Here is a 44,386-nt window from a genome sequence, read left to right on the forward strand (position 1 = left end):
ATGGAATTCACCTCAGAGAATATGGGGGAGCCAGCCAGGAAAAAGCAGGTGGGGGAATCAACCACAACATCTGTCCCTGATGCTGTGGTCGCTGTAAGAATTACTGAGGTAATTTCTCGTCTCTAAGCCGTCTCACCTCATCTTCTTCAAAAGCATCTCTTAACAGTTGTAGCTGGTCAGCAAGGATGAGAAGCAACGCATAATTCGGGCCGATATCGTCAGGATGCTCGAGCATCACATGCACCAGGACTCGCGAGCGATCGACCAGTTCTCTGGCTGAGGGTTGTTCTACGGTGATTTTCATAGATACCTCCGGCGGAGGCTGGTGCAAAGGGATATTCAGGGACAGGACACATACGCAGCGCTCCGCTTCGTGATAAGCAGGTTAACGCCACCACCGGAGACGCCAGGCTCACTGGTGGTGACCCAGACAGGGTTGGCGTACCGGTTATCACGACCCGGCGCTTCTTTCGAAGCCCCTGCCTGAGCCACCATTGAAGGGGCGAGCGCAGGCCGCGCCAGTAGCACTGCAAACATCGCTACCGACACTCGTGATAATTCGGAACGCCAATTCCGGCTGCGGTTTTGCCGCAACCGAGAAAATATAGCGTCTGAAAATGAAGAAAGCTAGTTTTTAAACTAATGTTGTTTTATAAAATCAATTACCTCAAAAGCCGTACTATATGTTTGCCCGTAGTGATATAGATATCATTTCTCGACGTATTTGCCTTTTCTCTTCTTCGCTCTGTGCAGAAGATAAACCATTTGCCAACATCATCAAACGATGATCTGTTGCTACTGCAGAATTATAACCAGAAAACTGATAAAACCTGTTTAATGAACAAACATACATTGTATTTTCACCTTTCTTACTTTTTGCTCTATAGAGATATCCGGGTTCAATGACCTCTATATGATCGTCATATTTATCGAAGTGTGGGTGAACGATAAGATATAAGTGCGATTTTGTAGGTAGCGTTTTTTTAGCGACACTAGTCGTTGTTTTTTTATATCCTTTATGACTATTACAATCAGGGCAACAGACACATAAATTCTGTGGGGTAAACATGAAACCAACTTGAGTTTGGCGTGGTATTATATGTTCTATATCCCATTGCCTCCCATTGTTAGTCAAAAATCTTTGTTGGCAATAAGGACAAATATGGTTTTGTTCAGGTATATAAAATTGCTTTATTGACTCTTTAATATCACTAATATCATTATCAGACCATGAATCAGAACAAAACCCCTCTGAGCTTATTTTTGCATTTATCCTTTCCTGAAAATCATTATTATACAAATAAGCATTAGAAATCATTTTAAAGACACCTTGCTCTTAACGATCAAACCAATAAGAAACATGACTGTATCGTTCGGCTCTAGATTTTTAGATATATCCTTAAGCCATAGAACATCATTTATATCTTGATCACTCAGCTCTTCATTGGCAGAAATTTTACTTAATATATTTACTGCCAGTCTTTTTAAATATTCATTCTCATGCCCAGGAGTCTCCATTAAAGTTGCTAGTTGAAAATCTGCTGACTTATTTATGAAATCCTTAGCATGATATGTTTTGCCATTTTCAAGAGTAGTAATAAAACAGTTATCTTTCTTAAGATTGGATATTATTTGAGGGGAGTGAGTTGCAATAATAAAGTGACATCCTTTCTTATGACTAAAGACATCCATAAGCAATTCAATATAAACCTCCTGCCACTCTGGATGAAGACTTACTTCTGGCTCATCTATCAGTATTAAAGCATTATCTGCAATGCTATTAGCAATACCAAATGTGTTAATTAGTAAACACTGCTCACCAGAACTAGCTTCATATAATATAACTTCATCACCTGATTTTTTATAAAGATATATATCTCTAATAGATAATAAATTCAACTCCATTAAATATAACATCTCATGCATCACGTGTTCAGATATATTTATCATGTTCTCATTAAGAGCATTTATCTCAACATCAAAATACCTTGCCTCTGAACCTGAATTCGAACGTCTATCTGAGGAGGCTAAAATATAATCGTTAATGAGAAATAATGAACTTCTTATTCTAGGCACATCATAATTAGATTGATTTTTACTCCACTTATATATACCCGTTGGTGTAAATATTGGCTTTTCAATTTGTCTTATAAGCTCTTCATCATCAAGCTCAAATAGTTTTTTAAGCCTAACTCTAGTTCTGAACTCAATTTTTATTTTAGGCTGGTAATTTAAAAAACCCAATATTTTTTCAAATGACTCTCTGTCATTTTTTAATGAACTATTAATTCTTGAATATAGGATTTTTTCTATAAAAGCATGAATGGCATTTTTCCGTCCTAAATCTTTCAACCCAAAGTAATGATAAAATGTGTTAATATCATGTTTGGAGTTATAAAACCTACGTTCTGATGAAAATTTATCAAATGGGCTTGTTGATATACATGTCAAAACGGAAGGGAGAAGATATTTACTATCACCATCTATAAACTTACGCCCCTCCAATCTAATTTCATTACCAACACCATCATTTACAATATTAAAAGACATTTTAGCGTTATTTTTTTCATTACTATCAAAATCACGCTTTAAATATTTATTTTCCACTTGAATACTACATAAACTATTTGCAAGTTTACTTAAAAAAATACTTTTACCTGTTCCGTTTTTTCCAATTAATACAGTATATATATTACCTATATTATGTATTGATTGTGGCACTAGTTCTATTCTCTTATTATCAACAAGAGCACTCTCTATATAAAAACTCATTTTAATTGTCTCACGCTTCTATTTTAGATATTTAATCTATATTGCATAATTCATAACAAGTTATCAATAGATTATGTATGGTTTTGCGTCCCACAGTTCCCTTTTTATATGTAAATTAACTTTACCAAGCTCAAATACTATCAAAAAAAAAGATGGCTTAGACATAGTGGCACTGAAGCAGTGAGCCTTCCACTAACATCGCACCTTCGAGTTTTATGCGCACCGCATAAAACAAAGCAGTATCCTGCTTTTGTGTCCTTGAATGTGCCCATAGCCATGGTTTCAAGGCAACGTATCGCTGATAGATTAACGAGTTAGCTCGATTTTCCAGCTTCTGTATTGTTGTGTTGCCCGGTGGCGCGATGCTTGCCGGGCCTACAGGCCCCATAGGCCGGATAAGGCGTTTACACCACCATCCGGCAACAACAATTTCCCATGCGGAAATCACTGTTGTCCAAATGGCAACTCGTACTGTTGACTCTCTGACCGTATGCTTAGCGCCACATTTCTCATGAGGTCGCTATGACACGCTTTCTAATCTGCAGTTTCGCCCTGGTTCTTCTTTATCCTGCCGGTATTGATATGTATCTGGTGGGGCTGCCCCGTATTGCGGCCGATCTACAGGCCAGCGAGGCGCAACTGCATATCGCGTTTTCGGTTTATCTGGCGGGAATGGCGACGGCGATGCTTTTCGCCGGAAAAGTTGCCGACCAGTCAGGACGTAAACCAGTCGCTATTGTCGGTGCACTCATTTTTATTTTCGCCTCTGCGCTGTGTTCATTTGCTGAGAGCGGTACGCCGTTCCTGGTAGGCCGCTTTATTCAGGGTGTGGGCGCCGGCTGCTGTTATGTGGTGGCTTTCGCTATTCTGCGCGATACGCTCGACGATCGTCGCCGGGCGAAGGTACTGTCGTTGTTGAACGGTATTACCTGTATCGTGCCGGTGCTGGCTCCGGTGATGGGGCATCTGATCATGCTCAAATACCCGTGGCAGAGCCTGTTCTACACGATGATGGGAATGGGTGTGGCTGTTTGCCTGCTGTCGGTGTTTGTCCTGCGAGAATCGCGCCCAGCAACGCTTATGGCGACGATGGAAAAGAACCACACAACCGAATCACTGGTAAACCGCTTTTTCTTAAGCCGTCTGGCCATTACCACCCTCAGCGTATCGGTGATCCTGACCTTTGTGAATACGTCTCCGGTGCTGCTGATGGAAGTGATGGGCTTCGACCGCGGCGAGTACGCCACTACCATGGCCATGACCGCTGGCATCAGTATGGCGGTCTCTTTCTCTACGCCATTTGCTCTGAGCGTGTTTAAGCCTCGCGTTATGATGCTGACCTCGCAGGTGCTGTTTCTGTGTGCAGGCGTGGTGTTAACCCTTGCTACTTCACACGCGGTAACGTTGTTCGGGTTAACCTTAATCTGCGCCGGATTCTCGGTCGGTTTCGGTGTTGCGATGAGCCAGGCGCTGGGACCGTTCTCGCTGCGCGCGGGCGTCGCCAGCTCGGCATTAGGTATTGCACAGGTTTGCGGTTCCTCGCTGTGGATTTGGCTGGCGGCTGTTCTTGGCCTTGATGCGCTGAATATGCTGATCGGGATTCTGATTGGCTGTAGCATAGTGAGTATCATGCTGATTATCACTGTTGCACCTAACCGGTCCGCGCCAACTCATGAAGAAATCCCTCAGCAGTCTCGATCTTAATTTATTGCTCTGCCTGCAGCTGTTGATGCAGGAACGCAGCGTCACTAAAACCGCTAAACGGATGAACGTCACACCGTCGGCGGTCAGTAAGTCGCTGTCGAAGCTGCGGGCCTGGTTTGACGATCCCTTGTTTGTGAACACCCCGCTGGGGCTATCGCCGACGCCGCTGATGGTCAGCATGGAGCAGAGCCTGGCTGAATGGATGCAGATGGGCAATCAGCTGCTCGATAAGCCGCACCATGAATCGCCGCGCGGGCTGAAGTTTGATCTGGTGGCCGAAACGCCGCTGGTGATGATCATGTTCAACGCGCTCTCCCGGCAGATTTACCAGCGCTATCCTCAGGCGACGATCAAAATACGCAACTGGGACTATGATTCGCTGGATGCCATTATTCGCGGTGAAGTGGATATTGGCTTTACCGGACGCGAAAGTCATCCGCGTTCGCGAGAACTGCTGAGTTTGTTGCCATTGTCGATCGACCATGAAGTGCTGTTTTCCGATCTGCCCTGCGTCTGGCTACGTGAAGATCATCCCGCACTGCAGGAAGAGTGGAATCTGGACACCTTTCTGCGCTATCCGCACATCAGCATTAGCTGGGAGCAAAGCGATACATGGGCGCTGGATGAAGTCCTGCAAGAAATGGGGCGCGCACGCAATATCGCGTTATGTCTGCCTGGTTTTGAGCAATCGCTGTTTATGGCTGCGCAGCCAGATCACGCGCTGATTGCCACCGCACCGGTTTATTGCCAGCGTTATAACCAACTCCACCAGCTTCCACTCGTTGCGCGGCCGATGCCATTTGATACGGCGCAACTGGAAAAAATGCGCGTACCGTTTACTCTTCTTTGGCATAAACGCAACAGCCACAATCCTAAGATCGTCTGGCTAAAAGACACGATCAAGGCGCTTTATCGCGATATATCCTGACGATCCGTCATTTTGGTGTTTCTAAATCGACCATTCTGGCAACAGAAATGTAAATATCGCGTAATGTATCCCATTTCCGCTTATTTTTTGGGCAGCAAAGCCTGCCCGGAAGCCGTGTAAATGTTACTCTGGTGATAATCACGGACCATTAATCACGGAGCGAAAAATGGCGACACATTTTGCCAGAGGGATTCTTACGGAGGGACACCTGGTTTCAGTTCGTCTCCCTACTCCATGTCACATTGAAGCAAGAGATCTACCCGCCCACCGCCGAACACGCTTCCTGGCCTCCCGAAGTCTTCTCGCCGAACTGATGTTCATGCTTTACGGCACCAGCACGTTGCCTGAGATTGTTACTGAGGCGAAAGGTAAGCCCGTTTTTCGCGATAAGAATCTACCGGGATTTTCGATTTCTTATGCCGGGAATATCGTCGGCGTTGTGCTAACGACTGAAGGAACGTGCGGCCTGGATATGGAACTTCAGCGGGCAACCCGCGGGTTTAACAATCCAAATTCAGCGGAAACGTGGCGCTTCTCCAATAACGAAAACCTGTGGATCAATAATCAAAACGACCCCAATGAAGCGCGCGCGCAGCTCATTACATTGCGCCAGAGCGTACTCAAACTCACTGGCGATGTATGCAATGACGATCCGCGCGAACTCCAGCTTTTACCCGGCGCAGGACGCCTGAAATGTGCCCATGTTGCGCAGATTGAAGCCATTTGCGATGCGGAAGATGTGCTGGTGTGGTCGGTTGCGGTTACGCCAACCATTGAAAAACTCAAGGTTTGGGAGTTTGATGGTAAACAGGACTGGAAAAGTTTGCCTGATATCCAGACTCGCGCCAATGAGCCAACGGGTCGTCTGATCCGGTTCTCTCAATTATGCGCAGCGAAAAGCCATACGCTTTGATTTAACCTTCATGATGAAACAGGAGTCACCATGTCTGAAACATTGAATGTTGTTACGTTACTGGGAAGTCTGCGCAAAGGTTCGTTTAATGGAATGGTTGCCCGTACACTGCCCAAGATTGCTCCCGCAGGAATGGAAGTGAGCGCGTTACCGTCGATTGGTGATATCCCACTGTACGATGCCGATCTCCAGCAGGAAGAAGGTTTTCCGGCCAGCGTAGAAGCACTGGCTGAGCAAATCAGAAAGGCTGACGGTGTCGTCATCGTCACACCTGAATATAACTATTCTGTTCCGGGCGGACTGAAGAACGCCATCGACTGGCTGTCTCGCCTGCCCGATCAGCCATTATCCGGCAAACCGGTGCTGATCCAGACCAGCTCCATGGGTGCCATTGGCGGCGCGCGCTGCCAGTACCATCTGCGTCAAATCCTGGTGTTCCTCGACGCCATGGTAATGAACAAGCCGGAATTTATGGGCGGGGTCATTCAAAACAAGGTGGATCCGCAGACGGGTGAAGTGATTGACCAAAGCACGCTGGACCATCTGACCGGCCAGTTGACCGCATTTGGCGACTACATCCAACGCGTGAAAGCCTAAAAGAAAACGCCCGCCAGCAACGATGCCTGGCGGGCAGTTGTCCAGACCGATATTTTAGTGCGCGTCGATAAACACAATCTTCAGTACAAACAGCAGCGCGACAACGATGACGCACGGGCTGAGATCGCGGAAACGTCCAGTACCGATTTTCATCACGCAGTAAGAGATAAAGCCCAGCGCAATACCTTCGGTAATTGAGAAGCTAAACGGCATCATCACAGCGGTAATAAACGCCGGAACCGCTTCAGTCAGATCATCCCACTTCACGCGTGACAGGCTTGATGTCATCAGGACGCCAACGTAAATCAGCGCACCTGCTGCTGCATAGCCCGGTACCATACCCGCCAGCGGCGACAGGAAGATAACCAGCAGGAACAGCAGGCCAACGACGACTGCCGTCAGGCCGGTACGGCCACCAACCGACACCCCGGAAGAGGATTCAATATAGGCGGTAACGGAAGAGGTCCCGATAAACGCCCCGGTAACCGACGACACGCTATCCACATACAGCGCCTGCTTCATGCGTGGGAACTTGCCCTTCGCGTCCGCCAGACCGGCTTTATCCGTCACGCCAATCAGCGTACCGGAGGAGTCAAACAGGTTGACCAGCATGAACGAGAAAATCACACCCGCCAGGCCAATGTTAAACGAACCGGCCAGATCGACATGTCCGATAACGGACATCACGCTCGGCGGTGCAGAAACGATACCGTTGTAATGGACATCGCCCAGCATCCAGCCCAGCAGCGTGGTTACAATGATGGAAATCAGCACCGCCGCATGAATGTTACGTGACGCCAGAATCGCGATGATAAAGAAGCCCAGAATACCGAGCAGTACGCTGTGGGACGTCAGGTTACCGATAGACACCAGCGTGTCTTTGTTGGCGACGATAACACCTGCGTTTTTCAGCCCCATCATGCCGATGAACAGACCGATACCGCTGGTGATCCCCACTCGCAGACTAACTGGGATATTAGCAATCATCCAGTAACGTACGCGGAAAATGGTCAGCAGCAGCAGACCTACCGCGCCCCAGAAGATAGCACCCATACCGATCTGCCATGACAGGCCCATCGCGCCGACGACCACGAAAGCGAAAAATGCGTTCAGGCCCATAGCAGGCGCAAGTGCGACCGGCAGGTTAGCAAATAGCCCCATCAGGATGCTACCAAAGGCAGCAATAAGGCAGGTGGTAACAAAGACGGCGCTGGTATCCATGCCAGCCACGCCAAGAATTTGCGGGTTAACAAAAACGATATACACCATCGTCAGGAAGGTGGTTAAACCGGCGATCACTTCGGTCCGTGCCGTCGTGCCATGTTCGCGCAGTTTGAACACGCGTTCCAGCATCCCCTGGCCAGAAGCCTGGGTTGTGTGTTGTTGACTCATTATCAATTTCCGAACAAGGAGGGAAAATTCGTCGCTATCCTATACCAAAATGCGACAATAGGGTTGGGTTATGAGCAACTTTTTTCATTGATTTTGCTTATACGGCAACGATTGCGTCGCCCAATAATGCATTACGAAAACGTTAAACTTGTTAAAACGGAAATGACATGTCCCAGATAGAAGCCGTATTTTTTGACTGTGACGGTACCCTTGTCGACAGTGAAGTGATTTGTTCTCGCGCGTATGTCAGCATGTTCCAGGCGTTTGGCATTACGCTCGATCTTGAAGAAATTTTCAAACGCTTCAAGGGGGTAAAGCTGTACGAGATCATCGACATTATCAACGAAGAGCACGGTGTCGAACTGGCAAAAGCCGATTTAGAACCGGTTTACCGCGCTGAGGTCGCACGTCTGTTCGATACCGAGCTGGAAGTCATTGCTGGTGCGAACACGCTGCTGGACAGCATGGCTGTGCCAATGTGCGTGGTGTCTAACGGTCCGGTCAGCAAAATGCAGCATTCGCTGGGTAAGCTGGGCATGTTGCACCATTTTCCTGATTTACTGTTCAGCGGCTACGATATCCAACGCTGGAAGCCCGATCCGGCCCTAATGTTCCATGCGGCAAAAGCAATGGACGTTAATGTTGAGAACTGCATTCTGGTTGATGATTCCAGCGCAGGCGCGCAGGCGGGGATTGCGGCGGGGATGGAAGTGTTCTACTTCTGCGCAGATCCGCATAACAAACCGATCGATCATCCCAAAGTCACGACTTTTACCGATCTGGCACAGTTGCCGGAATTGTGGAAGGCGCGGGGTTGGGATATTACCCGGTAATTTTTTGTAGGCCCGGTAAGCTTGCGCCACCGGGCAATTGCCGGATGGCGCTAACGCTTATCCGGCCTACTTTCTACGTTTTTATCACTCTTTAGGATCTTTGCCCGCCAGCAGCTTATCCAGCTCATCGCCGCCCACGTGACGGAAGTCTTGTCCCTTCACGAAATAGAAGATGTATTCGCAGATATTCTGGCAGCGGTCACCGATACGTTCGATGGAACGTGCGCAGAACAGCGCGGTCAGCACGCTTGGAATGGTACGTGGGTCTTCCATCATATAAGTCATCAGCTGACGCACGATGCCTTCATACTCCTGGTCGACTTTCTTATCTTCGCGATAAATACGTACCGCTTCGTCGAGATCCATACGCGCAAACGCATCCAACACGTCGTGCAGCATCTGCACGGTGTGACGACCCAGCGACTCCAGACTTACCAGCAGCGGCTGGTGCTGTTGCGAGAACTTCTCCAGCGCGGTGCGGCAAATTTTATCTGCCACGTCGCCAATACGTTCCAGCTCAGCGATGGTTTTGATAATCGCCATCACCAGACGCAGGTCGCTCGCTGTCGGTTGACGCTTGGCGATGATACGCACGCAGGCTTCGTCGATCGCCACCTCCATCATGTTGACGTTCTTATCGCCTTCAATGACGCGCTTCGCCAGCTCGCTGTCCTGGTTGTGCATCGCCGTGATTGCATCAGAAAGCTGCTGCTCGACCATGCCGCCCATGGTCATCACCTGGGTACGGATGCTTTCCAGCTCTGCATTGAACTGGCCGGAAATATGTTTATTAAGGTTAAGGTTATCCACAACAAGCTCCTGAATCAGCCGTAACGACCGGTGATGTAATCTTCAGTTTGTTTCTTCGCGGGCTTGGTGAACAGATCGTCCGTGTTACTGAACTCAATCAACTCGCCCAGGTACATAAATGCCGTGTGATCGGAACAACGCGCAGCCTGCTGCATGTTGTGGGTAACGATAACGACGGTGTAATCCTCTTTCAGCTCAGTGATCAGCTCTTCGATACGCCCGGTAGAAATAGGGTCGAGCGCTGAACATGGCTCATCAAGCAGAAGCACTTCCGGGCGAATGGCGATGCCACGCGCAATACACAGTCGCTGCTGCTGACCACCCGAGAGAGAGTACCCGCTCTGGTGTAATTTATCTTTGGTTTCATTCCACAATGCGGCCTTGGTCAATGCCCACTGCACGCGTTCGTCCATATCCGCACGCGAGAGTTTCTCAAACAGACGTACGCCAAAAGCGATGTTGTCGTAGATGGACATCGGGAACGGCGTGGGCTTCTGGAATACCATGCCCACTTTGGCTCGCAGCAGAGCGATATCCTGGGTATTGGTGAGAATATTGTCGCCATCCAGCAGAATTTCACCTTCCGCACGCTGCTCCGGGTACAGTTCAAACATTTTGTTGAACGTACGCAGCAGCGTCGATTTACCACAGCCAGAAGGACCGATAAACGCCGTTACCTGGTTTTTAGCAATATCCAGGTTGATGTTCTTCAGGGCATGGAATTTGCCATAGTAGAAGTTCAAATCACGAACCCGAATTTTACCTGGGGCAGTATCAACCATACTCATTTCAATCTTTTCCTCATCCGGCGCCGCATCAGCCACGCCGTAAAAATTAACCGTGTTTCTTCTTCGCGAAAATGACGCGCGCCAGAATGTTCAGCAGCAGTACGCACAGGGTAATAATCAGTACCCCAGCCCAGGCCAGTTGCTGCCACTCAGCAAACGGGCTCATCGCAAACTTAAAGATAGTGACCGGCAGGTTGGCGATAGGCTGCATCATGTCGGTGCTCCAGAACTGGTTGGAGAGCGACGTAAACAGCAGCGGAGCCGTTTCACCTGCGATACGAGCAATTGCTAACAGAACACCTGTAATGATCCCCGAGACAGATGCCTTCAGGGTGATCGCAGAAATCATCTTCCATTTCGGCGTACCCAGTGCATAGGCGGCTTCACGCAGACTATCTGGCACCAGCTTGAGCATGTTCTCTGTGGTACGAATAACAATAGGCACCTGCAGCAGCGCCAGCGCGATCACGCCCGCCCAGCCGGAGAAATGCTCCATTTTTGCTACCACTATGGTGTAAACGAACAGACCGACCACGATGGATGGTGCAGAAAGCAGAATGTCATTGATAAAGCGGATGACCTCAGCCAGCCAGGACTTACGTCCATACTCCGCCAGGTAGATACCCGCCATAATGCCGAGCGGGGTACCAAACACGGTCGCCCACAGAATCAACAGACCGCTACCGGCCAGGGCGTTCGCCAGACCACCGCCCGCCGTATTCGGCGGCGGCGTCATTTCGGTGAACAGCGCCAGCGACATACCGTCAATACCGCGGGTGATCGTGGACATCAGGATCCAAATGAGCCAGAACAGACCGAACGCCATGGTCGCCATAGAGAGCGTCAGCGCGATGCGGTTTTTCAGACGACGACGCGCCTGCATTTTACGGCGGGATTCCGCAAGCTGAGCGGTGTTTTGCATTTCAAGCGTAGCCATTAGCGTGCCCCCTCGTTCTTCGCAAGGCGCATGATCATGAACTTAGACGCAGCCAGCACGATGAAGGTGATCACAAACAGAATCAGACCCAGCTCCATCAACGCTGCAACGTGCAGCCCAGATTCCGCTTCGGCAAATTCATTCGCCAGCGCAGAGGTAATACTGTTGCCCGGCATGTACAGCGAGGCGCTATCGAGCTGGTAGGTGTTACCGATGATAAAGGTCACCGCCATGGTTTCACCCAGCGCACGCCCCAGACCCAGCATCACGCCGCCAATTACACCGTTTTTAGTGAACGGCAGGACGATACGCCAGATAACTTCCCAGGTGGTACAGCCGATGCCGTAGGCCGACTCTTTCATAAGTACCGGCGTTTGTTCGAACACATCACGCATAACCGCCGCAATGTACGGGATGATCATGATGGCGAGGATCACGCCAGCCGCCAGAATACCGATACCAAAAGCTGGGCCGGAGAACAGTGCGCCAACAAACGGAATGTTGGAAAGGATGTTTCCGACCGGCTCCTGGAAATAAGTCGCAAACAGCGGGGCAAAGATAAACAGCCCCCACATGCCGTACACGATACTCGGAATTGCCGCCAGCAGTTCAATAGCGATGCCCAGCGGGCGACGCAGCCAGCCAGGTGCAAGTTCAGTCAGGAACAGCGCAATGCCGAAACTCACCGGAACGGCAATCAACAGTGCAATAAGTGAGGTAACCAGCGTACCGTAAATCGGTACTAAAGCACCGTAGATATCGTTCGGTGCATCCCAGTCTTTGGTCCACAGAAAGGAGAAACCAAATTTCTGAATGCTTGGCCAGGAGGAGATAACCAGAGAGACAATAATGCCACCCAACATCAATAGCACAATCAGCGCAGCCAGTCTTACCAGCGCGCTGAAGATCATGTCACCCTTTTTACCCGGTGGGTTAAAAGCAGGCTTGGTTGCAGCCATAAATCACTCTTTAAGTTAAACGCGTTTACGAAGTTGCCCATGCCGGATGGCGCTACGCTTATCCGGCCTACAAAGCGGGCCTACAGTCGAAACCGTAGGGCGGATAAGCGTAGCGCCATCCGCCAACTCGTTAAAGATATTCTATTAGTACAGCGCTTTACCGCTGCTGTCTTTCACGTTGGTCTTCCATGCAGCACGAACCTGCTCAACCACGCTGTCCGGCAGGCTGGCGTAATCCAGGTCGTTAGCCTGTTTGCCGCCATTTTTGTACGCCCAGTCGAAGAACTTCAGCACTTCTGCGCTCTGCTCTGGTTTCTTCGACTCTTTATGGACCAGGATGAAGGTGGTGGAGGTGATTGGCCACGCGTCGTCACCTTTCTGGTTAGTCAGATCCTGAGCGAAAGTTTTGCTCCAGTCAGCGCCTTTTGCGGCGTTAGCAAAGCTCTCTTCTGTCGGGCTTACCGGTTTGCCATCAGCAGAGACCAGCTTGGTATACGCCAGGTTGTTCTGCTTAGCGTAAGCGTACTCAACGTAACCGATAGAACCCGGCAGACGCTGTACGAACGCAGCGATACCGTCGTTACCTTTACCGCCCAGACCGGTCGGCCAGTTCACAGTAGAGCCGGAACCAATTTTAGATTTCCACTCTTCGTTTACTTTTGCCAGGTAGCTGGTGAAAACGAAGGAAGTACCGGAACCGTCAGCGCGACGCACAACGGCGATATTCTGTGAAGGCAGCTTCAGACCCGGGTTCAGTTTGGTAATGGCTTCATCATCCCACTTCTTAATTTTACCGAGGTAGATGTCACCCAGCGTTTTACCGTCCAGCACCAGCTCGCCGGATTTCAGGCCCGGGATATTCACAGCCAGCACTACGCCACCGATCACGGTCGGGAACTGGAACAGACCTTCTTGCGCCAGTTTTTCGTCAGACAGCGGTGCATCAGAAGCGCCGAAATCAACGGTATTGGCCGTAATTTGTTTTACACCACCGGAGGAGCCGATACCCTGGTAGTTTACTTTGCTACCGGTCTCTTTCTGATAGGTATCTGCCCATTTGGCATACACTGGCGCAGGGAAGGTTGCACCTGCACCTGTCAGGCTCGCTGCTGCAAACGCAGAGAACGCGCTCATGGATAAGGTCGCGGCGACAACAGTTGCGACAGTGGTACGCATAACTTTCATAATGTCTCCTGCACGGTTTTCGTAAATCGTTGTTTGAGTTGCTACTGTGAGCAAAATAGGACAAACAGGTGACAGTTAAATGTACGAAATATGACAGTTTTATGACAACGAAAAATACGGGAAGCTTTTTATCTAAAAACACATTTAAAACAAAAAGTTAGTCACCATCATGACAATAACATTTCGTTAAAATTTTCTTTTTATGACACTGAAAACAGTAGTTGAAGATGACGGTTTGTCACATAAAACAGGCGGGATAATTGATTAAAAACAGAACAAGTTTAAAAAAATGCCCCACTTGTAGCAGGGCATTTCCAGTTCAGCTAAGCACGGATTACTCTACGGTAACTGACTTCGCCAGGTTACGCGGCTGATCGACGTCGGTGCCTTTAATCAGTGCCACATGATACGCCAGCAGCTGCAGCGGAACGGTGTAGAAGATCGGTGCAATCACCTCTTCCACATGCGGCATCTCGATGATGTGCATGTTTTCGCTGCTGGTAAAGCCAGCGTCCTGGTCAGCAAAGACGTACAGCTGACCGCCACGGGCGCGAACTTCTTCAATGTTGGATTTCAGTTTTTCCAACAATTCGTTGTTCGGCGCAACCACGATAACCGGCATATCGGCATCAATCAGCGCCAGCGGACCGTGTTTCAGTTCACCTGCGGCATAAGCTTCAGCGTGAATATAAGAGATCTCTTTCAGCTTCAGCGCGCCTTCCAGCGCAATTGGATACTGATCGCCACGGCCGAGGAACAGCGCATGGTGTTTATCAGAGAAACCTTCTGCCAGAGCGGCAATGCGTTTGTCCTGGGACAACATCTGCTCAATACGACTCGGCAGCGCCTGCAGACCGTGAACGATCTCCTGCTCAATAGACGCATCAAGGCCTTTCAGACGGGACAGTTTCGCCACCAGCATCAGCAGAACGGTCAGCTGAGTGGTAAATGCCTTCGTGGAGGCCACACCGATTTCGGTACCGGCATTGGTCATCATCGCCAGGTCAGATTCACGCACCAGAGAGGAGCCCGGAACGTTACAGATAGCCAGCGATCCCAGATAGCCCAGCTCTTTGGATAAGCGCAGCCCCGCCAGAGTATCCGCCGTTTCACCAGACTGAGAAAGGGTAATCATCAGGCTGTTACGACGCACGGCAGATTTGCGATAGCGGAATTCGGAAGCGATTTCGACATCACAAGGAATACCCGCCAGCGATTCAAACCAGTAACGGGATACCATACCGGAGTTGTACGACGTACCGCAGGCGATAATCTGGATATGCTCAACCTGAGACAGCAGCTCGTTGGCACGCGACCCCAGCTCGCTTAAATCCACTTCACCGTGGCTAATGCGCCCGGTCAGCGTATTTTTAATCGCGTTCGGCTGTTCGTAGATCTCTTTCTGCATGTAGTGGCGATAAATACCTTTTTCGCCCGCGTCATACTGCAGATTCGATTCGATATCCTGACGTTTAACTTCTGCGCCAGACTTGTCGAAAATAGAGACAGAACGACGAGTCACTTCCGCGATGTCACCCTCTTCCAGGAAGATGAAGCGACGGGTTACCGGCAGCAGCGCCAGCTGATCGGAAGCGATGAAGTTTTCGCCCATACCCAGACCAATCACCAGCGGGCTACCAGAACGGGCCGCCAGCAGGGTTTGCGGATTACGGGTATCCATGATCACCGTGCCGTAGGCACCGCGCAGCTGCGGAATAGTACGCAGCACGGCTTCACGCAGCGTTCCACCCTGTTCCAGTTCCCAGTGCACCAGGTGAGCAATCACTTCGGTGTCGGTTTCAGAAACAAAGGTATAGCCACGCGTTTTCAACAGCTCACGCAGTGGTTCATGGTTTTCAATGATGCCGTTATGCACCACAACAATGTGTTCAGAAACATGGGGATGCGCGTTCGCTTCTGAAGGTTCACCGTGTGTCGCCCAGCGGGTGTGAGCGATACCTGTACCACCATGCAACGGATGTTCTTCCGCAGCAGCAGTCAGCATCTGCACTTTACCCAGACGACGCAGACGGGTCATGTTACCTTCAGCATCGACGACGGCCAGACCAGCAGAGTCATAACCACGATATTCCAGACGACGTAAACCTTCGAGAAGGATTTCAGCTACATCACGCTGCGCGATAGCGCCAACAATTCCACACATATTTTTTGATTCCGAATTTAGGCATTATGCCTGTCGTTGTCGCTGACCTGTATTTGCCCATTTCGGGCGCCCCGAGCCTTGTAGAGAGTGGGGTTATTTTTATGGTACTGCTTGTTGAGCGGAGGATTATGTTATCCCCTCATCTCTTGTGTGCCTGATGGCGCTTACGCTTATCAGGCCTACAGAACGTCACCGCACGTAGGCCGCCATCCGGCAAAAATCACTTACTTCTTCTTCACCGGACGCTGCCAGCCCTGTTTATGGACCTGAGGTACACGGCTTAATACCAGTTCGTTATCGGCGACATTACGCGTTACGGTGGTTCCGGCGGCGATCGTTGCACCTTTACCCACGGTGACAGGCGCCACCAGCTGAGTATCAGAACCCACAAACACATCATCACCAATAATGGTTTTAAACTTATTGGCGCCATCGTAGTTGCAGGTAATCGTACCCGCGCCGATATTCACGTTATCGCCAATTTCCGCATCGCCCAGGTAGGTCAAATGACCGGCTTTGGAGCCTTTACCCAGACGCGCTTTTTTCATTTCGACGAAGTTACCCACGTGTGCGCCTTCCTGCAGCTCAGCACCCGGGCGCAGACGTGCGAATGGACCAATGGTGCAAGCGGCTTCCAGATGGGCATCTTCCACCACACTGTATGGGCTAAGCTCGCAACCCTCACCAATCACGCTGTTTTTGATGATGCAACCGGCGCCAATCTTGACGCGATCCCCAACGGTTACGTTACCTTCAATGATAACGTTAGTATCAATTTCAACATCGCGCCCGTGAATAAGCGTACCGCGAAGATCAAAACGTGCCGGATCGCGCAGCATCACGCCTGCCAGCAGCAGTTTTTCTGCCTGCTCGGACTGATAAACACGTTCCAGTCGGGATAGCTGAAGACGGTTATTCACCCCTTCAGTTTCGCTAATGCGTGCCGGATGTACTGCAGCAATTTCACGTCCTTCCTGATACGCCATCGCGATGATATCGGTGATGTAGTATTCACCCTGCACGTTGTTGTTGGTCAGTTTAGACAGCCAACGCTTCATGTCAGCGCCGTTGGCAATCAGGATACCAGTGTTTATTTCCTGGATTTGACGCTGCTCGTCGGTAGCATCTTTATGCTCAACGATACCCGTGACATTGCCGTTATCGCGGGTAATTCGGCCATAACCGGTTGGGTCATCAAGTTTTACCGTTAGCAAGCCAATGCCGCCCTGCGGTTTGGCTTCACGCAGGCGACGTAAGGTATCGGTAGAGATCAGCGGCACATCGCCATAGAGCATTAAAATGTCTTCATCATCACCAAAGAATGGCGCCGCCTGCTGCATTGCATGGCCGGTACCCAACTGTTCCGCCTGCAGAACCCAGTTCAGATTGCCATCTTTCAGCGTCTGCTTGAGCAAATCACCACCGTGCCCGTAGACCAGATGTACGTGAGTCGCACCTAATTCATTAGCAGCATCAATGACATGCTGAACCATCGGTTTTCCTGCGAGGGTATGCAGCACTTTAGGGAGATCGGAATACATACGCGTGCCTTTGCCTGCGGCAAGGATCACGACGCTCATAGCTTTATTCAACATACACGTCCTGACTGTAATTTGAGAACGAATTTATACCGTTTCACATTGAAAATACTACATTTTTTTCATCGTGAAATGGACCGAAGATAAAACGTTCAACAGGGGTAATTCCCCATCTGATAACTCACTATTTTCGTCTAAATCAGTGTCTTTTGTCTGCCAAAAACCTGGGGACTGCTCTTATTAAAGCCTTAGGTTAATGTTTTTGCTATTTTTTCACCGCATGAATAAAGAGTTACACATGCAAAGCCCGATTTTATTTATGTGATTCAGTGAGAAACCGAAAATGCGTACGCGAAATAAAAAGTTGAGGGAGAAGAGTAGGGGAGGGGATTTATAACAACAAGTGGCGCTGACTGATAAACCATATCAAGCATCGCGCCACAGTACAGGCAGGTAAAGTCTAAAAGCTCATATTGCTGAACATGGCGATGATTTTATTGAGTAATTTCATGTTGGCATCTCTTTTTATCTGATTTTATTATGTGACATACATCACATAAAAAGAGTCTACGCCGCATTTTTTAGCCAATCAATATTTTTATGATCTAAATCACAAAACAGCTTTCAATTTAAATGTTCTTGCAGCAAAAGCAAAAAAAGCCAGCCTGGAAACCAGACTGGCCTTTGTGCTTTTCAAGCCGGTGTTACATCGCTTTTTTGGTCAACTCGATTACGCGCAGTTTCGCGATCGCTTTGGCCAGTTCCGCAGATGCCTGAGCGTAATCCACGTCACCATGAGAGCTCTTGATGTGCTCTTCAGCCTTACGCTTCGCTTCCAGGGCTCTCGCTTCATCGAGATCCTGTCCGCGAATCGCGGTATCAGCCAGAACGGTCACGCTGCCAGGCTGCACTTCGAGAATGCCGCCGGACAGGTAGATAAACTCTTCATGACCGAACTGTTTAACGATGCGGATCATACCAGGCTTAATGGCGGTGAGCAGCGGTGCGTGACCCGGGAAAATACCCAGTTCACCTTCACTACCCGTTACCTGGATTTTCTCGACCAGACCAGAGAACATTTGTTGCTCTGCGCTGACGACGTCCAGGTGGTAAGTCATTGCCATATCACCCTCCGATTAAGGCGTTAAAGTTTTTTGGCTTTTTCCACGGCTTCGTCGATAGAACCAACCATGTAGAACGCCTGCTCTGGCAGGTGGTCGTATTCGCCTTCCATGATGCCTTTAAAGCCACGGATGGTGTCTTTCAGGGAAACGTATTTGCCCGGAGAACCGGTGAATACTTCCGCAACGAAGAACGGCTGGGACAGGAAGCGCTGAATCTTACGTGCGCGTGCTACCACCAGTTTATCTTCTTCAGACAGTTCATCCATACCCAGGATGGCGATGATGTCTTTCAGTTCCTGATAACGCTGCAGCAGGGACTGTACGCCACGCGCGGTGTCGTAGTGTTCCTGACCAACAACCAGCGGATCCAGCTGACGGCTGGTGGAGTCCAGCGGGTCAACTGCCGGGTAGATACCCAGAGATGCGATCTGACGGCTCAGTACCACGGTTGCATCCAAGTGAGCAAAGGTGGTTGCTGGGGATGGGTCAGTCAAGTCATCCGCTGGTACGTATACCGCCTGAACGGAGGTGATAGAACCGGTTTTGGTGGAGGTGATACGTTCCTGCAGAACACCCATCTCTTCCGCCAGGGTCGGCTGGTAGCCTACCGCTGATGGCATACGACCCAGCAGTGCAGATACTTCTGTACCGGCCAGGGTGTAACGATAGATGTTATCAACGAACAGCAGAACGTCACGACCTTCGTCACGGAACTTCTCAGCCATGGTCAGACCGGTCAGCGCAACACGCAGACGGTTTCCCGGCGGCTCGTTCATCTGGCCATATACCAGGGATACTTTGTCCAGAACGTTGGAGTCGGTCATTTCGTGGTAGAAGTCGTTACCCTCACGAGTACGTTCACCTACGCCCGCAAACACGGAGTAACCGGAGTGTTCGATCGCGATGTTACGGATCAGCTCCATCATGTTTACGGTTTTACCTACACCCGCACCACCGAACAGACCAACTTTACCGCCCTTAGCGAACGGACACATCAGGTCGATAACTTTGATACCAGTTTCCAGCAGTTCCTGAGAGCTTGACAGCTCTTCGTAGGAAGGTGCTGCACGGTGGATAGCCCAACGCTCTTCTTCACCGATATCGCCTTTCATGTCGATCGGGTGACCCAGGACGTTCATGATACGACCCAGCGTTGCTTTACCTACCGGGACTTCGATCGGGTGCTCGAGGTCTTTAACTTCCAGACCACGACGCAGACCGTCAGAAGAACCCATGGCGATGGTACGTACGATACCGCCGCCGAGCTGCTGCTGAACTTCCAGCACCAGGCTCTCTTTACCATTCATAACCTCAAGAGCATCGTACACGCGCGGTACGGCATCCTGAGGGAATTCGACGTCAACCACGGCGCCGATTACCTGGACAATTTTTCCAGTAGCCATCTTGAATCCTCTACGAATTAACCTGGTTATACCGCGGATGCACCACCGACGATTTCGGTGAGTTCCTGAGTAATGCTGGCCTGACGAGCTTTGTTGTATACCAACTGCAGCTCTTTAATCAGGCTGCCGCCATTGTCGGTCGCGGCTTTCATCGCCACCATACGTGCGGCCTGCTCGCTGGCCAGGTTTTCTACCACGCCCTGATAAACCTGAGACTCGACATAACGACGCAGCAGGGTATCCAGCAGCGCTTTCGGGTCTGGCTCATACAGGTAATCCCAGGATTTACGCTTCAATTCATCATCATCTGATGCCGGCAGAGGCAGCAGTTGGGTGATGGTTGGCGTCTGAGACATGGTGTTAATAAATTTGTTGCTGACAACGTACAGTCTGTCCAGGCGACCTTCATCGTAGGCCTGCAGCATCACTTTAACCGGACCGATCAGTTCGGACAGGGAAGGGTTATCCCCCATACCGGTTACCTGAGCAATCACATTACCGCCAACGGAGTTAAAGAAAGACACGCCCTTAGAGCCGATCATTGCGATATCGCACTGAACGCCTTTATCGGACCATGTTTTCATATCCGCCAGCAGCTTTTTGAACAGGTTAATGTTCAAGCCACCGCACAGACCACGGTCGGTCGACACCACCAGGTAGCCCACGCGTTTAACGTCGCGTTCTTCCAGGTAAGGGTGCTTATATTCCAGATTACCATTCGCAAGGTGACCAATCACTTTGCGCATGGTCTCTGCATAAGGACGGCTGGCCGCCATGCGATCCTGCGATTTACGCATTTTGGAAGCGGCGACCATCTCCATCGCTTTAGTGATCTTCTGCGTGTTCTGGACGCTTGCGATCTTACTACGTATCTCTTTTGCGCCGGCCATGAGCTTCTCCTCAATGCCTTGCGGTCCACCCTAAAGCAGACCGCCAGACGTTACCAGGACTGGGTTGCCTTGAAGGAATCGAGGATAGCTTTCAGCTTGCCTTCGATTTCATCGTTATAGCCACCGGACTGGTTGATCTCTTGCATCAGCGGAGCGTGGTCACGGTCAACGTAAGCCAGCAGAGCGGCTTCGAAGCTACCGATTTTCGCCAGTTCCACATCTTCGAGGTAACCGCGTTCAGCCGCAAACAGCACCACACCCTGCTGTGCAACAGACATTGGCGCATACTGTTTCTGCTTCAGCAGTTCAGTTACTTTCTGACCGTGGCTCAGCTGCTTACGAGTAGCTTCATCCAGGTCGGAAGCGAACTGAGAAAACGCTGCCAGTTCACGATACTGCGCCAGTGCGGTACGAATACCACCGGACAGTTTCTTGATGATCTTGGTCTGCGCTGCACCACCAACACGAGATACGGAGATACCCGGGTTAACTGCCGGACGAATACCGGAGTTAAATAGGTTGGTTTCCAGGAAGATCTGACCATCGGTAATAGAAATTACGTTGGTCGGAACGAACGCAGAAACGTCACCCGCCTGGGTTTCGATAATCGGCAGAGCGGTCAGGGAGCCAGTTTTACCTTTAACTTCACCATTGGTGAACTTCTCAACGTATTCCGCGTTTACGCGGGATGCGCGTTCCAGCAGACGGGAGTGGAGGTAAAATACGTCGCCCGGGAATGCTTCACGTCCTGGTGGACGACGCAGCAGCAGGGAAACCTGACGGTAAGCAACAGCCTGTTTAGACAGGTCATCGTAAACGATCAGTGCATCTTCACCGCGGTCACGGAAGTATTCACCCATTGCGCAACCGGCATATGGCGCCAGGTATTGCAGTGCAGCAGATTCAGACGCGGTCGCCACAACAACGATGGTGTTGGACAGTGCGCCGTGTTCTTCCAGTTTACGAACCACGTTAGAAATGGTGGACGCTTTCTGGCCGATAGCCACGTACACACATTTGATGCCGGAATCACGCTGGTTGATGATGGCATCGATTGCCATCGCGGTTTTACCTGTCTGACGGTCACCGATGATCAGCTCACGCTGGCCACGACCGATTGGGATCATGGCATCAACAGATTTATAACCGGTCTGTACTGGCTGGTCGACGGACTGACGTTCGATTACGCCTGGTGCGATAACTTCGATTGGCGAGAAGCCATCGTTATCAACCGGACCTTTACCGTCAATCGGGGAACCCAGAGTGTTCACCACACGACCCAGCAGGCCACGGCCAACCGGAACTTCCAGAATACGACCCGTACACTTAACCTTCATGCCTTCGGCGAGGTCAGCGTATGGCCCCATCACAACTGCACCTACGGAGTCGCGCTCCAGGTTCAGTGCGATAGCGTAACGGTTACCCGGCAGGGAAATCATCTCACCCTGCATACAATCGGCCAGGCCGTGAATGCGGATAACACCGTCACTTACAGAAACAATAGTACCTTCGTTGTGAGCTTCGCTCACAACATTGAACTGAGCAATGCGCTGCTTGATCAGTTCGCTGATTTCGGTGGAATTCAGTTGCATGCTCCAGTCCCCTTAAGACTGCAAGACGTCTGCAAGGCGTTCAAGACGGCCGCGTACGCTGCCATCAATGACCATATCACCCGCTCGGATGATTACGCCTGCCATTACAGACTTATCGATTTTGCAATTCAGCTTAACTTTGCGTGACAGACGTTTTTCCATCGCTGCGCTAATCTTCTTAAGCTGTTCATCACTCAGTGCATTGGCAGAAGTAACTTCTACCTCAGAGATAGCCTCACTGGCTGCACGCAGGTGAATAAACTGCTCAAAAACATCCGGGAGCGCATTCAGACGGTTATTTTCAGCCATTACCCGAATCAGGTTTTGGCCGCTTTCGTCCAGTTGCTCACCGCATACGGCGATAAACGACTCAGCGAGCGTTTCCGGCGCCAGCGCGCCAGAGAGAAGCTCTGCCATTTGTTCGTTTTTTGTCACCTCAGCGGCAAACATCAGCATATCCTGCCAACGGTCAACGCTTTGGTGCTCAACGGCAAAGTCAAAAGCTGCTTTGGCGTAGGGGCGAGCTACCGTAACAAATTCAGACATCAGCCCCTCCCTCCTTACAGTTCAGCGACAAGTTTGTCCACGATGTCGCTATTAGCAGCTTCATCCACGGAACGTTCGATGATCTTCTCGGCGCCAGCAACAGCCAGGATAGCAACTTGCTTACGCAGCTCTTCGCGAGCACGTTTACGCTCGGCTTCAATTTCCGCCTGCGCCTGTGCCACGATTTTAGTACGTTCCTGCTCTGCTTCAGTTTTAGCTTCGTCCAGGATCTGAGCACGGCGTTTGTTCGCCTGCTCGATGATTACCTGAGCTTCCGCCTTCGCTTTTTTCAGCTGGTCGGTCGCGCTGGCCTTTGCAAGGTCAAGATCCTTATGTGCTCGTTCTGCAGAAGCAAGGCCGTCAGCAATTTCTTTTTGACGTTTTTCGATGGCAGCCATTAAAGGCGGCCATACGTACTTCATGCAGAACAGAACGAACAGGACAAACGCGATGGCCTGGCCGAGGATTGTTGCGTTAAGATTCACAGCACAATGCCTCTATCTAGTTAACGTTCTGATATTGCTCTTAATTCAAGCAACGCTTACTACGCGACAGCAAACATCACGTACAGACCCAGACCTACAGCGATCATTGGGATTGCATCCACCAGACCCATAACGATAAAGAACTGAGTACGCAGCAGAGGAATCAGATCCGGTTGACGCGCTGCGCCTTCCAGGAATTTACCCCCGAGGATGCCGATACCGATCGCAGCACCGATTGCCGCCAGACCCATCATCACAGCGGCAGCAATGTACAGCAGATCCATATTCAGGTTTTCCATGACAGTCTCCAGTTTGTTTCAGTTAAAACGTAGTAGTGTTGGTAAATTAATGCTCTTCAGATGCCATCGACAGATAGACAATCGTCAGAACCATAAATATGAAGGCTTGCAGCGTGATAATCAGTATGTGGAAAATGGCCCACGGCACATTCAGGATCCACTGTGACCACCACGGCAACAGACCAGCAATCAGAATGAAAATCAGCTCACCAGCGTACATGTTACCGAACAGTCGCAGACCAAGTGAGATTGGTTTGGACAGCAGGCTTACCCCTTCAAGGATTAAGTTGACAGGGATGAACGCCCAGTGATTGAACGGCTGCAGCGTCAACTCTTTCGCGAAGCCACCGATGCCTTTCATTTTGATGCTGTAGAACAGAATGAGGATAAATACGCCCAGCGCCATCGACAGGGTGATGTTCACGTCAGCAGACGGAACCACACGCAGAGCCGGTAGGCCAAAGATATGCTCACCGATGTACGGCAGCAGGTCGATAGGCAGCAAATCCATCAAGTTCATCAGGAATACCCAGACGAAAATCGTCAGGGCCAGCGGAGCAATCAGCTTGCTTTTGCCATGGTACATGTCTTTCACGCTACCATGCACAAAGCCGATTACCAGCTCAATCGCAGTCTGAAATTTACCTGGTACGCCGCTGGTCGCCTTTTTGGCTACGCTACGGAACATAAGCAGGAACAACAGACCCAGAACCACCGAGAAGAAAATGGAGTCAATATTGAGCGTCCAGAAGGTGGCTGGGGGGTTGTGCGGATCCACCAGCGAGAATGTACGTAGGTCCAACTGAAGGTTATTCAGATGGTGTCCTATGTAATCCTGCGGCGTCATATTTTCTGAAGCCATGATGCCTTTACCCTTTGTTGTTAATTACAGCCGGCGCCAGTATCTGAACCACCAGCACCAAAACCCACGTAACGATCAGCGGCATGAATACCGCTTTCAAAACAGCCAACGCCACCACCAACAACACCAGCATAGCTAATACCTTGAAGGCTTCGCCGAAAGCGAACGTCCAGGCTACTCGGCCTTTAGCTGGTGTATGTGCCTGGTGACGCCAGGCAAATATCATAAACAACACATTAGGCAGTAACACTGCCAATCCACCGCACAATGCGGAGATGCCCCAGAAAGGGTCTTTGAGGCTAAATAGCAGTCCACTTGCTATTACCGCCAGAAACTGTGTGAGCAAAAGCTTACGAGCAACGTTTCGACTCAAGAGCGACATAGACATCACGTTTTTACTCCTGCTCCCTTCGAGGTATGCCGCGTGTCGTATAAAACGTTCTTTATGGCTTAGAGTCAAGCATCAAAAAGCGGTCAAATTATACGGTGCGCCTTCTCGATTTCAAACAATAAGTAGCTAAAAAGTGAATAAATGTTTAAATATTTTTCGCTACGCCACATTTATCACTTTTATGCAAACTGTGAACGATCATGCAAAACTGCAAAAGCCGCGTAAACACTGGCTGCAAAGCGTGCACCAGATCACATATTAAGCATATTCGCCCCAGCACTATTTATTTACTTGGCAAATGATGCCATTTCAACTTTTTGATATTTAAGCCTAAAATTCGTTACTGTTTTAAAAATAGCGAATAACAACAAAAAAACCACCCATTGACATTTATAATAAAAAATTAACACGAGCGGTGATTCTTTGATTCTATTTTTAGCAGGCTGATATTTTCACAGCTGACTTGTTTCACTTTTAACAAAAAACGGTACGTTATAGTTATGATGCAAAACCGTAAGGCATTAGTGAAATGTAACGACATTTAACCACACTATTCCTTATGACTTTTAACACCCAAAGAACCGTTTTTTTTCTATTTTTTTTGATAAAAATTAAATTTTGTTTGGCTTAATAACCACCAGATGACGTTCACCATCCAGTTGCGGAACGCGTAATTTTTCGACCGACTCGACGCTGAATTCTGCAGGCAACGAGGCAATTTCATCTTCAGGCAACTGCCCTTTTAGCGCATAAAAGCGCCCTTCCTGACCAGGCAAATGATGGCACCAGCTCACCATATCATTGAGTGACGCGAAAGCACGGCTAATCACCCCATCAAACGGCGGCTCTGAAGGGAATTCTTCAACGCGACTTTGCACTGGAGTGATGTTAGTAAGCGCAAGCTCATGCTGCACCTGGCGCAAGAAACGAACGCGTTTTCCCAGGCTATCCAGCAGTGTGAAATGCGCTTCAGGACGTACGATGGAGAGAGGGATTCCCGGCAGGCCCGGACCAGTGCCGACATCGATAAAACGCTCGCCCTTCAGGTACGGCGCGACGACAATGCTGTCCAGAATATGGCGCACCAGCATTTCGTTGGGATCACGCACCGACGTCAGGTTGTACGCTTTGTTCCATTTATGCAGCATATCGACATACGCAATCAGCTGATTTTTCTGGTGATCGGTAAGAGAAATACCGGCATCTGCCAGCAGACGAGAGAGTTTGTTGAGCACGGTCGTTACCTGTAAATAATCTATTGCCCGACGCGCTGTCGCTTATCGGGCCGACAAATTTGTAGGGCGGGTAAACGAAGCACTCCCGCCAAAAAGTGATATCAAGCGCTGCGACGCAGCATACCTTGTTTTTTCAGCCATACCAGCAGAATGGAGATGGCGGCAGGTGTTACGCCGGAAATACGCGATGCCTGGCCGATCGATACCGGTTTGTGATCGTTCAGTTTGGCAATGACCTCATTCGACAAGCCGGAGACCTGACGATAATCCAGCGTTGCAGGCAACAAGGTGTTCTCATTACGCTGTTGTCTCTCGATCTCTTCCTGCTGACGGGCGATATATCCTTCGTATTTCACCTGAATTTCAACCTGTTCCGCGGCCTGAGCATCATCAAGCGCAGGTGCAAACGCAGATAAAGAGGTCAACTGAGCATAGGTCATATCCGGGCGACGCAGCAGATCTTCACCGCTCGCTTCACGTGACAGAGGTGTCGCCAGGTGAGCATTCACTTCTGCAGCGGACTCCGCTAACGGATTCACCCAGGTTGATTTGAGACGCTGGCGTTCTTGTTCAATACGCTCCAGCTTCTCGTTGAAGCGAGCCCAACGCTCATCGTCCACCAGTCCCAGCTCACGACCAATTTCGGTCAGACGCAGGTCGGCGTTATCTTCGCGCAGCATCAAACGGTATTCCGCGCGTGAGGTGAACATGCGGTACGGTTCTTTGGTGCCCAGCGTACACAGATCGTCCACCAGCACACCAAGATAAGCCTGATCGCGGCGCGGCGCCCAGCCGTCTTTGTCAGCAGATAAGCGTGCGGCGTTCAAACCAGCCAGCATCCCTTGCGCGGCAGCTTCTTCATAACCGGTCGTACCGTTGATCTGACCAGCAAAGAACAGACCCTGGATGAATTTGCTTTCCAGAGTAGGTTTCAGGTCGCGCGGATCGAAGAAATCATACTCAATCGCGTAGCCAGGACGGACGATTCTGGCATTTTCCATCCCCTGCATGGAACGGACAATTTGCATCTGCACATCGAACGGCAGGCTGGTGGAGATGCCATTCGGGTAAATTTCGTTAGACGTCAGTCCTTCCGGTTCGAGGAAGATCTGATGTTGGTTACGATCGGCAAAGCGCATTACTTTGTCTTCGATCGACGGGCAATAGCGTGGGCCGATACCTTCGATCACGCCTGCGTACATCGGGCTACGATCGAGGTTATTACGGATCACATCATGGGTTTTTTCATTGGTATGCGTGATGTAACACGGCATCTGGCGCGGATGTTGAGAAGCATCGCCCAGGAATGAGAAGACCGGCATCGGGTTATCGCTGTTTTGCTGGCCGAGCACGCTGAAATCAATCGTGCGCGCATCGATTCGCGGCGGTGTACCGGTTTTCAGGCGACTGACGCGCAGCGGCAGTTCACGCAGACGACGTGACAGCGGAATAGACGGCGGATCGCCAGCGCGGCCACCGCTGTAGTTGTCCAGACCAATATGAATTTTGCCGTCGAGGAAAGTCCCCACGGTTAACACGACCGCTTTGGCACGGAACTTCAGTCCCATTTGGGTTACCGCGCCTACGACACGATCGTTTTCAACAATCAGATCTTCAACCGCCTGTTGGAAGATCATCAGGTTGGGTTGATTCTCCAGTGCTGTACGTACCGCCTGGCGATAGAGCACACGATCGGCCTGAGCGCGAGTAGCACGAACGGCAGGCCCTTTGCTGGCGTTTAGTATCCTAAACTGGATACCCGCATGGTCGATCGCTTTTGCCATCAACCCACCAAGCGCATCCACTTCTTTTACCAGGTGTCCCTTCCCAATACCGCCGATCGCCGGGTTGCAGCTCATCTGTCCCAGAGTGTCGATATTGTGTGTCAAAAGCAGAGTCTGTTGACCCATTCGCGCCGCGGCCATTGCGGCCTCGGTGCCTGCATGACCCCCGCCAATGATGATGACGTCAAAAGGATCCTGATAAAACATGGTGATTGCCTCGCATAACGCGGTGTGAAAATGGATTGAAGCCCGGGCCGTGGATTCTACTCAACTTTAGTCGATGGAGAAAGACCTGGGATCCTGGGTATTAAAAAGAAGATCTTTTTATTTAGAGATCTGTTTTATTGTGATCTCTTATTAGGATCGCACCTTTCTGTGGATAAGGGCGATCCTTTAAGTAAGATCAACAGGTTGCTGAGGATCATTAGCTGTGAATGATCGGTGATCCTGGTCCGTATAAGCTGGGATCAGAATGAAGGGTTATACACAACTCAAAAACTGAACAACGGTTGTTCTTGGGATAACTACCGGTTGATCCAAGCTTTTAACCAGAGTTATCCACATAAAAAAGTACGATCTTTACAAATCTCTGAGCAACGGATGCCACGATCCCAGCCAAATTTCAGCCGGATCTTCCGGAATTTCATGTTCCAGTACGTTGATCCTGAGTGTTTCGCCGATCTGTTTTGCCCCACAGGCCTTCAATTCGGCTTCCAGCTTGTCGATTGCGCCGCAAAAGGTGTCATATTCACGACTGCCGATCCCGATTGCACCAAAGTGCACTTGTGACAGGTTCGGTTTCTGCTCGCGTAAGGCATCATATAAAGGCTGCAGGTTGTCAGGAATGTCTCCTGCTCCGTGTGTGGAGCTGATAATCAGCCAGATCCCGTCAGTCGGAACCTCTTCAGGCATTGGCCCATGCAGTATTTCGCTGGAAAAACCGGCGTCGTCCAGCTTTTCAGCCAGATGCTCTGCTACATATTCCGCACTGCCAAGCGTACTACCGCTGATAAGAGTGATGTCTGCCATGATCGCCCACCTTTATAAAGAGGGCGTATTGTACGCTGTGTGCGAGCTGGGATCTACCTGTGGAAAAATAGGGGATTAAAAAAACCGATCATGGCTTGATGGTACGCATAATCGGGTTCTGCAAGACGATCAGGGTTTCAGTGGACTGAATTTCGTCAATTGTTTGGATCTTGTTGATAAGTACCTGCTGCAACGCGTCGATCGATTTGCACATTACCTTAATAAAGATGCTGTAGTGCCCGGTGGTGTAATACGCTTCGGTCACTTCATCGAGGCTTTCCAGTCTTGCAAGTGCTGACGGATAGTCTTTCGCGCTTTTCAGAATGATGCCGATAAAGCAGCCGACGTCGTAACCCAATTGTTTGGGACTAACATCAATCCGCGCGCCAGTAATAATCCCGGCCTGCTTCATCTTTTCTACGCGAACGTGAATTGTTCCTGGGCTGACGCCGAACTGTTTGGCTAATTCTGCGTAGGCTGTACGGGCATTTTCCATCAGGGCATCAAGAATGCCGCGGTCCAGATTGTCGATCTGATAATTTTCCATAGGTTTTTCTTATGTAGATTAATGATTCCCTCTATTTTAGACGTTAATTTTAACGAATCAAAATCGAAGTCGGCTTTTTGTTTGTTGATTATTGAATATTACCTCCATTCTGTTGCTTAATCATAGGCAACAGGACACAGGAGTACACATAATGAAAACCGCTTACATTGCCAAACAACGTCAAATTAGCTTCGTAAAATCTCATTTTTCTCGCCAGCTGGAAGAGCGTTTAGGTCTGATCGAAGTTCAGGCTCCGATCCTCAGCCGCGTTGGAGATGGCACGCAGGATAACTTGTCGGGCTGTGAAAAAGCGGTGCAGGTGAAGGTTAAAGCATTGCCAGACGCTCAATTCGAAGTGGTTCATTCACTGGCTAAGTGGAAGCGTCAAACGTTAGGACAACACGACTTTAGCGCAGGCGAGGGGCTGTACACGCATATGAAAGCCCTGCGTCCCGATGAAGATCGCCTCTCTCCGCTGCACTCAGTGTACGTTGACCAGTGGGACTGGGAGCGCGTGATGGGCGACGGTGAGCGTCAATTCTCCACTCTGAAAAGCACAGTAGAGGCTATCTGGGCGGGAATTAAGGCCACCGAAGCTGCGGTTAGCAAAGAGTTTGGTCTGACACCGTTCCTGCCAGAGCAGATCCACTTTGTTCATAGCCAGGAGCTGTTATCTCGTTATCCGGATCTTGACGCAAAAGGTCGTGAACGTGCGATCGCTAAAGAGCTGGGCGCGGTATTCCTGGTGGGGATCGGCGGTAAACTTAGTGACGGTCACCGTCATGATGTACGCGCGCCGGATTATGATGACTGGAGTTCAGCGTCTGAGCTGGGTCATGCCGGTCTGAACGGTGATATTCTGGTCTGGAACCCGGTTCTGGAAGATGCGTTTGAGCTGTCTTCTATGGGGATCCGTGTGGATGCTGACGCTCTGAAACACCAGCTGTCTTTGACCGGTGATGAAGATCGCCTGAGTCTGGAATGGCACCAGGCGCTGTTGCGTGGTGAAATGCCGCAGACGATTGGTGGGGGGATTGGGCAGTCGCGTCTGACCATGCTGTTGCTGCAATTACCGCACATTGGCCAGGTTCAGTGTGGCGTATGGCCGGCCCAGGTACGTGAAAGCGTCGCTTCTCTGCTATAACAATTAACGCCGCCAGCGCCTGAGCAGGCGGTTTCGCATCCCGGTATCAAAGCGCCAGATATGATCGAAAATGCGCATGATGCCGGGTTTGCCATGTGCTGACATCGCTACCGCATGAAAACGGTGCTGGTGCACCCGCTGTAATTCCCCCACTTTGCTGACGACTTCATCGGGTAATCGCTGAGCGATAAAATCTGAGATAACCACCGCATCGGCATCAAACCATTCCCGACCCTGCATGCGTTCAATAATGGCGCGAAAACAGCTGGCAATATCAGTGCCACCACGAAAGCGTTGACTTAAAAAGCGGATCGCCTGTTCGATGCCCTCCGGACCGGAAAGCTCATAGCGCACCACTTCTGTTGAAAACAGCATAATGAAACAACGTCGGTTATCGGCAAGGGCGACGCGCATTAGCGCCAGGCAAAAGGCTTTCGCACACTGCTCATTAAACCCGCCCATCGATCCTGATGTATCAACGCAGACGATAAAAGGTCCGCGCGGCTGCTCGTCAAAATCCTGATGCACCACCGGACGTTCTGTTACCTTCTCACGCCATGCTTCGCCGTGCAGGCGGTAGGTCAGCAGTTGCTTTTCCACCAGCCGTCGGTAGAACTCGTATTCCAGTTCGGTAATGCCCAACGTGGCCAGTTCTGGCGGTAGCAGGCGCAGGATATCGTCACTTTGCTGGATGCCATCCACCTGCTCCGGGACGGTTGCCGGTTCGCGCACCAGGGTACGGAAGGTTTCCATTGGCGCATCTTTACGCGGCACGGATTTCGCCTCTCTGGAACGACCTAACTGCTCGGCCAGGCGCTGGAGTTCGGGTTGTTGCGTCAGAAATTCACCGTATTTCACCATCAACTGATAATCACCTCGCTTGATTTGGCCCGCGCTCATATCCCACAACCGGCCTGCAGCGTTGTCATTTTCCGCCAGAACGGGTTCCAGTTGTCCGCTAAGGGTCATCCGTTCCTGTACTTCACTGAGCAAATGCTCGCGCTCTTCTTCCAGCAGTTGCTGATTCAGCGTTGTGGTTTGCACCACCAGGCTCAGGCGCCAGCGCTGGAGAAAAAGCGTATGTAGGGCGGGCGTAAAGGTGCTGTTGTCATTGACCAGTTGCTGCGCTTGCCCAGCCCAGGGCGAATGGAGTCGGTGCAATAGCGATAATATTTGCGGTAGTTGAACGATAAACTGCGCATGAGAGAGGAGCTGGCTTTGTTGATAACAAATGACCTCTTCTGCCAACTCTGGCGGCACATGGGTATCTTTGAGGCGGCTACGCAAAGATTCGCGCCAGCGGGGAATATCGTCAGTGATCGCTTTTTTAAGGCGAGGAAATTTTTTAAAAAATACCACCATCTTTGGGGAAGCCAACAGGGCGACGATCATCTCTTCGATCATCGCCTCTTCGCTGACTGCCAGCATTATGTTGAGTGTATCAAGGGTCAGCATTGTTGCGCCTGGCGGATTTGCGCCCCGACATCCTGCAGGCTGGCCTCAATGCGGCCTAACCAGTCGCTATGAATAAACAGGCATTTTTGCTGTTCGCTGAATGCGCTGTGCTGCTGATGCCACTCGTTATCGAGCGCTTCAAGCTCCTGTTTTATCTCTGCGGGCATACTCTCTTGCGAAGCCCCCGGCATCGCCAGGCGAGAACCCTGTAAACTGACATCGCGCACAACCAGATGCTGTGCACTATCGACTTCCATATTCAGCGTTTGGGCAAAGCCGATCCCGTTTAATTTTCCGCGGATTTCACCGCCTTTTGTTAGCCACAGTTCCAGCGCACTGCGTTCGAAAGCAATATGGATAACTTCCATATCATGCAGCTTTAATGGCTTTTGTAGCAGTAATGTCACGACTGAGGACGTAGCTTCCGGTGGTAAATCATAATGAGGACGACGACTGAACATGCCACCCTGACGGATTACCGTGAACGCCGTTTTGTCGCTTTGTTGCTGCTGGAGTTGAATGCGGCGCTGCACAATACTGCCCAGGCGCGTCAGCATGGCTTGCTGCTGCCAGGCGTGTCCGGTCATCAATATTTCAAGCTGCTGTTGCATCAGATTCAGGCTTTGCGCGTCGTACCACAGACAATCTTTCAGCAGGATCAGGTCGATAGGTACTACCGCATCACGTCCGCTAAAGAAAGCGCTGGCCTGGAGTAAGCGGATCGCTTTTTTCCAGCGACGATCGGACACGTAGGGGGCATTCGGTAGCGTGTCCAACTGCTGGCGTAGGGTGAAAATAAGCTCAAACACGCGATCGGGAAGCTTGATGGCGCCAATGTCTTTTTGCCACTGGTGATACTCTTCATCCGTCACCTGCAATGATGCGGGGACCGGGTTGTCGCTTTCATCCTGCTGACTTAGCAGCATGGACCGGAAATTGGCCTTGTCCTGAACTTTATCCAGCCACAGACGAATCAGCATACGGTCGTACAGCGCTTCCAGGCTGCTGTCGGCTTCAGGCAGTTCGTTGGATGCGGCCACCAGCAGACGCATCGGAATTTTTTCTTCATACGCGCCGTTGCGAAAGTGACGTTCGTTAATGGCGGTCAGCAGGGTGTTAAGAATTGCCGGGCCTGCTTTCCAGATTTCATCGAGAAAAACGATTTCAGCTTCAGGAAGATAGCCCGCCGTTAAGCGTTCATAGCGACCTTCGTCTTTAAGGGCCTGAATGGACAGCGGGCCGAAAACTTCTTCCGGCGTAGAGAAGCGCGTCATCAGGTATTCAAAAGCGCGTGCATTTTGGAAGGCAAACTTCAGTCGGCGGGCAATTAAGCTCTTTGCGATCCCCGGGGGGCCTAATAAGAAAACGCTCTCGCCGCTGAGTGCTGCCAGCAGACACAGACGAATGGCGTGGCTACGTTCATAAAGTCCCTTTTCCAGCGCATTGCTCAGACGGGAAATTCTTTCCGCTAATAAATGTGGGTGAGCCATAATGAAGTGGCGTCCTTTCGCCAAATGTACTGCATAAACTGCGAGTATAGATGCTTCACACCATTGCAGTAATAGACTGAAGGTGCGCTTATTTTTCTTTGAGCCAGATTAATCTGGTCTCATTTAGGGGTACGATTTTGTGATTAATCGTGCATACTGTGCGCCTTTTTGTGGGCCAAGGGACGACGCACACATTTCTTATATATACACCAAATCAATCAAGCTGCACCAAGGCGGCAATGGAGTTTTCTCCTGGGATGGGGGGAATAACGAATGCAGCCCACACGGAGTGGCTTGAAAGATGATGTGTATAAACGAAAGACGAGTCTATGAGCACTGATAATAAACAATCATTGTCTGCGATTACCCTTGCAGCCATTGGGGTTGTCTACGGTGATATTGGTACCAGCCCACTTTATACGCTTCGTGAATGTTTGTCCGGCCAGTTTGGTTTTGGCGTTGAACGTGATGCCGTATTTGGTTTTCTCTCGCTGATTTTCTGGCTGCTGATCTTTGTTGTCTCCATTAAATACCTGACGTTTGTCATGCGCGCAGATAACGCCGGAGAAGGCGGGATCCTGACGCTGATGTCATTGGCCGGGCGCAATACCTCGGCGCGAACAACCTCCATGCTGGTCATTATGGGATTGATAGGCGGCAGCTTCTTCTATGGTGAAGTGGTGATTACGCCAGCCATTTCTGTGATGTCTGCGATTGAAGGTCTGGAGATTATTGCCCCGCAACTGGATACCTGGATTGTTCCGCTCTCGATAATCGTACTGACCCTGCTGTTTTTGATTCAAAAACACGGTACCGGCATGGTCGGTAAGCTGTTTGCGCCGATTATGCTGCTGTGGTTCCTGACGCTGGCGGTTTTAGGCGTGCGCAGTATTATTGGCAATCCGGAAGTACTGCAGGCGCTAAATCCGTATTGGGCGGTGCATTTCTTCCTCGAATTCAAAACGTTGTCTTTTATTGCGCTGGGTGCGGTGGTGCTGTCGATTACCGGTGTTGAAGCGCTGTATGCGGATATGGGCCACTTCGGTAAGTTGCCGATTCGCCTGGCATGGTTCTCTGTGGTGTTGCCTTCACTGGTACTGAACTATTTTGGTCAGGGGGCGCTATTGTTAAAGCATCCTGAAGCGATCAAAAACCCGTTCTTCCTGTTGGCGCCAGACTGGGCGTTGATCCCGCTACTGATCCTCGCCGCGCTGGCGACGGTTATCGCTTCGCAGGCGGTTATATCCGGTGTCTTCTCGCTGACGCGTCAGGCCGTGCGTTTGGGATATTTATCGCCAATGCGCATTATCCATACCTCGGAAATGGAGTCGGGCCAGATCTACATTCCTTTCGTTAACTGGATGCTCTATTTTGCGGTGGTTATCGTGATTGTGAGTTTTGAACACTCCAGTAATCTGGCCGCGGCGTACGGGATTGCGGTAACGGGGACGATGGTGCTGACCTCTATTTTGTCGACCACCGTGGCGCGCAAAAACTGGCACTGGAATAAATACTTCGTCTTCCTGATCCTGGTGGCATTCTTGTGCGTCGATGTTCCGCTGTTCTCCGCGAACCTCGATAAACTGATTTCCGGCGGTTGGCTGCCTCTGACGTTGGGTCTGGTGATGTTCACCATCATGACCACCTGGAAAAGTGAACGCTTCCGTCTTCTGCGTCGCATGCATGAGCACGGTAACTCTCTGGAGGCGATGATTGCTTCTCTGGAGAAATCGCCACCGGTACGCGTGCCGGGAACGGCTGTATATATGTCCCGCGCACTGAACGTCATCCCGTTTGCGCTTCTGCATAACCTCAAACATAACAAGGTGCTGCATGAGCGCGTTATTCTGCTGACGCTGCGCACGGAAGATGCGCCCTATGTTCACAACGTGCGTAGGGTGCAGATTGAGCAGTTATCGCCCACCTTCTGGCGCGTGGTTGCCAGCTACGGTTGGCGCGAAACGCCGAACGTGGAGGAAGTGTTCCATCGCTGCGGTCTGGAAGGCTTAAGCTGCCGGATGATGGAAACCTCCTTCTTCATGTCGCACGAGTCGCTGATTGTCGGCAAACGACCATGGTACTTGCGTCTGCGCGGTAAGCTGTATCTGCTGTTACAGCGCAATGCGCTGCGTGCGCCGGACCAGTTTGAAATCCCACCGAACCGGGTTATTGAGCTCGGTACTCAGGTTGAGATTTAATCTCATCAACGCCCTCTTTCATCGTGAAAGGGGGCGTTTTGTTTTGCCCCTCCCAGTTTTCATTTCATCTAATGATAATCCTTGCGAAACGTTTCGATGGCGATCACATTTTCGTAACGTCGCGGTGGTTTTCTGTCCACTCTTCGCACTACACTTATCTCCAGCGAAACGTTTCGCTAGTGGGGAAAGAAAATGAAGAAAGGCACGGTTCTCAACTCTGAAATTTCATCGGTGATCTCCCGTCTGGGGCATACCGATACGCTGGTGGTGTGTGATGCAGGTTTACCCATCCCGAACAGCACAACGCGTATCGATATGGCATTAACCCAGGGCGTACCTTCTTTTATGCAGGTACTGGATGTGGTCACACGTGAAATGCAGGTCGAGGCGGCCATTCTCGCGTCGGAAATTAAACAACATAATCCGCAACTCCACGAAACGTTGCTCAGCCACATTGAGCAACTGCAACAACACCAGGGAAACACCATAGAAATTCGTTACACCACGCATGAACAATTCAAAAAACAAACCGCAGACAGTCAGGCGGTAATTCGCAGCGGAGAGTGTTCTCCGTATGCGAATATTATTCTCTGTGCTGGCGTCACGTTCTGAGGCCATCATGAACGCATTACTGCAACTCAAAGGGATCGATAAAGCGTTCCCGGGCGTAAAAGCGCTATCCGGCGCCGCGCTGAATGTCTACCCAGGCCGCGTAATGGCGCTGGTGGGCGAAAACGGCGCGGGTAAATCCACCATGATGAAGGTGCTGACCGGAATCTACACCCGTGATGCCGGTTCCTTATTGTGGCTGGGGAAAGAGACCACCTTTAACGGCCCGAAATCCTCCCAGGAAGCCGGAATCGGTATCATCCACCAGGAGCTGAACCTGATCCCGCAACTCACTATCGCTGAAAACATTTTTCTCGGTCGTGAGTTTGTGAATCGCTTTGGCAAAATTGACTGGAAGAAGATGTACGCCGAAGCCGATCTGCTGCTCGCCAAACTCAATCTGCGCTTTAAAAGCGACAGGCTGGTCGGTGAGTTGTCGATTGGCGATCAGCAGATGGTCGAAATTGCTAAAGTGCTGAGCTTTGAATCGAAGGTCATCATTATGGATGAACCGACGGATGCCCTCACCGATACTGAAACCGAATCCCTGTTCCGCGTCATTCGCGAACTGAAATCCCAGGGACGCGGCATTGTCTATATTTCTCACCGCATGAAAGAGATCTTCGAGATTTGCGACGACGTAACCGTCTTCCGCGACGGGCAGTTTATTGCCGAGCGTGAAGTCGCATCGCTTACCGAAGACTCGCTGATTGAAATGATGGTGGGACGTAAGCTGGAAGATCAGTACCCGCGTCTGGAAAAAGCGCCGGGTGATATTCGCCTGAAGGTCGATAATCTGTGCGGTCCCGGCGTAAACGATGTGTCATTCACGCTGCGTAAAGGCGAGATCCTTGGCGTATCGGGGCTGATGGGGGCCGGACGTACCGAGCTGATGAAAGTGTTGTACGGCGCATTGCCACGCACCAGCGGCTACGTCACGCTTGATGGCCATGAAGTTGTCACCCGTTCGCCGCAGGATGGACTGGCTAACGGCATCGTCTATATTTCTGAAGACCGTAAACGCGATGGTTTAGTGCTCGGCATGTCGGTGAAAGAGAATATGTCACTGACCGCGCTGCGCTATTTCAGCCGTGCAGGCGGAAGCCTTAAACATAAAGATGAGCAGCAGGCGGTAGGGGATTTTATTCGCCTGTTCAATGTTAAAACGCCATCGATGGAACAGGCTATCGGCCTGCTCTCCGGCGGTAACCAGCAGAAAGTGGCGATTGCGCGCGGTCTGATGACCCGGCCAAAAGTGCTGATCCTTGATGAACCAACGCGCGGCGTTGACGTTGGGGCCAAGAAAGAAATCTATCAGCTTATCAACCAGTTTAAGGCCGATGGGCTGAGTATCATTCTGGTCTCTTCTGAGATGCCAGAAGTATTGGGCATGAGCGATCGAATTATCGTTATGCATGAAGGGCATCTCGGCGGTGAATTCACTCGCGAGCAGGCCACTCAGGAAGTATTAATGGCTGCCGCTGTGGGCAAGCTTAATCGCGTGAATCAGGAGTAAAAAAGATGACTACCCAGGCTGTTTCTGGTCGCCGTTATTTCACTAAAGCATGGCTTCTGGAGCAAAAGTCGCTCATCGCTCTGTTAGTGCTGATCGCGATTGTTTCCACCATGAGCCCTAACTTTTTTACCGTTAATAACCTGTTCAACATTCTTCAGCAAACGTCGGTGAACGCCATCATGGCGGTTGGCATGACGCTGGTTATCCTGACGTCGGGTATCGATCTGTCCGTCGGTTCCTTGCTGGCGCTGACCGGTGCGGTTGCGGCTTCGATTGTAGGGATTGAAGTCAATGCGCTGGTGGCTGTTGCTGCGGCCCTGGCGCTCGGCGCTGCCATTGGCGCGGTAACCGGGGTGATTGTAGCGAAAGGTCGCGTGCAGGCGTTTATCGCGACTCTGGTTATGATGCTGCTGCTGCGCGGTGTGACCATGGTCTACACCAACGGCAGTCCGGTAAACACCGGGTTTACTGACAATGCCGATCTGTTTGGCTGGTTCGGGATTGGTCGTCCGTTAGGCGTCCCTACGCCGGTGTGGATCATGGGGATTGTCTTCCTCGCGGCGTGGTACATGCTGCACCACACGCGTCTGGGGCGTTATATCTATGCGCTGGGCGGTAACGAAGCGGCAACGCGTCTGTCCGGTATCAGCGTCAGTAAAATCAAAATTATCGTTTACTCACTGTGCGGTCTGCTGGCATCGCTGGCGGGCATCATTGAAGTTGCGCGCCTCTCCTCTGCGCAACCGACGGCAGGTACTGGCTATGAGTTGGATGCTATCGCTGCGGTGGTATTAGGCGGAACTAGCCTGGCGGGTGGTAAAGGACGAATTGTTGGGACGCTGATCGGCGCATTGATTCTTGGTTTCCTCAATAATGGGTTGAATTTGTTAGGTGTATCCTCCTATTACCAGATGATCGTCAAAGCGGTGGTGATTTTGCTGGCGGTACTGGTAGACAACAAAAAGCAGTAACAACGATTACAGGACATCTTAAATATGAACATGAAAAAACTGGCTACCCTGGTTTCTGCTGTTGCGCTAAGCGCCACCGTGAGCGCGAATGCGATGGCGAAAGATACCATTGCGCTGGTGGTCTCCACCCTCAATAACCCGTTCTTTGTTTCTCTGAAGGATGGGGCGCAAAAAGAGGCGGATAAGCTGGGTTACAACCTGGTGATTCTGGACTCGCAGAACAACCCGGCGAAAGAGCTGGCTAACGTTCAGGACTTAACGGTTCGTGGAACTAAAATTCTGCTGATCAACCCAACCGACTCTGATGCCGTTGGTAATGCTGTGAAGATGGCTAACCAGGCAAAAATTCCGGTTATTACCCTTGACCGTGTTGCCTCCAAAGGCGAAGTGGTAAGCCACATTGCGTCTGATAACGTGTTGGGCGGAAAAATTGCGGGTGATTACATCGCGAAGAAAGCAGGTGAAGGCGCGAAAGTTATCGAACTGCAGGGGATTGCCGGTACTTCTGCGGCGCGTGAGCGTGGCGAAGGTTTCCAGCAGGCCGTTGCGGCACACAAATTTAACGTCCTGGCCAGTCAGCCGGCAGACTTCGACCGCACTAAAGGTCTGAACGTTATGCAGAACCTGCTGACCGCGCATCCTGATGTGCAGGCCGTATTTGCTCAGAACGATGAAATGGCGCTGGGTGCGCTGCGCGCACTGCAAACCGCGGGTAAATCTGATGTGATGGTGGTTGGATTTGACGGCACTCCAGATGGCGAAAAAGCAGTAAATGATGGCAAACTGGCTGCGACCATTGCTCAGTTGCCGGATCAGATCGGCGCGAAAGGCGTTGAGACTGCGGATAAAGTCCTGAAAGGCGAGAAGGTTCAGGCTAAATATCCGGTTGACCTGAAGCTGGTCATCAAGCAGTAATACCGATTCAGGTCGCTCGCGGCCTGATGGAGACATAAATACGCCATCCCCGTATCTGGTTTTGGGGATGAAAGCGTAAAAAGAAAAGCAGGGCACGCGCCACCCTAACCCGGTGGCGCACTTTGACTTGGAACACCAAATATGAAAACCGCAGGCAACCTCGTTGTTCTTGGCAGTATCAATGCCGATCACATCCTTAACCTTAACTCTTTCCCGACACCTGGTGAAACCGTAACCGGTAGTCATTATCAGGTCGCATTTGGCGGTAAAGGCGCGAATCAGGCTGTTGCTGCGGGTCGTAGTGGCGCGAATATCGCATTCATTGCCTGTACGGGCGATGATGATATTGGCGAAAGTGTGCGTAAACAGTTAGCCAAAGACAACATTGATATTGCGCCGATTAGCGTAATTTCGGGGGAATCGACCGGTGTTGCGTTGATTTTTGTGAATGGTGAAGGTGAGAACGTTATCGGCATTCATGCTGGAGCTAACGCAGCTCTTTCGCCAGCGCTGGTGGAAGCACAGCATGAGCGTATTGCGCAGGCGTCCGCTTTACTGATGCAGCTAGAGTCGCCGATCGAAAGCGTTCTGGCTGCGGCAAAGATTGCACATCAAAATAAGACCATGGTCGCCCTAAATCCGGCTCCGGCACGTGAACTTTCTGACGAGCTGTTGGCGCTGGTAGATATTATTACCCCGAATGAAACCGAGGCTGAAAAGCTGACGGGGATCCGGGTTGAAAATGATGAAGACGCGGCCAAAGCGGCGCAGGCATTGCATGCTAAAGGAATCCATACTGTACTGATTACCTTAGGGAGTCGCGGTGTGTGGGCCAGCGTGAATGGCGAAGGTCAGCGAGTACCCGGTTTTAAAGTGGAAGCCGTTGATACTATTGCCGCCGGAGACACCTTTAATGGCGCGTTAATTACAGCGTTACTGGAAGAGACTCCACTGCCTGAAGCGATCCGTTTTGCGCATGCCGCTGCGGCGATTGCGGTTACCCGTAAAGGCGCACAGCCTTCCGTTCCGTGGCGCGAAGAAATAGAAGCGTTTTTAAGTCAACAGAGGTAACGCTTGGCTACAATGAAGGACGTCGCCCGCCTGGCGGGTGTTTCCACGTCGACGGTTTCTCACGTCATTAATAAAGATCGCTTTGTCAGTGAGTCTGTCACTGACAAAGTAGAAGCTGCGATTAAAGCGCTTAACTACGCTCCCTCCGCGCTGGCGCGTAGCCTCAAGTTAAACCAGACCCGCACGATTGGCATGTTAATCACTGCCAGTACCAATCCCTTCTATTCTGAGCTGGTGCGCGGCGTTGAACGTAGCTGTTTTGAGCGCGGCTACAGCCTGGTGCTGTGCAATACCGAAGGCGATGAACAGCGCATGAACCGTAATCTGGAAACGCTAATGCAAAAACGCGTGGATGGTTTGCTGCTGCTCTGCACGGAAACACATCAGCCTTCCAGAGAGATAATGCAGCGTTACCCTTCTATACCGACCGTGATGATGGACTGGTCGCCCTTTGATGGTGAAAGCGATCTGATTCAGGATAACTCCCTGCTGGGCGGGGATTTAGCCACGCAGCATCTTATCGAAAAAGGTTTTACGCGCATTGCTTGCATCACCGGGCCGCTGGATAAAACCCCGGCGCGTTTGCGTCTGGAAGGATATCGAGCGGCAATGAAGCGGGCGGGCTTGCCTGTCCCGGAAGGCTACGAGATTACCGGTGACTTTGAGTTTGGTGGCGGCTTTGAAGCTATGCAAACGTTGCTGTCGCATAAACAGCGACCGCAGGCCGTTTTTACCGGCAATGATGCAATGGCTGTTGGCGCGTATCAGGCTCTGTACCAGTCGGGATTGCGCATTCCGCAGGATATGGCGGTGGTGGGTTATGATGATATCGAGCTGGCGCGCTATATGACGCCTCCGCTGACGACCATACATCAACCAAAAGATGAATTGGGCGAACTGGCCATCGATGTATTAATCCATCGGATGGCCCAGCCCGCATTACAACAACAGCGTTTGCAGCTTACTCCTGTTTTGATGGAGCGGGGGTCGGTTTAGGTTTGTGCCGATCTTTGATCAGGTTACGTCCATCTTTGGCTTTTAGCAGCATGAACATCAGCGCGGATATTACCGTGATAGCGCCCATCGTCATAAAGGTGTAGTGGAACTGCTCGACCGTATTGGTTCCTTCCATACCTTCATAGATACGCAGAACGGCGGCGCTGATGGCAACCCCTAAACTGATTGATAACTGCTGAGTAACGGCCAATACGCTGTTGCCGCTGCTGGCGTTTTCATCGGTCAGATCCGCCAGAGTGATAGTATTCATTGAGGTAAACTGGGTGGACATCGCCATACCTAAAATGAACAGCGGCAGGATCAGCATCCAGACCGGCATGGCAGGAGATTGCAAAGCGAACTGCGCAATCATCAGGCCGATAAAAACCGTAACACCCACCAATGTGGTCCTGTAGCCGAGTTTGCGCAGAACCTGCGTCACCATGGATTTTGCCAGAATTGAACCCAACGCCGTTGGCGCCATCATACAACCGGCTATCAGAGCCGGATATCCAAAGCCTACCTGCAACATCAGCGGCATTAAGAAGGGCACGCAGCCTGTGCCCAGGCGAGTGGCGAGGTTGCCGGCGATCCCAACAGAAAAGGTTCGAGTCTTAAATATTGGAAGAGATATAAGTGGCGTTGGGTGACGACGAGCATGGCGAATATAGGCGAGTAGTAACAACACACTGGCAAGAATAATACCGAGTGCGACCCAGGTAGCGACAAGCTTCTCACCGAACAATTCAACGCCGCTGGAAAACAACACCAGGCTCAAACCAAACAGAAAGAAACCGGTCATATCAAAACCGCGGCGTGGGGTGGTGAAGTTCGGCATATATTTGCGAGCATAGAAGATACCGGCAATGCCAATTGGAATATTAATCAGGAAGATCCAGTGCCAACTGGCCCATGTAACCAGTACACCGCCCAATACCGGACCTAAAATCGGCCCCACAAGTCCAGGCATGGTGACGAAGTTAAGCACGGGAAGCAGTTCACTGCGAGGGTAGGCACGCAATAACGCCAGACGGGCAACGGGCATCATCATGGCGCCACCGATCCCCTGAATGACACGGAAAATCACCAGCTCGCTTAGGGAGCTGGACAGCGCACAGGCCAGCGATCCCAACGTAAACAGGCTAACAGCAATCATAAAGACGCGTCGGGTACCAAATCGGTCTGCCAACCAACCACTTACCGGGATCAGCATCGCGACCGTCAGGGTATAGCTGATTATGGCCGACTGCATGGCGAGCGGAGAGCGGTTAAGACTATGTGCTATTGCGGGTAGGGCGGTATTGAGGATAGTGGCGTCTAGTGCCTGCATAAAAAAGGCCATGGCTGCTATCCACGGTAGCCCGGCCATACTGCGTGATTTCTTTTCTGACATATTATTTATCCGGTAGCACGTTCGGTGCTATCAGCAATGCCTGACAAGCAGCAAAGGCGCGATCGCCATCGTTATCATCTATTGCATCGACAATGGCCTGGTGCAAATCCAGTTTCACCACATCGTTATAGGTAATAGAGGTAAAGTAGGTCTGGTAAACCGAATGGAACAGAGATGCAAAGGAAATAAGGAACGGATTCGCACTCATTTCATAGATGTGTTCATGCCAGGCGATATCAACCTCAATCCAGCGTTCGCGTCTGAAGTTTCTTTTCAGCTCGACCATCTCTTCCATCAGCGTGTTGAGGTGCGCTTTCTGTTCAGCCGTACCAATAGTCGCCGCCAGTAAACACGCCTGAGGCTCCAGACTGATACGCATTACCAGAAAATGTTTAATGACCTGCGGGAAATTATCTTCCGTCATCCACCAGGTGAGCAGCTCCTGATCGAGGAAGTTCCAGTTTGCTTGCGGCATGACGCGTGTGCCGATACGTGGGCGTGGTAATACCATACCTTTTGCCGTTAACGTTTTTACCGCCTCTCTTACCGCGGTGCGACTCACACCAAACTGATCGCCCAGCTCTATTTCGCCAGGCAATATAGCGCCCGGCGCGTATTCACCTTTTAATATTCGCTGAGCCAGCTTTTCGGCCAGAACGTAGGACAAGTTTTTCTGTGCGGCTAGCTGTTGGGCATTTAACGGCATGAATGTTCTTCCTTACTCTTTTTCTTATTCATTAGTATGCCACCTGGAAGTGTGATTGCGGCTGCAAAAACGGCAATTTGCTTATTTTATGGCATGTTAATGGTTGTTTTGGTGAAAAAACACGCACTCAGAAAGTTATTTTAAATTTCCCCTTGTCAGCCTGAAATAACTCCCTATAATGCGCCTCCACTGACACGGAACAACGGATTACAAGC

At 50.7% G+C, this 44,386-nt stretch carries 41 protein-coding genes and 1 pseudogene; 13 read left to right on the forward strand and 29 right to left on the reverse strand.

The features are described 5' to 3' along the window. Positions 1-100 precede the first annotated feature (100 nt). The 4 genes and pseudogenes from OGV71_RS07205 to OGV71_RS07220 form a co-directional block, all read right to left on the reverse strand. Positions 101-304, reverse strand: a complete 204-nt coding sequence (locus OGV71_RS07205) for a hypothetical protein (protein WP_000705806.1) — start codon at positions 302-304, stop codon at positions 101-103. Positions 305-387: 83 nt separating this feature from the next. Then, positions 388-507, reverse strand: a pseudogene (locus OGV71_RS25475) (ash family protein); the annotation flags it as partial. Between the two features lie 172 nt (positions 508-679). After that, positions 680-1,318 carry an HNH endonuclease gene (locus OGV71_RS07215; protein WP_047084753.1) on the reverse strand — a complete coding sequence of 213 codons (639 nt, stop codon included), beginning with the start codon at positions 1,316-1,318 and terminating at the stop codon, positions 680-682. Further along, on the reverse strand, positions 1,315-2,772 hold the full coding sequence (locus OGV71_RS07220; protein ID WP_004116695.1) for an AAA family ATPase: 1,458 nt from the start codon (positions 2,770-2,772) through the stop codon (positions 1,315-1,317). Before OGV71_RS07220 ends, OGV71_RS07215 begins: the two co-directional genes overlap by 4 nt. A 522-nt stretch (positions 2,773-3,294) precedes the next feature. Between OGV71_RS07220 and OGV71_RS07225 the strand changes: the two genes are divergently transcribed. The 4 genes from OGV71_RS07225 to OGV71_RS07240 all read left to right on the forward strand — a co-directional run bounded on the left by OGV71_RS07225 (position 3,295) and on the right by OGV71_RS07240 (position 6,914). Continuing rightward, positions 3,295-4,476 carry an MFS transporter gene (locus OGV71_RS07225; protein WP_003840591.1) on the forward strand — a complete coding sequence of 394 codons (1,182 nt, stop codon included), beginning with the start codon at positions 3,295-3,297 and terminating at the stop codon, positions 4,474-4,476. Then, positions 4,445-5,404 carry an HTH-type transcriptional regulator YidZ gene (gene yidZ, locus OGV71_RS07230; RefSeq protein ID WP_003023837.1) on the forward strand — a complete coding sequence of 320 codons (960 nt, stop codon included), beginning with the start codon at positions 4,445-4,447 and terminating at the stop codon, positions 5,402-5,404. The genes OGV71_RS07225 and yidZ overlap by 32 nt, the downstream gene beginning before the upstream one ends. Before the next feature lie 166 nt (positions 5,405-5,570). Continuing rightward, positions 5,571-6,317, forward strand: coding sequence for a 4'-phosphopantetheinyl transferase family protein (locus OGV71_RS07235; protein ID WP_204583152.1), 747 nt, complete (start codon positions 5,571-5,573; stop codon positions 6,315-6,317). Positions 6,318-6,347: 30 nt separating this feature from the next. Continuing rightward, on the forward strand, positions 6,348-6,914 hold the full coding sequence (locus tag OGV71_RS07240) for an NADPH-dependent FMN reductase (RefSeq protein ID WP_003023832.1): 567 nt from the start codon (positions 6,348-6,350) through the stop codon (positions 6,912-6,914). Between the two features lie 54 nt (positions 6,915-6,968). Here the strand turns inward: OGV71_RS07240 and adeP are convergent, their stop codons facing one another. Further along, complete coding sequence (adeP, locus tag OGV71_RS07245; RefSeq protein ID WP_003023830.1) at positions 6,969-8,306, reverse strand: adenine permease AdeP; 1,338 nt, start codon at positions 8,304-8,306, stop codon at positions 6,969-6,971. A 167-nt stretch (positions 8,307-8,473) separates the two neighbouring features. Between adeP and yieH the strand changes: the two genes are divergently transcribed. Next, complete coding sequence (gene yieH / locus OGV71_RS07250; RefSeq protein ID WP_032950596.1) at positions 8,474-9,139, forward strand: 6-phosphogluconate phosphatase; 666 nt, start codon at positions 8,474-8,476, stop codon at positions 9,137-9,139. A gap of 84 nt (positions 9,140-9,223) precedes the next feature. On the opposite strand, the gene phoU is transcribed toward yieH, so the two are convergent. From phoU to asnC, 20 genes are all read right to left on the reverse strand, one after another. After that, positions 9,224-9,949: a phosphate signaling complex protein PhoU gene (gene phoU / locus OGV71_RS07255; RefSeq protein ID WP_003023824.1), complete on the reverse strand. Its 726-nt coding sequence runs from the start codon at positions 9,947-9,949 to the stop codon at positions 9,224-9,226. 14 nt (positions 9,950-9,963) lie between these two features. Next, positions 9,964-10,737: a phosphate ABC transporter ATP-binding protein PstB gene (gene pstB, locus OGV71_RS07260; protein WP_204583151.1), complete on the reverse strand. Its 774-nt coding sequence runs from the start codon at positions 10,735-10,737 to the stop codon at positions 9,964-9,966. Positions 10,738-10,783: 46 nt separating this feature from the next. After that, on the reverse strand, positions 10,784-11,674 hold the full coding sequence (pstA, locus tag OGV71_RS07265) for a phosphate ABC transporter permease PstA (protein WP_003023819.1): 891 nt from the start codon (positions 11,672-11,674) through the stop codon (positions 10,784-10,786). Continuing rightward, complete coding sequence (pstC, locus tag OGV71_RS07270; RefSeq protein ID WP_003023817.1) at positions 11,674-12,633, reverse strand: phosphate ABC transporter permease PstC; 960 nt, start codon at positions 12,631-12,633, stop codon at positions 11,674-11,676. The genes pstA and pstC overlap by 1 nt, the downstream gene beginning before the upstream one ends. A 144-nt stretch (positions 12,634-12,777) precedes the next feature. Next, positions 12,778-13,818 (reverse strand): phosphate ABC transporter substrate-binding protein PstS, encoded by a 1,041-nt coding sequence (pstS, locus tag OGV71_RS07275; RefSeq protein WP_003023814.1) that lies wholly within the window; start codon positions 13,816-13,818, stop codon positions 12,778-12,780. 334 nt (positions 13,819-14,152) lie between these two features. Beyond that, the gene (gene glmS / locus OGV71_RS07280) at positions 14,153-15,982 is read right to left on the reverse strand and encodes a glutamine--fructose-6-phosphate transaminase (isomerizing) (RefSeq protein WP_204583150.1); all 1,830 of its coding nucleotides are present in this window, start codon (positions 15,980-15,982) and stop codon (positions 14,153-14,155) included. A 224-nt stretch (positions 15,983-16,206) separates the two neighbouring features. Continuing rightward, positions 16,207-17,577 carry a bifunctional UDP-N-acetylglucosamine diphosphorylase/glucosamine-1-phosphate N-acetyltransferase GlmU gene (gene glmU / locus OGV71_RS07285; RefSeq protein ID WP_003023811.1) on the reverse strand — a complete coding sequence of 457 codons (1,371 nt, stop codon included), beginning with the start codon at positions 17,575-17,577 and terminating at the stop codon, positions 16,207-16,209. A 647-nt stretch (positions 17,578-18,224) separates the two neighbouring features. Continuing rightward, positions 18,225-18,644: a F0F1 ATP synthase subunit epsilon gene (locus tag OGV71_RS07290; protein WP_003023809.1), complete on the reverse strand. Its 420-nt coding sequence runs from the start codon at positions 18,642-18,644 to the stop codon at positions 18,225-18,227. A 20-nt stretch (positions 18,645-18,664) separates the two neighbouring features. Next, entirely contained in the window at positions 18,665-20,047 is a 1,383-nt protein-coding gene (atpD, locus tag OGV71_RS07295) for a F0F1 ATP synthase subunit beta (protein WP_003023806.1), read from the reverse strand. 26 nt (positions 20,048-20,073) lie between these two features. Further along, the gene (gene atpG / locus OGV71_RS07300) at positions 20,074-20,937 is read right to left on the reverse strand and encodes a F0F1 ATP synthase subunit gamma (RefSeq protein WP_003023804.1); all 864 of its coding nucleotides are present in this window, start codon (positions 20,935-20,937) and stop codon (positions 20,074-20,076) included. Between the two features lie 50 nt (positions 20,938-20,987). Further along, positions 20,988-22,529 (reverse strand): F0F1 ATP synthase subunit alpha, encoded by a 1,542-nt coding sequence (gene atpA / locus OGV71_RS07305; RefSeq protein ID WP_003023802.1) that lies wholly within the window; start codon positions 22,527-22,529, stop codon positions 20,988-20,990. A 12-nt stretch (positions 22,530-22,541) separates the two neighbouring features. Next, entirely contained in the window at positions 22,542-23,075 is a 534-nt protein-coding gene (gene atpH, locus OGV71_RS07310) for a F0F1 ATP synthase subunit delta (RefSeq protein WP_204583149.1), read from the reverse strand. Positions 23,076-23,089: 14 nt separating this feature from the next. Further along, positions 23,090-23,560: a F0F1 ATP synthase subunit B gene (atpF, locus tag OGV71_RS07315; protein ID WP_003023796.1), complete on the reverse strand. Its 471-nt coding sequence runs from the start codon at positions 23,558-23,560 to the stop codon at positions 23,090-23,092. 59 nt (positions 23,561-23,619) lie between these two features. Next, positions 23,620-23,859: a F0F1 ATP synthase subunit C gene (atpE, locus tag OGV71_RS07320; RefSeq protein WP_003023794.1), complete on the reverse strand. Its 240-nt coding sequence runs from the start codon at positions 23,857-23,859 to the stop codon at positions 23,620-23,622. A 46-nt stretch (positions 23,860-23,905) separates the two neighbouring features. Next, complete coding sequence (atpB, locus tag OGV71_RS07325; RefSeq protein ID WP_003023792.1) at positions 23,906-24,721, reverse strand: F0F1 ATP synthase subunit A; 816 nt, start codon at positions 24,719-24,721, stop codon at positions 23,906-23,908. Between the two features lie 7 nt (positions 24,722-24,728). Beyond that, complete coding sequence (gene atpI, locus OGV71_RS07330) at positions 24,729-25,109, reverse strand: F0F1 ATP synthase subunit I (RefSeq protein ID WP_003023790.1); 381 nt, start codon at positions 25,107-25,109, stop codon at positions 24,729-24,731. A 614-nt stretch (positions 25,110-25,723) separates the two neighbouring features. After that, positions 25,724-26,347 carry a 16S rRNA (guanine(527)-N(7))-methyltransferase RsmG gene (rsmG, locus tag OGV71_RS07335; protein WP_003023788.1) on the reverse strand — a complete coding sequence of 208 codons (624 nt, stop codon included), beginning with the start codon at positions 26,345-26,347 and terminating at the stop codon, positions 25,724-25,726. A gap of 101 nt (positions 26,348-26,448) precedes the next feature. Continuing rightward, positions 26,449-28,338: a tRNA uridine-5-carboxymethylaminomethyl(34) synthesis enzyme MnmG gene (gene mnmG / locus OGV71_RS07340; RefSeq protein WP_003023784.1), complete on the reverse strand. Its 1,890-nt coding sequence runs from the start codon at positions 28,336-28,338 to the stop codon at positions 26,449-26,451. Between the two features lie 372 nt (positions 28,339-28,710). Further along, the gene (mioC, locus tag OGV71_RS07345) at positions 28,711-29,160 is read right to left on the reverse strand and encodes an FMN-binding protein MioC (protein ID WP_204583148.1); all 450 of its coding nucleotides are present in this window, start codon (positions 29,158-29,160) and stop codon (positions 28,711-28,713) included. 88 nt (positions 29,161-29,248) lie between these two features. Then, positions 29,249-29,707 carry a transcriptional regulator AsnC gene (gene asnC, locus OGV71_RS07350; RefSeq protein WP_003023780.1) on the reverse strand — a complete coding sequence of 153 codons (459 nt, stop codon included), beginning with the start codon at positions 29,705-29,707 and terminating at the stop codon, positions 29,249-29,251. 151 nt (positions 29,708-29,858) lie between these two features. Between asnC and asnA the strand changes: the two genes are divergently transcribed. Further along, positions 29,859-30,851: an aspartate--ammonia ligase gene (gene asnA, locus OGV71_RS07355; protein ID WP_199400386.1), complete on the forward strand. Its 993-nt coding sequence runs from the start codon at positions 29,859-29,861 to the stop codon at positions 30,849-30,851. Between the two features lie 3 nt (positions 30,852-30,854). Here asnA and viaA read toward each other — a convergent pair whose 3' ends face one another. Together viaA and ravA are read right to left on the reverse strand one after the other, a co-directional pair. Beyond that, positions 30,855-32,306, reverse strand: coding sequence for an ATPase RavA stimulator ViaA (gene viaA / locus OGV71_RS07360; RefSeq protein ID WP_204583147.1), 1,452 nt, complete (start codon positions 32,304-32,306; stop codon positions 30,855-30,857). Then, a complete protein-coding gene (gene ravA / locus OGV71_RS07365; RefSeq protein WP_032950605.1) occupies positions 32,300-33,796 on the reverse strand; it encodes an ATPase RavA in 1,497 nt (498 codons plus the stop codon). Before ravA ends, viaA begins: the two co-directional genes overlap by 7 nt. Before the next feature lie 329 nt (positions 33,797-34,125). Here ravA and kup point away from each other — a divergent pair, with 329 nt between their 5' ends. The 7 genes from kup (at position 34,126) to rbsR (ending at position 42,072) form a co-directional block, all read left to right on the forward strand. Next, positions 34,126-35,994, forward strand: coding sequence for a low affinity potassium transporter Kup (gene kup, locus OGV71_RS07370; RefSeq protein WP_003023768.1), 1,869 nt, complete (start codon positions 34,126-34,128; stop codon positions 35,992-35,994). Positions 35,995-36,186: 192 nt separating this feature from the next. Continuing rightward, positions 36,187-36,606 (forward strand): D-ribose pyranase, encoded by a 420-nt coding sequence (rbsD, locus tag OGV71_RS07375; RefSeq protein ID WP_003023766.1) that lies wholly within the window; start codon positions 36,187-36,189, stop codon positions 36,604-36,606. A 7-nt stretch (positions 36,607-36,613) separates the two neighbouring features. Then, a complete protein-coding gene (gene rbsA, locus OGV71_RS07380) occupies positions 36,614-38,119 on the forward strand; it encodes a ribose ABC transporter ATP-binding protein RbsA (protein ID WP_003023764.1) in 1,506 nt (501 codons plus the stop codon). 5 nt (positions 38,120-38,124) lie between these two features. Further along, positions 38,125-39,090, forward strand: a complete 966-nt coding sequence (gene rbsC / locus OGV71_RS07385; RefSeq protein WP_003023762.1) for a ribose ABC transporter permease — start codon at positions 38,125-38,127, stop codon at positions 39,088-39,090. 24 nt (positions 39,091-39,114) lie between these two features. Further along, a complete protein-coding gene (rbsB, locus tag OGV71_RS07390; RefSeq protein WP_003023760.1) occupies positions 39,115-40,005 on the forward strand; it encodes a ribose ABC transporter substrate-binding protein RbsB in 891 nt (296 codons plus the stop codon). A 141-nt stretch (positions 40,006-40,146) separates the two neighbouring features. Then, positions 40,147-41,076 (forward strand): ribokinase, encoded by a 930-nt coding sequence (rbsK, locus tag OGV71_RS07395; protein ID WP_003023758.1) that lies wholly within the window; start codon positions 40,147-40,149, stop codon positions 41,074-41,076. Between the two features lie 3 nt (positions 41,077-41,079). Further along, the gene (gene rbsR, locus OGV71_RS07400) at positions 41,080-42,072 is read left to right on the forward strand and encodes a ribose operon transcriptional repressor RbsR (protein ID WP_003023757.1); all 993 of its coding nucleotides are present in this window, start codon (positions 41,080-41,082) and stop codon (positions 42,070-42,072) included. On the opposite strand, the gene mdtD is transcribed toward rbsR, so the two are convergent. Both mdtD and OGV71_RS07410 read right to left on the reverse strand, forming a co-directional pair. Then, positions 42,038-43,465 carry a multidrug transporter subunit MdtD gene (mdtD, locus tag OGV71_RS07405; RefSeq protein WP_003840564.1) on the reverse strand — a complete coding sequence of 476 codons (1,428 nt, stop codon included), beginning with the start codon at positions 43,463-43,465 and terminating at the stop codon, positions 42,038-42,040. The genes rbsR and mdtD overlap by 35 nt on opposite strands. A 1-nt stretch (position 43,466) precedes the next feature. Beyond that, the gene (locus OGV71_RS07410; protein ID WP_003023753.1) at positions 43,467-44,171 is read right to left on the reverse strand and encodes a FadR/GntR family transcriptional regulator; all 705 of its coding nucleotides are present in this window, start codon (positions 44,169-44,171) and stop codon (positions 43,467-43,469) included. Between the last annotated feature and the right edge of the window lie 215 nt (positions 44,172-44,386).

Source organism: Citrobacter sp. Cf088, assembly GCF_030334295.1.
In the GTDB taxonomy this organism is placed as follows: Bacteria; Pseudomonadota; Gammaproteobacteria; order Enterobacterales; family Enterobacteriaceae; genus Citrobacter; species Citrobacter freundii.

Coding starts and splice junctions, on each gene's coding strand:
- asnC (WP_003023780.1), bottom strand. CDS start 29,707: ATGGAAAATTATCAGATCGACAATCTGGACCGCGGCATTCTTGATGCC.
- OGV71_RS07240 (WP_003023832.1), top strand. CDS start 6,348: ATGTCTGAAACATTGAATGTTGTTACGTTACTGGGAAGTCTGCGCAAA.
- adeP (WP_003023830.1), bottom strand. CDS start 8,306: ATGAGTCAACAACACACAACCCAGGCTTCTGGCCAGGGGATGCTGGAA.
- rbsK (WP_003023758.1), top strand. CDS start 40,147: ATGAAAACCGCAGGCAACCTCGTTGTTCTTGGCAGTATCAATGCCGAT.
- rbsC (WP_003023762.1), top strand. CDS start 38,125: ATGACTACCCAGGCTGTTTCTGGTCGCCGTTATTTCACTAAAGCATGG.
- atpH (WP_204583149.1), bottom strand. CDS start 23,075: ATGTCTGAATTTGTTACGGTAGCTCGCCCCTACGCCAAAGCAGCTTTT.
- atpB (WP_003023792.1), bottom strand. CDS start 24,721: ATGGCTTCAGAAAATATGACGCCGCAGGATTACATAGGACACCATCTG.
- atpA (WP_003023802.1), bottom strand. CDS start 22,529: ATGCAACTGAATTCCACCGAAATCAGCGAACTGATCAAGCAGCGCATT.
- mdtD (WP_003840564.1), bottom strand. CDS start 43,465: ATGTCAGAAAAGAAATCACGCAGTATGGCCGGGCTACCGTGGATAGCA.
- pstB (WP_204583151.1), bottom strand. CDS start 10,737: ATGAGTATGGTTGATACTGCCCCAGGTAAAATTCGGGTTCGTGATTTG.
- viaA (WP_204583147.1), bottom strand. CDS start 32,306: ATGCTGACCCTTGATACACTCAACATAATGCTGGCAGTCAGCGAAGAG.
- yidZ (WP_003023837.1), top strand. CDS start 4,445: ATGAAGAAATCCCTCAGCAGTCTCGATCTTAATTTATTGCTCTGCCTG.
- OGV71_RS07220 (WP_004116695.1), bottom strand. CDS start 2,772: ATGAGTTTTTATATAGAGAGTGCTCTTGTTGATAATAAGAGAATAGAA.
- atpD (WP_003023806.1), bottom strand. CDS start 20,047: ATGGCTACTGGAAAAATTGTCCAGGTAATCGGCGCCGTGGTTGACGTC.
- pstC (WP_003023817.1), bottom strand. CDS start 12,633: ATGGCTGCAACCAAGCCTGCTTTTAACCCACCGGGTAAAAAGGGTGAC.
- asnA (WP_199400386.1), top strand. CDS start 29,859: ATGAAAACCGCTTACATTGCCAAACAACGTCAAATTAGCTTCGTAAAA.
- pstA (WP_003023819.1), bottom strand. CDS start 11,674: ATGGCTACGCTTGAAATGCAAAACACCGCTCAGCTTGCGGAATCCCGC.
- rbsB (WP_003023760.1), top strand. CDS start 39,115: ATGAACATGAAAAAACTGGCTACCCTGGTTTCTGCTGTTGCGCTAAGC.
- ravA (WP_032950605.1), bottom strand. CDS start 33,796: ATGGCTCACCCACATTTATTAGCGGAAAGAATTTCCCGTCTGAGCAAT.
- OGV71_RS07235 (WP_204583152.1), top strand. CDS start 5,571: ATGGCGACACATTTTGCCAGAGGGATTCTTACGGAGGGACACCTGGTT.
- kup (WP_003023768.1), top strand. CDS start 34,126: ATGAGCACTGATAATAAACAATCATTGTCTGCGATTACCCTTGCAGCC.
- rbsD (WP_003023766.1), top strand. CDS start 36,187: ATGAAGAAAGGCACGGTTCTCAACTCTGAAATTTCATCGGTGATCTCC.
- atpI (WP_003023790.1), bottom strand. CDS start 25,109: ATGTCTATGTCGCTCTTGAGTCGAAACGTTGCTCGTAAGCTTTTGCTC.
- OGV71_RS07290 (WP_003023809.1), bottom strand. CDS start 18,644: ATGGCAATGACTTACCACCTGGACGTCGTCAGCGCAGAGCAACAAATG.
- glmS (WP_204583150.1), bottom strand. CDS start 15,982: ATGTGTGGAATTGTTGGCGCTATCGCGCAGCGTGATGTAGCTGAAATC.
- yieH (WP_032950596.1), top strand. CDS start 8,474: ATGTCCCAGATAGAAGCCGTATTTTTTGACTGTGACGGTACCCTTGTC.
- atpG (WP_003023804.1), bottom strand. CDS start 20,937: ATGGCCGGCGCAAAAGAGATACGTAGTAAGATCGCAAGCGTCCAGAAC.
- glmU (WP_003023811.1), bottom strand. CDS start 17,577: ATGTTGAATAAAGCTATGAGCGTCGTGATCCTTGCCGCAGGCAAAGGC.
- OGV71_RS07215 (WP_047084753.1), bottom strand. CDS start 1,318: ATGATTTCTAATGCTTATTTGTATAATAATGATTTTCAGGAAAGGATA.
- atpE (WP_003023794.1), bottom strand. CDS start 23,859: ATGGAAAACCTGAATATGGATCTGCTGTACATTGCTGCCGCTGTGATG.
- pstS (WP_003023814.1), bottom strand. CDS start 13,818: ATGAAAGTTATGCGTACCACTGTCGCAACTGTTGTCGCCGCGACCTTA.
- mnmG (WP_003023784.1), bottom strand. CDS start 28,338: ATGTTTTATCAGGATCCTTTTGACGTCATCATCATTGGCGGGGGTCAT.
- mioC (WP_204583148.1), bottom strand. CDS start 29,160: ATGGCAGACATCACTCTTATCAGCGGTAGTACGCTTGGCAGTGCGGAA.
- OGV71_RS07410 (WP_003023753.1), bottom strand. CDS start 44,171: ATGCCGTTAAATGCCCAACAGCTAGCCGCACAGAAAAACTTGTCCTAC.
- rbsA (WP_003023764.1), top strand. CDS start 36,614: ATGAACGCATTACTGCAACTCAAAGGGATCGATAAAGCGTTCCCGGGC.
- OGV71_RS07205 (WP_000705806.1), bottom strand. CDS start 304: ATGAAAATCACCGTAGAACAACCCTCAGCCAGAGAACTGGTCGATCGC.
- OGV71_RS07225 (WP_003840591.1), top strand. CDS start 3,295: ATGACACGCTTTCTAATCTGCAGTTTCGCCCTGGTTCTTCTTTATCCT.